Here is a 57,671-nt window from a genome sequence, read left to right as displayed (position 1 = left end):
CTGGCGGTGGTCAAAGCCGACGCCAACTGCCATATTCGCCTGCATCAGCAGGCGCTGCCTGTCGGCGCGCATATTCTGATTAACGATCTACGCATTGGCAGCCAGCTACAGGACGATCTCTATCGGGTCTGGTTGCAGAGCCAGCGTCGGCTGTTGCCGATGGTGATTCATCGCGATGAGGCGATGGCGGAATGCCTGGCGGCAAAGCAGCCGCTCGGCGAGTATCGTAGCGATTCACTGGCTGCCGAAGAGGTGCTGACGCTGGCTAACTGGTGCTTATTAAACTATGCCGACCAGACCACCGCCTCAGGGAAGACCGTCGTCGGGAGCGCATCATGAGTCTCCTGTCCCGGTGGCTGCTTATCCCGCCGGTCAGCGCGCGCCTGAGCGAGCGCTATCAGGGCTATCGTCGCCACGGCGCGTCATCTTTTAGCGCGGCGCTGGGCTGCTTCTGGACGATTATGGCGTGGATTTTCATTCCGCTGGAACATCCGCGATGGCAGCGGATCCGCGCTGAACATAAGGCCCTTTATCCGCATATTAACGCCGCCCGGCCGCGTCCTCTCGATCCCGCCCGCTACCTGATTCAGACGTTCTGGCTGATGGCGGCCGCCTCGCGTCGGCAGACGAGCAAACCGCGCTGGCGCACCTTTTCCCGCCTTGAGGGCGTGCGCGGGCGCTACCATCAATGGCTGGATGCGTTGCCTGAACGGGTGACGAAAAATACCCATCATCTTGATAAACAGAAAGAGCTGGGGCATCTCAGCGTTGGCGCGCGACGCATTATTATCGGGGTTATCGTCACCTTTTCGCTGATTCTGGCGCTGATTTGCGTGACCCAACCGTTTAACCCGCTGGCGCAGTTTATCTTCCTGATCCTGCTGTGGGGCATCGCGCTCATCGTGCGGCGGATGCCGGGACGTTTTTCCGCGCTGATGCTGATTGTGCTGTCGCTGACCGTCTCGTGCCGCTATATCTGGTGGCGCTATACTTCCACGCTGAACTGGGACGATCCGGTGAGCCTGGTATGCGGGCTGATTCTGCTGTTCGCCGAAACCTACGCGTGGATCGTGCTGGTGCTGGGCTATTTCCAGGTGGTCTGGCCGCTCAACCGTCAGCCTGTGCCGCTGCCGAAAGATATGTCGCAGTGGCCGACGGTGGATATTTTCGTTCCCACCTATAACGAAGATCTTCACGTGGTGAAGAACACCATCTACGCCTCGCTGGGCATCGACTGGCCGAAGGATAAGCTCAATATCTGGATTCTCGACGATGGCGGGCGCGAAGAGTTCCGCCAGTTCGCCCAGAACGTGGGCGTGCACTATATCGCCCGCACCACCCATGAGCACGCCAAAGCCGGGAACATCAACAACGCGCTGAAATACGCTAAAGGCGAATTCGTTTCGATCTTTGACTGCGACCACGTGCCGACGCGCTCGTTCCTGCAAATGACGATGGGCTGGTTCCTGAAAGACAAGAAGCTGGCGATGATGCAGACGCCGCACCACTTCTTCTCGCCGGACCCGTTTGAACGTAACCTTGGCCGTTTTCGCAAAACGCCGAACGAAGGCACGCTGTTTTACGGGTTGGTGCAGGACGGTAACGATATGTGGGACGCGACCTTCTTCTGCGGCTCCTGCGCGGTGATCCGCCGTAAGCCGCTGGATGAAATTGGCGGCATCGCCGTCGAAACCGTCACCGAAGATGCGCATACCTCGCTGCGCCTGCACCGTCGCGGCTACACCTCCGCCTATATGCGCATCCCGCAGGCGGCGGGGCTGGCGCCGGAAAGTTTGTCGGCGCACATCGGCCAGCGTATTCGCTGGGCGCGCGGGATGGTGCAGATTTTCCGCCTCGATAACCCGCTCACCGGCAAGGGGCTGAAGTTTGCCCAGCGGCTGTGCTACGTCAACGCGATGTTCCACTTCCTGTCGGGCATCCCGCGGCTGATCTTCCTGACCGCGCCGCTGGCGTTTCTGCTGCTGCACGCCTATATCATCTATGCGCCCGCGCTAATGATTGCGCTGTTCGTATTGCCGCATATGGTGCACGCCAGCCTGACCAACTCGAAGATTCAGGGGAAATACCGTCACTCCTTCTGGAGCGAAATCTACGAAACGGTGCTGGCCTGGTACATCGCGCCGCCGACGCTGGTGGCGCTGATTAACCCGCACAAAGGCAAGTTCAACGTCACCGCGAAGGGCGGTCTGGTGGAAGAGGAGTATGTCGACTGGGTGATCTCCCGTCCGTACATCTGGCTGGTGCTGATCAACCTGCTTGGCGTTGCGGTTGGCGTCTGGCGCTACTTCTACGGACCGGAAAACGAGATGCTGACCGTGGTCGTCAGCCTGGTGTGGGTGTTCTATAACCTGATTATTCTCGGCGGCGCGGTGGCGGTGTCGGTGGAAAGCAAACAGGTGCGCCGCTCGCACCGCGTGGAAATTTCGATGCCGGCGGCGATAGCCCGTGAGGACGGCCATCTGTTCTCCTGCACCGTACACGATTTCTCCGACGGCGGTCTGGGGATCAAAATTAACGGGCAGGCGCAGGTGCTGGAAGGACAGAAGGTGAATCTGCTGCTCAAACGCGGCCAGCAGGAGTACGTCTTCCCGACGCAGGTGGCGCGGGTCTGGGGCGACCAGGTGGGGCTGCAACTAATGCCGCTGACCACCAGGCAGCATATCGAATTTGTGCAGTGTACGTTTGCCCGTGCGGATACATGGGCGCTCTGGCAGGACAGCTACCCGGAAGACAAACCGCTGGAAAGCCTGCTCGATATACTGAAGCTGGGCTTCCGCGGTTATCGCCATCTTGCGGAATTCTCCCCGCCTTCCGTTAAAGTAATTTTCCGGTCACTGACCTCTCTGGTCGCCTGGATTGTGTCGTTCATTCCGCGTCGTCCGCAACGGGACGACGCGGCGGTGCAACAGCCGGATCAGGTTATGGCTCAACAATGATGATAACGCGATGAAAAGAAAACTTTCCTGGATTTGTGCAGTGGCAATGGGGATGAGCGCTTTCCCCTCTTTCATGACGAATGCGGCGCCTGCAACGCAACCACTGATCAATGCTGAGCCAGCCGCGGCCCCGGCAGAACCTGCTCCGGCGGATAATAATCAGCCCGTCGGACAGGTGATGCCTGGCGTACCGGGCGCGGATGCGCCGATCGTCGCGCAGGGTGGTCCTTCGCGCGACGTGAAGCTCACTTTTGCGCAAATCGCGCCGCCGCCGGGCAGCATGGTGCTGCGTGGCGTGAACCCGAACGGCAGCATTGAGTTTGGGATGCGCAGCGATGAGGTGGTGACGAAGGCGATGCTCAATCTGGAGTACACGCCGTCGCCGTCGCTGCTGCCTGTTCAGTCGCAGCTGAAGGTCTATCTTAACGATGAGCTGATGGGCGTCCTGCCGGTCACCCAGGAGCAGCTGGGCAAAAAGACGCTGGCGCAGATACCGATCAACCCGCTGTTTATCACCGACTTTAACCGTGTGCGGCTGGAGTTTATCGGCCATTATCAGCAGGTGTGCGAGAACCTGGCCAACAGCACGCTGTGGCTGGACGTGGGTCGCAGCAGCGTGCTGGATCTCACCTATCAGACGCTGGAGGTGAAAAACGATCTTTCGCACTTCCCGGTGCCGTTCTTCGATTCGCGCGACAATCGTCCGATGACGCTGCCGATGGTGTTTGCCGGCGCGCCGGATCGCCCATTGCAGCAGGCGGCGTCGATCGTCTCCTCCTGGTTTGGTTCCCGCTCCGGCTGGCGCGGCCAGCACTTCCCGGTGCTGTATAACCAGCTGCCGGACCGCAATGCCATCGTCTTTGCCACTAACGATAAACGCCCGGATTTCCTGCGCGACCATCCGCCGGTGAAGGCGCCGGTGATTGAGATGATCAGCCATCCGCAAAACCCCTACGTGAAGCTGCTTGTGGTGTTTGGCCGTAACGATAACGATCTGTTGCAGGCGGCAAAAGGCATTGCCCAGGGCAACATTCTGTTCCGCGGCAGCAGCGTGGAGGTTAACGAGGTGAAACCGCTGGTGGCGCGTAAACCGTACGATGCGCCAAACTGGGTGCGCACTGACCGTCCGGTGACCTTTGGCGAACTGAAGACCTATGAACAGCAGTTGCAGTCCTCGGGGATCGAGCCTGCGGCGATCAATATTTCCCTGAACCTGCCGCCGGATCTTTATCTGCTGCGCAGTACCGGTATTGATATGAATCTCAATTACCGCTACACCACGCCGCCGACCAAAGACAGCTCGCGCATGGATATCAGCCTGAACAATCAGTTCCTGCAGGCCTTTAGCCTGACCAGCAAAGAGAAGGACAACCGTCTGCTGCTGCGTCTGCCGGTATTGCAGGGGCTGCTGGATGGTAAAACCGACGTCTCGATTCCGGCGCTGAAGCTGGGGGCGATGAACCAGCTGCGTTTCGACTTCGAGTATATGAACCCGATGCCGGGCGGCACGGTGGATAACTGTATTACCTTCCAGTCGGTGCCGAATCACGTAGTGATCGGCGACGATTCGACCATCGACTTCTCGAAGTATTATCACTTTATTGCGATGCCGGATCTGCGGGCTTTCGCTAACGCGGGCTTCCCGTTCAGCCGGATGGCTGACCTGGCGGAAACCATCGCGGTGATGCCGAAAGCGCCAGACGAAGCGCAGATGGAAACGCTGCTGGACGTTACGGGCACTATCGGCGCGCAAACCGGCTTCCCGGCGATTAATTTGACCATTGTCGATAACAGCAGCCAGATTCAGAACAAAGATGCGGACATTCTGATTATCGGCATCCTTCCGGATGCGCTGAAGGACGATAAGCGCATCGACCTGCTGGTGCAGGCGACGCAAAGCTGGGTGAAGACGCCGCTGCGTCAGGCGGCGTTCCCGAGCATTATGCCGGATGAGGCCGACCGCAAAGCGGACGCGCAGGCCTCCGTCACCTCGAGCGGGCCGATGGCGGCGGTGATTGGCTTCCAGTCGCCGTTTAACGATCAGCGCAGCGTCGTGGCGCTGCTGGCCGATAGCTCACGCGGTTATGAATTGCTGAACGAAGCCATTAACGACAGCGGGAAGCGGGCGGTGATGTTCGGCTCCGTGGCGGTGATACGTGAGTCGGGGGTCAACAGCCTGCGCGTCGGCGATGTCTATTATGTCGGCCATTTGCCGTGGTTTGAGCGTCTGTGGTACGCCCTGGCGAATCACCCGATACTGCTGGCGGTACTGGCGGCGATCAGCGTGGTTCTGCTGGCCTGGGTGCTGTGGCGTCTGCTGCGCATCATCAGCCGCCGTCGTCTCGATCCCGATCATGAGTGATAAATGATGAACGCGTTGCGTAGTGGAATCGCCGCTGTCCTGATGCTGGCCGCGCTGAGCGCCCAGGCGGCCTGTAGCTGGCCTGCCTGGGATCAATTCAAAAAGGATTACATCAGCCAGGAAGGGCGGGTGATTGATCCCAGCGACGCGCGGAAAATCACCACGTCCGAGGGGCAAAGCTACGCCATGTTCTTTGCCCTCGCCGCTAACGACAGGCAGGCGTTTGATAGGCTGCTGGCCTGGAGTGAAAACAACCTGGCGCAAGGTTCCCTGAAGGAACATCTGCCCGCCTGGCTGTGGGGGCAAAAAGATCCGGATAACTGGAGCGTGCTGGACAGTAATTCCGCCTCCGACGGCGATATCTGGATCGCCTGGTCGCTGCTGGAAGCCGGGCGTTTATGGCAGGAGCCGCGCTATACCGACATCGGCAAAGCGCTGCTGAAACGGATTGCCAGCGAGGAAGTGGTGACGGTGCCGGGGCTGGGGTCGATGCTGCTACCCGGCAAAATCGGCTTTGCCGAAGAGAACAGCTGGCGCTTTAACCCGAGCTATCTGCCGCCGCAGCTGGCGCAGTATTTCACCCGTTTCGGCGCGCCGTGGACCACCCTGCGCGAAACGAATCAACGTCTGCTGTCAGAAACCGCGCCGAAAGGCTTCTCGCCGGACTGGGTGCGTTACGAGAAAAACAAGGGCTGGCAGCTGAAGCCGGAGAAAACGCTGGTCAGCAGCTATGACGCCATTCGCGTTTACCTGTGGGTCGGCATGATGCATGACCGCGATCCGCAAAAAGCGCGGCTGCTGGCGAAATTCAAACCGATGGCGACTCTCACCGCTAAAAACGGCCTTCCGCCGGAGAAAGTGGACGTCGCCAGCGGTAAAGCGCAGGGCAACGGTCCGGTAGGATTTTCCGCCTCTTTGCTGCCTTTCCTGCAAGACCGCGACGCGCAGGCGGTGCAGCGGCAGAGCGTGGCGGACCATTTTCCCGGTAGCGACGCCTATTACAGTTACGTGCTGACACTCTTCGGGCAGGGCTGGGATCAGCATCGTTACCGCTTCGCCGCCAACGGCGAGTTACTACCTGACTGGGGCCAGGAATGCGCAAGTTCACATTAAAAAAGTTGAAAATGCTGAGCGGTTTGTTGCCGGATGGCGGCTGCGCCTTATCCGGCCTACCGTCTCTCGTAGGCCCGGTAAGCAGCGCGCCACCGGGCAAATCGTCGGATGGCGGCTACGCCTTATCCGGCTTACCGTCTCTCGTAGGCCCGGTAAGCAGCGCGCCACCGGGCAAATCGCCGGAGGGTGGTTCCGGCATGTCAGGCAACGCGCCGCGTCGCCGTCGGGCGTTGTTGGGCCTGACGCTCGGTATGGCCCTACTGCCATTTATCGCCCAGGCCGCGCCTTCGGCGCAGCAGCAGTTGCTGGATCAGGTCCGGCTTGGCGAAGCCACGCACCGCGAAGACCTGGTGCGTCAGTCGCTCTACCGGCTTGAGCTGATTGATCCGAATAACCCGGACGTCATCGCCGCCCGCTTTCGCTATATGCTGCGTCAGGGCGACAACGACGGCGCGCAAAAGCAGCTCGACAGGCTTGCGCAGATAGCGCCTGACTCAAGGGCGTACCAATCCTCCCGCACCACGCAACGACTCGCCACGCCGGATGGCCGCCAGGCGTTGCAGGAGGCGCGCCTGCAGGCGACGACGGGCCATGCGCCAGAGGCGGTTGCCGCCTACGATAAGTTGTTCAACGGAACCCCGCCGGAAGGCGATCTGGAGGTCGAGTACTGGAGCACGGTGGCGAAAATTCCCGCCAGGCGCAATCAGGCGATCGGCCAGCTTAAGGCGATCAACGATCGCTCGCCGGGCAATAACACCCTGCAAAATACGCTGGCGCAGCTGCTGTTTGATAGCGACCGACCGGCGGAGGGCTTTGCCGTGCTCGAGCAGATGGCGAAATCCAGCAGCGGACGCAACGCCGCCGCCAATATCTGGTACGCGCAGATTAAAGATCTGCCGGTCAGCGATGCCAGCGTGAAAGCGCTGCAAAAATACCTTACCGTCTTTAGCGAAGGCGACAGCGTGGAGGCGGCGCGCGGTAATCTGAGTAAACAGCAACAACAGCTTGCCGATCCGGCGTTCCGCGCCCGCGCGCAGGGGCTGGCGGCGGTAGAAGCCGGGCAGGGCGGTAACGCGGTGGCGGAATTGCAGCAGGCGGTGAAAGCCAATCAAAATGACAGCGAGGCCGTGGGCGCGCTGGGCCAGGCTTATTCACAGCGCGGCGATCGCGCCAGCGCCGTGGCGCAGTTTAAGAAAGCGCTGGCAATAGACCCGCAAAGCCCGAGCCGCGATAAGTGGCAAAGCCTGCTGAAGGTCAACAGCTACTGGCTGGCTATCCAGCAGGGCGACGCCGCGCTGAAGGCCAACGATATCGACCAGGCCGAACGTCTTTATCAGCAGGCGAGAAATATCGATAACACCGACAGCTATGCGGTGCTGGGGCTGGGCGACGCGGCGATGGCGCGCAAAGATTATCCGGCGGCGGAGCGCTATTACCAGCAAACCCTGCGCATGGACAGCGGCAACACCAACGCCGTGCGCGGTCTGGCGAATCTCTATCGCCAGCAGTCGCCGGAAAAAGCCAGCGCGTTTATCGCCACCCTTTCCGCCAGCCAGCGCCGCAGTATTGATGATATTGAGCGCGGGCTGGAAAACGATCGTCTGGCGCAGCAGGCGGAAACGCTGGAGAGCCAGGGCAACTGGGCGCAGGCCGCGGAGTTGCATCGTCGTCGGCTGGCGCTGGACCCCGGCAGCGTCTGGATTACCTACCGTCTGGCACGCGATTTATGGCAGGCCGGACAGCGCAGCCAGGCCGACGCGCAGATGAGCGCGCTGGCGCGGCAGAAACCAAACGATCCGGAGCAGGTGTACGCCTACGGGCTGTATCTCTCGGGCGCCGAGCGCGATCGCGCGGCGCTGGCGCATCTCAATGCGCTGCCGCGCAGTCAGTGGAACGCGAATATTCAGGAACTGGCGGAGCGGCTGCAAAGCAATCAGGTACTGGAAACCGCAAACCGTCTTCGCGACAGCGGTAAAGAAGCTGAGGCGGAAGCGCTGCTGCGCCAGCAGCCCGCCTCCACGCGTCTCGACTTAACGCTGGCCGACTGGGCGCAGCAGCGGCGGGACTATGCGACCGCCCGCGGCGACTATAACCGCGTGCTGGCGCGCGAACCGGACAACGTTGACGCCCTGCTGGGACTGACCGAACTCGATATCGCTCAGGGCGACAAAGCGGCGGCGCGCGCGCGGCTGGCAAAACTGCCTGCGACCGCAGAGCCGTCCATCTCTGTGCAGCGTCGGGTGGCGCTGGCGCAAATGCAGCTTGGCGACACCGCAGCGGCAAAGCAAACCTTCAGCGCGCTGATCCCCCGGGCGAAATCGCAGTCGCCGTCGATGGAAAGCGCAATGGTGCTGCGGGACGCCGCGAGATTCCAGGCGCAGAGCGGCGAACCCCAGCGGGCGCTGGAGACGTATAAAGACGCGATGGTCGCTGCCGATATCACCCCGACGCGTCCGCAGGATAACGACACCTTTACCCGCCTGACCCGCAATGATGAAAAAGATGACTGGCTGAAGCGCGGCGTGCGCAGCGATGCGGCGGATTTATACCGGCAGCAGGATCTCAACGTCACCCTTGAGCATGATTACTGGGGCTCAAGCGGCACCGGCGGCTACTCCGATCTGAAAGCGCATACCACCATGCTCCACGTCGATGCGCCCTGGTCCGACGGGCGGATGTTCTTCCGCACCGATCTGGTCAATATGAACGTCGGCAGTTTCGCAACCGATGCCGACGGACGCTATGACGATAACTGGGGCACCTGTACGCTGGAGGAGTGTAGCGGCAACCGCAGTCAGTCGGATACCGGGGCGAGCGTGGCGGTCGGCTGGGCAAACGACACCTGGAGCTGGGATATCGGCACCACGCCGATGGGCTTCAATGTGGTAGATGTGGTCGGCGGCGTCAGCTACAGCAGCGATATCGGACCGCTAGGCTATACGCTGAACGCGCATCGTCGGCCTGTCTCCAGCTCGCTGCTGGCCTTTGGCGGCCAGAAGGATGCGCAAAGCCATAACGGCGACAGCAACGACGTTAACACTGGCAAAAAATGGGGCGGCGTGCGCGCCGACGGCGGCGGCATCAGCCTCAGCTACGACAAAGGGGAAGCCAACGGCGTCTGGGCCTCGCTCAGCGGCGACCAGCTCACCGGCAAAAACGTGGCCGACAACTGGCGGGTGCGCTGGATGACCGGTTACTACTACAAGGTGATTAACGAGAATAACCGCCGCGTCACCGTTGGCCTGAACAATATGATCTGGCACTACGATAAGGACCTTAGCGGCTACTCTCTCGGTCAGGGCGGTTATTACAGCCCGCAGGAGTATCTGTCGTTCGCGGTGCCGGTGATGTGGCGGCAGCGGACCGAAAACTGGTCCTGGGAGCTGGGCGGCTCCGTTTCGTGGTCGCATTCCCGCACCAAAACGATGCCGCGCTATCCGCTGATGAATCTTATCCCGGCGGATTACCAGAGCGCGGCGCGGGAGCAGACCAACGACGGCGGCAGCAGCCAGGGCTTTGGTTATACCGCGCGGGCGCTGGTTGAACGGCGCGTGACCTCCAACTGGTTTGTCGGCACCGCCATTGATATTCAGCAGGCGAAAGATTACACCCCAAGCCATTTTTTGCTCTACGTACGTTATTCCGCTGCGGGCTGGCAGGGGGATATGGATTTACCGCCGCAGCCGCTGGTGCCTTACGCAGACTGGTAATGGCCGGGAAGAGGACGACGCAACGATCAGCAGGCCGGATAAGGCGTAGCCGCCATCCGGCAAACGCTGGCCGGTATTAAGAAAAGTCCGTTTCAGATGAGACCTCTCTTAATACCGCGACGATCGGGTATACTCGGGCGGCATACAGGGATTTCCGGGGGAGACAATATTGCGCGTAAGTCGCTCGTTAACAATCAAGCAGATGGCGATGGTCGCGGCCGTTGTCATGGTGTTCGTTTTTATGTTTTGCACCGTTTTGCTGTTCCATCTGGTCCAGCAGAACCGCTATAACACGGCTACGCAACTGGAAAGCATCGCGCGATCCGTACGAGAACCTCTGTCAGCGGCGATCCTGAAAGGCGATATCCGCGAAGCGGAATCCATTCTTGCCAGCATCAAACCGGCTGGTGTGGTCCGCCGCGCCGATGTGGTGCTGCCAAACCAGTTTCAGGCGCTGCGCATGAGCTTTATCCCCGAACGGCCCGTGCCGGTGATGGTGACCCGCCTGTTCGAGCTGCCGGTGCAGATTTCGCTGCCGGTTTATTCGCTTGAACGCCCGGCGAATCCGCAGCCGCTGGCCTATCTGGTGCTGCAGGCGGATTCATACCGTATGTATAAGTTCGTCATGAGCGCCCTCTCTACGTTAGTGACTATTTACTTACTTTTATCGCTGATGCTGACCGTGGCGATTAGCTGGTGCGTGAACCGCCTGATTTTGCACCCGTTGCGCAAAATCGCCCGCGAGCTGAACGATATCCCCCAGCAGGAACTTATTGGCCATCAGCTGGCGCTGCCGCGTCTGCATCATGACGATGAGATTGGCATGCTGGTGCGCAGCTACAACCTCAATCAACAGCTGGTCAAACGGCAAAGCGAGGAGCTGACGGGCAACGCGATGCGCTTCCCGGTTTCCGAACTGCCGAATAAAGCCTTCCTGATGGGGCTGCTGGAGCAGGTGGCGGCGCGGCAGCAGACCACCGCGCTGATGATTGTCACCTGCGAAACCCTGCGCGATACGGCAGGCGTACTGCAGGAGGCGCAGCGGGAGATCCTGCTGTTAACGCTGGTGGAAAAACTGAAATCGGTAATTTCCCCGAGAATGGTGCTGGCTCAGGTCAGCGGATATGACTTTGCGATTATCGCTCACGGCGTGAAAGAGCCGTGGCACGCCATTACGCTGGGTCAGCAAGTGCTCACAATCATTAATGAGCGTCTGCCCGTTCAGGGGATCCAGCTGCGCCCGAGCTGCAGCATTGGCGTGGCGATGTTTTATGGCAACCTTAGCGCCGAGCAGCTGTATAGCCGCGCCATCTCCGCTGCGTTCACCGCCCGGCGAAAAGGTAAAAACCAGATTCAGTTCTTCGAACCTGAACAAATGGAAGCGGCGCAGAAACGGCTGACCGAAGAGAGCGATATTCTCACCGCGATGGAAAACCATCAGTTCGCGCTCTGGCTTCAGCCGCAGGTGGATATCGCCAGCGGCAGGGTGGTGAGCGTGGAGGCGCTGCTGCGAATGCAGCAGCCGGACGGTAGCTGGGCGCTGCCGGAAGGGCTTATTGAGCAGATTGAAAGCTGCGGCCTGATGGTCACCCTCGGCCACTGGGTGCTGGAGGAGGCCTGTCGCCAGCTTGCCGCCTGGCAAGAGCGCGGGATTGCGCTGCCGCTGTCGGTCAACCTGTCGGCGCTGCAGCTGATGCATCCGGATATGGTCAAAGACATGCTTGCGCTGCTGAACCGTTACCGTATCCAGCCGGGCATGCTGATTCTGGAGGTCACGGAAAGTCGCCGTATCGACGATCCGCATGCCGCGGTGGCGATTCTGCGCCCTCTGCGTAACGCCGGCGTGCGCATCGCGCTGGATGATTTTGGCATGGGCTATGCGGGGCTGCGCCAGCTTCAGCATATGAAATCCGTGCCGATAGATATGCTGAAAATTGACAAAATGTTCGTTGAGGGGCTGCCGGAGGATAACAGTATGATCTCTGCCATTATCCTGCTGGCGCGCAGCCTGAACCTGCAAACGATCGCTGAAGGGGTTGAGAATGACGTGCAGCGTGACTGGCTGACCGGCGCAGGGGTGGAAATCGCTCAGGGCTACCTTTTTGGCCGCGCGGTGACGGCGGAAATCTTCGAAGCACAGTATCTACAGCACAACTCTGTTAATTAAAATAGTTATAAAAGGGTGAACTTGTGCGAGCCAGCTCAAACTTTTTAACATTTTTGTTTCAATTATGATCCTGGTGCATTTCTGTCATGTTGTCGGGGTGTTATTTTAAGGCCGCAGGTTAACCATAACCTTACAAGACCTGTGGTTTTTACTTCAAGGACACCCTATGAAAACCTCTCTGTTCAAAAGCCTTTATTTTCAGGTCCTGACAGCAATCGCCATTGGTATCCTCCTTGGCCATTACTACCCTGAACTGGGCGCACAAATGAAACCGCTTGGCGACGCGTTCGTTAAGCTGATTAAGATGATCATCGCTCCTGTCATCTTCTGTACTGTCGTTACCGGCATTGCAGGTATGGAAAGCATGAAGGCGGTCGGTCGTACCGGCGCGGTGGCGCTGCTTTACTTTGAGATTGTCAGTACCATTGCGCTGATCATCGGTCTGATTATCGTCAACGTCGTGCAGCCAGGCGCCGGGATGAACGTCGATCCGGCTACCCTTGATGCGCAGGCGGTGGCGGTATACGCCGAGCAGGCGAAAGACCAGGGCATTGTCGCCTTCCTGATGGATGTGATCCCGGGCAGCGTCATCGGCGCGTTTGCCAGCGGCAACATCCTGCAGGTGCTGCTGTTTGCGGTGCTGTTTGGCTTCGCCCTGCATCGTCTGGGCAGCAAAGGCCAGCTGATTTTCAACGTGATCGAAAGCTTCTCGCAGGTCATTTTCGGCATTATCAACATGATTATGCGCCTGGCGCCGATCGGTGCGTTCGGGGCGATGGCTTTCACCATCGGCAAATATGGCGTGGGCTCGCTGGTGCAGTTGGGGCAGCTGATTATCTGCTTCTACATCACCTGTATCCTGTTCGTCGTGCTGGTGCTGGGCTCTATCGCCCGCGCGACGGGCTTTAGCATCTTCAAATTTATCCGCTATATCCGTGAAGAACTGCTGATTGTGCTGGGGACCTCTTCCTCTGAGTCTGCGCTGCCGCGGATGCTCGATAAGATGGAAAAGCTTGGCTGCCGCAAGTCGGTTGTCGGGCTGGTGATCCCCACTGGCTACTCGTTTAACCTTGACGGAACGTCGATCTACCTGACGATGGCGGCGGTGTTTATCGCCCAGGCGACCAACAGCCATATGGATATCTTCCATCAGATTACGCTGCTGGTGGTGCTGCTACTCTCTTCCAAAGGGGCGGCTGGCGTTACCGGAAGCGGCTTTATCGTGCTGGCGGCAACCATCTCTGCGGTAGGCCATCTGCCGGTGGCGGGTCTGGCGCTGATCCTCGGTATCGACCGCTTCATGTCTGAAGCCCGTGCGCTGACTAACCTGGTCGGTAACGGCGTGGCGACGGTCGTGGTGGCGAAATGGGTGAAAGAGCTGGATCACCAGAAGCTCGACGATGTGCTGAATAATCGTGCGCCGGACGGCAAAACGCACGAAATATCCTCATAATTTCAATCCTTATGACCGCAGTCCCTTGTGGGGCTGCGGGCTCCTGCGCATAATTGACCCCTGCTCCCTAATCCTTCAACATGAAGGCTTGGGTTTATTTCACTTCTTACGTGACATTTTTCGGTTCTTGCGGTCTAACACGAAGTGTTTTCTACGTCATATTCAGACGGGCTTACTGGTCTGTCTTTTTTATTACCAGGATTGTTGATCAGGGGTTCACATGCAGGGTACAAAAATTCGACTTCTGGCGGGCGGTTTGCTGATGATGGCCACTGCCGGCTATGTGCAGGCAGATGCGTTCCAGCCTGACCCGGCATGGCAACAGGGAACGCTGGCGAATGGCTTACACTGGCAGGTGTTAGCCACTCCGCAGCGCCCCAGCGACCGCATAGAGGTCCGCCTGCTGGTAAATACCGGTTCGCTCACCGAAAGTACCCAACAGAGCGGTTTCAGTCACGTTATTCCCCGTATTGCGTTAACCCAGAGCGGCGGCCTCGATGCCACCCAGGCCCGCTCCCTGTGGATGCAGGCGTCCGACCCCACCCGCAAGCGTCCGATGCCGCCCGTCACCGTCACCTATGATTCCACGCAGTACCAGCTTAGCCTGCCCAACAACCGTAACGATCTGCTGAAAGAGTCGCTGACCTATCTGGCGAACACGATGGGCAAGCTGACGATCTCCCCGGAGACGGTGGCCCATGCGCTCAGCAGCAAAGACATGGTCGCTACGCTGCCGGCTGATACCAAAGAAGGCTGGTGGCGTTACCGCCTGAAAGGCTCGGCGCTGCTGGGACACGATCCTGCCGAACCGCTGAAAAAACCGGTTGATGCGGAGAAAATTCACGATTTCTATCAGAAATGGTACACCCCGGACGCGATGACGCTGATTATCGTCGGCAACGTCGATGCGCGAACGGTTACCGAGCAGATCAACAAAACCTTCGGCGAGCTGACCGGCAAGCGCGAAACGCCAGCGCCGCTGCCGACGCTGTCGCCGCTGCGCGCGGAGGCGGTCAGCATCATGACCAACATGGTGCGCCAGGATCGCTTGTCCATTATGTGGGACACGCCGTGGCAGCCCATCCGCGAATCCTCGGCGCTGCTGCGCTACTGGCGCGCGGATGTAGCGCGCGAAGCGCTGTTCTGGCACGTTCAGCAGGCGCTAAGCAAAAGCAACGTTAAAAATATCGATTTCGGCTTTGACTGCCGCGTTCTGTACCTGCGCGCCCAGTGCGCCATCAACATTCAATCGCCGAACGATAAGCTCAACGCTGGCCTGAACATCGTGGCGAGCGAGCTGGCGAAGGTGCGCGATAACGGCCTGCCGGAAGAGGAGTTCAACGCACTGGTGGCGCAAAAGAATCTGGAACTGCAAAAACTGTTCGCCACCTATGGCCGCACCACTACCGACATTCTTATGAGCCAGCGTCTGCGTTCGCTGCAAAATCAGGTGGTGGATATCGCACCAGAGCAGTATCAACGTTTGCGTCAGGACTTTCTGAATACGCTGACCGTGGAGATGTTGAATCAGAGCCTGCGTCAGCAGCTGTCGCAGGAGATGGCGCTGATCCTGTTGCAACCGCAGGGCGAAGCGGAATTTAACATGAAGGAGTTGCAGGCGACCTGGGAGCAGATTATGGCGCCGACGACGACCGCCGCTGCGCCCGTAGAGACGGATGAGGCGCATCCGGAAGTGACGGATATTCCGGCGGTGCAGTAACCAGCTTTTTCGCAGGCCCGGTAAGCGCCAGCGCTACCGGGCAACCGCGAATCTTACTGCGGCATGGCGTCGAGGGGGATAATCGCCCCGCGGTACTGGATCACCGTGCTGGCAGTCAGGTGGCCGCGCTTCGCGGCCTCAACCGCATCGCCGCCGGTCAGACGGATCGCCAGATAGCCGGCGCTGAAGGAGTCGCCTGCGGCAGTCGTATCGACCACCTTCTCTTTCGGCAGCTTCACCGCCGGGACGTCAATCAGGTTTTCCCCTTTGATGGACACCATGCAGGAGTCCGCGCCGCGTTTCACCACCACTTCCTGTACGCCAGCGGCGTGCGTCCGCGCGATCACCTCTTCAACCGGCTTTTTGCCCCACAGCGCGTCTTCATCATCCAGCGTCAGGAAGGCGATGTCGGTGCATTCCAGCATCTGCTGATAAACCTGCTGCGTCTCTTCAGCGCTGGTCCACAGGCGCGGACGGTAATTGTTGTCGAAAATCACTTTTCCGCCGTTGGCGCGGCACTCGCGCAGCAGCGACAGCAGCTTTTCACGGCTGGAAGGGCTGAGGATCGCCAGGCTGATGCCGCTCAGGTAGAGATAGTCAAACGTCGCCAGCTCCTCGCAGATTGCCGCCGACTGCTCGCTCTCCAGCCAGAATTTCGCCGCCGCCTCATTGCGCCAGTAGTAAAAGGTGCGCTCGCCGCTGCTGTCGGTTTCAATGTAGTAAAGACCCGGCAGACGGTTTTCCATACGCTGGGTCAGCGAGGTATCAACGTTTTCGCCCTGCCATGACTCCAGCATCTGCTGGCTGAAACTGTCCGTGCCGAGTGCGGTGACGTAGTGGACGGAGAGCGCCGCAGCGTCGACCTGGCGGGCAATATAAACGGAAGTATTCAACGTATCGCCACCGAAGCCGCGCTGAACGTCAGCGCCTTTCTGTGACAGTTCGATCATGCATTCGCCAATCACGGCAATCTTTTTGGACATAGTCGTGAACCTACCTGGAAAAAAATTAGCGTTAGTGTGCGCTGTGGGTGTTTAGTGGTCAACCATATTAAAACAACGTTCCATTATTTTCTTGAGCCAGTCCGTATTCTGCGTTGATTTTTGCGCTGTCGTTTTTGATTTTGCGCATACACGACATAAAGTTCTGCACCAGAGCGCCGATAACTGATGAGTCCGGGCAGCACACTCTCAACCACGGGACATCGGAGATGATAAATCAGGGGCTCCAGCAGCTAAGCGCTTCTGCGACGGGCATTGAAAGCTTGCAGGCGCGGCGCTACTGGTTGCAATGTGAGCGTGCTTACACATACCAGCCCATCTATCAGACCAACGGACGCCTGCTGGCCGTTGAGCTGCTGACGGTAGTGACCCATCCGGACGATCCTGCCCGGCGTATCGCGCCCGACCGTTATTTTGCCGAAGTGACGGTGCGCCAGCGTATTGAAGTGGTGAATGAGCAGCTCCGTCTGCTGGAGCAAAAAGCGGAATTTTTCCGCCGCCACGCGCTTCTGGCTTCCGTTAACATCGATGGCCCAACCTTAATTGCCCTGCGCCAGCATCCTGATATTTTGCAGACTATCGAACGGATGCCCTGGCTGCGCTTTGAGCTGGTGGAGCATATCCGCCTGCCGAAAGACTCCTCCTTCGCCGCAATATGCGAGTTTGGTCCGCTGTGGCTGGATGATTTCGGCACCGGCATGGCGAATTTCTCAGCGTTAAACGAAGTGCGCTACGACTACATTAAAATCGCCCGCGAGCTGTTCGTGATGCTTCGCCAGACGGCGGAAGGGCGTAATCTGTTTATCCTGCTGCTACAGCTGATGAACCGCTACTGCCGCGGCGCGATCGTGGAAGGGGTGGAGACGGCGGAAGAGTGGCGTGACGTACAAAACTCGCCAGCGTTTGCCGCCCAGGGCTATTTTCTTTCCCGTCCGGCGCCCTTTTCCCGTCTCGATGAGATGATTTTATCGCTCTGAAAGCAGGCTGTTTCCGGTAAATCTGTTTGGCTGAACTATCTTTAGGACAGGCAAGGGAAGAAGTGAGGAAGCAGAATATGACCAAAGCAGGCAAAATCATCGCCGCCGTGACAGGGACTTTCTTGTTGTTGATCGTCGTGCTCATCGTGCTGATAGCGACCTTTGACTGGAACTGGCTCAAACCGACCATCAACCAGAAAGTCTCTGCCGAGCTGAACCGGCCATTTGCGATACGTGGCGATTTGGGGGTGGTCTGGGAGCGCCAGAAACAGGAAACCGGCTGGCGCAGTTGGGTGCCCTGGCCGCACGTTCACGCTGAAGATGTTATCCTCGGCAATCCGCCGGATATTCCGCAGGTCACAATGGTGCATCTGCCGCGCGTGGAAGCGACGCTGGCGCCGCTGGCGCTGTTGAGCAAAACCGTCTGGCTGCCGTGGATCAAACTGGTGAAACCCGACGCGCGGCTGATTCGCCTGTCGGAGAAAAACAATAACTGGACCTTCGACCTCGCAGAAGACGAAAACAAAGATCCCAATGCGCAACCTTCCAGCTGGTCATTTCGCCTGGATAATATTCTTTTTGATCAAGGGCGGATCGCCATTGATGACAAGGTGAGCAAGGCGGATCTCGAGATCCTGGTCGATCCGCTGGGCAAACCGCTGCCGTTCAGCGAAGTGACCGGCAGCAAAGGCGAGAAGGCTAACGTGGAAGACTACGTTTTCGGCCTGAAGGCGAAAGGGCGCTATAACGGCGAACCGCTCAGCGGGACGGGGAAAATCGGCGGTATGCTGGCGTTGCGTAGCGAAGAGTCGCCGTTTCCGGTGCAGGCGGATTTCCGTTCCGGTAACACCCGGGTGGCGTTTGCCGGCGTGGTGAACGACCCGATGAAAATGGGCGGCGTCGATTTACAGCTTAAGTTTTCCGGCGATTCGCTGGCGGAACTGTATGACCTGACCGGCGTGCTGTTGCCGGATACGCCGCCCTTTGAAACAGACGGTCGGCTGGTCGCGAAAATCGACGCTGAAAAGTCGTCGGTCTTTGATTACCGCGGTTTCAACGGGCGGATTGGCGACAGCGATATTCACGGCTCGCTCACCTACACCACCGGCAAACCGCGTCCGAAGCTGGAAGGCGATCTGGAGTCAAAACAGCTGCGGCTGGCGGATTTAGGCCCGCTGATTGGCGTCGATTCCGGTAAGGGTGCGGAGCAGTCGAAGCGTTCCGAGCAGAAAAAGGGCGAGAAAAACGTCCAGCCTGCTGACAAAGTGCTGCCTTATGATCGTTTCGAAACCGATAAATGGGACGTGATGGACGCCGACGTGCGCTTCAAGGGACGCCGTATTGAACACGGCAGCAGCCTGCCGATTAGCGATCTCTCCACCCATATCATCCTGAAAAATGCCGACCTGCGCCTGCGGCCGCTGAAGTTTGGTCTTGCGGGCGGCACCATCAGCGCCAATATCCATCTGGAAGGGGATAAAAAGCCGATGCAGGGGCGGGCGGATATCCAGGCGCGCCGTCTGAAGCTGAAAGAGCTGATGCCTGACGTCGAACTGATGCAGAAAACGCTGGGCGAGATGAACGGCGACGCCGAGCTGCGCGGCAGCGGGAACTCCGTGGCGGCGCTGCTTGGCAACAGCAACGGCAACCTGAAGCTGCTGATGAACGACGGGTTAATCAGCCGCAACCTGATGGAGATCGTCGGGCTGAACGTGGGCAACTACATCGTCGGGCAGATCTTTGGCGACGACGAGGTGCGGGTAAACTGCGCGGCGGCCAATCTCGACATTGCGAACGGCGTAGCGCGTCCGCAGATTTTCGCCTTTGATACCGAAAACGCGCTGATTAACGTTACCGGTACGGCGAGCTTCGCCTCTGAGCAGCTGGATTTAACCATCGATCCGGAGAGTAAAGGGGGGCGTATTATTACCCTGCGTTCGCCGCTGTACGTGCGCGGCACCTTCAAAAATCCACAGGCCGGGGTAAAAGCGGGACCGCTGATCGCCCGCGGGGCGGTTGCGGCAGCGCTGGCGACGTTAGTCACCCCAGCCGCTGCGCTGCTGGCGCTGATCTCACCTTCCGAGGGAGAGGAGAATCAGTGCCGGGTCATTTTATCGCAGATGAAAAAGTAAGGTGATTTCCAGGCCGGATAAGCGTCAGCGCCATCCGGCAAACAGCATTACAGCGACTGATGGCGCGTCTCATGGGTTAACAGCAGCGCAATCAGCGTCAGCGCCGCCATTGACGCCAGATAGAGGCCAACGGCGGCCAGCCCGTAATGCGACTGTAGCCACGCGGCGATATACGGCGCAACGGATGCGCCGAGAATCGACGACACGTTATAGGAGAACGATGCGCCGGTATAGCGAACTTCCGTCGGAAACAGCTCCGGCAGCAGTGCGCCCATCGGGCCAAAGGTCAGCCCCATCAGGCTGAGCCCCAGCAGCAGGAAGGCGAACACCAGCGCCGGATGGCCGGAACCCAGCAGCGGTTTAAACGCGAACAGGGCGAAGAGGATAATCAGGGTGGTGATGATCACCATACTCTTGCGACGGCCAAAGGCGTCCGCCAGCAGGCCGGCAATGGGCACCATGACGCCGAAGCCGATTACCGCCATCATCAGCATCCACAATACGTCATTGCGCGGCATCCCCAGTCCGACAGGGGCGGCGGCGGTGCTATAGGTCATTGAGTAGACGGTCATAATGTAAAACAGCGTGTAGGTCGCCAGCATGATAAAGGTGCCGAGGATGGTCACGCGCAGATGGCGGGTCAGCAGCGTGCCGAGCGGGATTTTCACCTGCTTTTTCGCCGCCGCGACTTTAGCGAACACCGGCGTCTCATGCAGCGATACGCGTACATACAGGCCGATAATCACCAGCACCGCCGAGAAGATAAACGGCACGCGCCAGCCCCAGCTCATGAACTGCTCGTCGGTGAGCAGCCAGGAGAGCAGCAGGAAAGTGCCGTTAGCAAAGAAGAAGCCGATTGGCGCGCCCAGCTGCGGGAACGAGCCGTACAGCGCGCGTTTACGCGGCGGCGCGTTTTCGGTCGCCAGCAGCGCCGCCCCGCCCCATTCTCCGCCAAGTCCCAGCCCCTGGCCGAAGCGCGCCAGCGCCAGCAGCAGCGGTGCGAAGATGCCGATGGTGGCATAGCCCGGCAGCAGGCCGATGAGCACCGTCGAGATACCCATCGTCAGCAGCGAGGCGACCAGCGTTACCTTGCGTCCGACCCGGTCGCCGAAGTGACCAAACAGCGCAGAGCCAATCGGACGCGCGACAAAGGCGATGGCGAAGGTGGCGAGCGACTGTAGCGTGGCCGCCGTCGGATCGCCCTGCGGGAAGAAGATATGGGGGAAAACAATCACCGCCGCGGTGGCGTAAATGTAGAAGTCGAAGAACTCAATGGCGGTGCCAATGAGCGAGGCGACGACGACCTTATTCCGCGAGTTAACCGGGGTGTGTTCCTGTTCATTGTCGAGTGTGGTGGCTGTTGCTTGCATAGTATTTTCTTATTTTTTGGCGAACGAAAGGCCATATTACGCATAGCAAAAGCGACATTTCAATCTGTAACAAAGCCGCGGAGAGGCTAAAAAACAGGCAAAAAGCGGATAATTTTTACGCCCGCCTTTTCTCGTCTATGAAATGCTTCACATATTTGAGAAGTTGGTTGATAAAACTGTTTTTTGGTTAAATAAAAGTTAAGGACTGGATTTAAATGCTGAAACGGCGGGTGAGGACGGAAGTACGTGCCTGATCTTATTGCTGGATGGCGGCACAAATATCTTAATCGGCCTGCGTGATTTGCCGGATGGCGACGCAAGCGTCTTATCCGGCCTACATTTTTTGCCGGGGGTAAACCGTAGGCCGGATAAGCGCAGCGCCATCCGGCGCTCAACCCGCTATCAATAATGGTGCGTCTTGCCCGGCATCCGCGGGTCGTCTTTGTATTCGGCGGTGGCGATCCACGCGGCGCAAAACAGCGTCAGACGAGCGAAAAAATAAAAGAACGCCATCAGTCCCAGCACCGAACCAAACGCTGCGCCGGAAGGGGATTTAACCAGCGCTGGCAGGGTGTAGGTCATAATGATTTTGATGACCTCAAAACCAATCGCCGCAATAAACGTCCCGCGAATCAGCGCCCGCTTCCGTGGCCGGTGGCGCGGCAGCCGCCAGAAGATCCAGAAAAACAACAGATAGTTAGCGAAAATAGAGATCGCCAGGCCAATCAGCCGCCAGGCGGGCTTCAGCCATTCGATACTGTCGAGATAGAGCGCGGAGATAATCATCTGCTGCGCCGAACCCGCGACCGAAGTGATCGACAGGGTAATAATCAGCGCGACCAGCAGGCCAATCAGCGAGATAAAATCGCGCAGGTATTTAATCCAGATTTTCTCCTGATCCTGCGACGAGCGTTCCCAGACATCGCGTGACTGGGCGCGTATCGCTTCACGCAGGTTGCCCATCCAGTTTACGCCGGAGTAGAGCGCAACCCCCAGCCCCACCAGGCCGACGGTGGTACGCTGCTGAACCGCGGTATTAATGGTGCTTTTCAGCGTGGCGGCCAGCGTCGGGTCGCTGACGTTCGTCAGGATTTTACTGAAGATATCCTGGAGCAGCGTAGGGTGCGACGCGAGAACAAAACCGGCGGCGGCAAACGACACCATCAGGATGGGGATCATCGACAGAAACGAAAAGTAAGTGATGGCTGCGCCAAACTGATTGCCTAAGCGGTCGTTAAAGCGTTCAGTTGCGCGGAGCAGGTGTGCGACCATCGGGATGCGCTGGATCTGTTCTATGGTATTGCTCACTTTTTTCAGCGTCGGGTTACTGCTTTCCGGCTCCGGCGTTTCGGCGGGGGTCGTCGTATCGACTTTACGGATCGGCTGGTGTTCGAGTTCCTCTACCGGGCGTTTTACGTCGTTTTCCTGCGTCATCAGGTCGGTCGTCCTTCTTTCTTTTGTTTATCTCTCGACAGTATAGCTTCTCAGTCCACGTAGTCCTTCATAACGCCGGATAACCACTCCATAAACAGATGCACGCGGCGGGAAAGATGACGCCGGGGCGGGTAGAGCAGCGATACCGGCAGCGGCGCGGCGCGGTACTGCGGCAGGATCTCCACAAGCGCGCCGCGGCGCAATGCCTCGCGCACCCCCACGCGCGGCGTCTGAATAATGCCCAGTCCAGCCAGACACGCGGCGTGATACGTTTCAGTGCTGTTTACCGTCAGCGTACCGCCGGTTTTGATCCACTGCGTCCCCGCTAAGGTGACGATTTCAAAGCCGGACGGACGCGTTGCGGAATTTATCGAATAATGCACCACGGCATGAGAGGCGAGATCGTCGAGGCTCTCCGGGTAGCCAAAACGTTCCAGATACTGCGGACTGGCGCAGTTGATCACGGTGAGTTTTCCCAGCGGACGCGCGATCAGCCCGGCGTCTTGCTGCGTGCCGACGCGCACCACGCAGTCAAACCCTTCGCGAATCACATCCACCAGGCGGTCGCTGCTGCTCAGTTCCAGTTCAATCCCCGGATGCTGCTGTAAAAAGGCGGGCAGGCGGGGGATCAACAGATTCCGGGCGACGCTGACCGGCATATCCACCCGCAGCTTGCCGCTAATGCTGGCGGTATCGTACTGAAACAGGCCGTCCAGTTCCTCCAGATTGCTTAACAGCTCTTTCGCCCGCTCATAATAGACCATGCCGTCCTGCGTCAGCTGTACCTGGCGAGTGGTGCGGTGCAGAAGCCGGGTGCCGAGAGCGTTTTCCAGCGCCTGAATCTGGCGCGATACGCTACCTTTAGGAAGTCCGAGGGCGTCGGCGGCGCGGGAAAAACTTTCCAGTTCCGCGACGCGAATGAATAACTGCATTGCATGAATTTTATCCATTCCGTTGACCTATTGTTGTTCTGGATGAAACAGTGTTGCGCAGGCAGCGGTATTTATTGATCTTCTATCACCTAATACGCTGTATCTCAATCTTCCCGACAGCAGAAATGCGCTTTTTTATGAGGCAACGTATCGCTTTCGTGACCGATAGCTGCCGGAGATGTGGCAAAAATGCCGTACTGACGCTGACAGTCAGAGGAACGGATATTTTTTACCTGGCGCAGCCAGCGCGGAATGCTGTGACTCAAATAGAGCAAAAAGGGGAGAAAACGGCGGTAATTTAGCGAAACGTCGGCGAATTCCAGCTTTTTCGGCGTTGCCCTGCGGTAAAGGCAAAGCTGAAAAGCCGGTATAAACATGAGACGGATGATTATTTAGTGAACAACGCCGGTATCGGGTTTATACACGCCATTTATAAACACTTAGCTGAGATGTTGATGAGTTAATCGCATCCTCAACGTTTTGACGGGACTGGCGCATATTTGCCCTGCCGGGATATGCCGCGATGAAAGGGACGACGGAAGATCAGACGTACTATCAGGCGAAAGAGGATGGCGAGCGGGGTATTTCGGTGAATGCTATCGCGTCGGGGGGCATTATATTAAATACTATTTACGCGCTGAATAAATCGGAAAGTGCGGTTTCTGAATTTGTTACAAAATTACGTGCATGGAACAATTTCTCTTCTCACGCGCGCTCGCTACAATTGCTGAAATTAATATTAAAATAATCAGATACGCGACTAAATGTAAGAAAATCCTTAATTTTCGCCGATGATTTAACCAAATTTGTAATGAGCCTGTCGTAGCTGTAAACATTCATTTTTCTGCCTTCTCTTTATCTTTAATATCGGTAGAATGGCCTCTGCCAAAAGGCGAATTCTTATTTTACCCTTCGGGTAATACCCTTTCACTCCTTAATACTATTTTTGGAAAACCGTGGAGAGAGAGTAATGCACATCATCATGTTTGACAGGCAGTCAATATTTATTCATGGAATGAAAATAAGTTTAGAAGAGCGGATTCCAGGAGTAATTATTCAGGGTGTGAGTCAGGCGGATGAACTCTGGAAGAAACTTGAGGAAAATCATGAGGTTTTGCTGATGCTGGATGGCGATCTGGACGGTGAATTCTGCCGCTGGCTGTTGCAGACATTGTCAGAACGCTTTCCCAAGGTTAAAGCGCTTATTTCAGCCACCGACTGTAGTAAAAAATGGCTGCATGAAATGGTGCAATATAATGTCCTGGCCGTGGTTCCACGCGATTCTGAACCGGAAAAATTTAAGCTGGCCTTAAATAGTGTTGCAATGGGAATGTTGTTTTTACCCGCCGAGTGGTTAACGACGCCGCAGCCTGAATTCCGCGATATAAACACCTTAAGCGCCCGTCAGCGGGAAATTCTGACGATGCTGGCGGCAGGGGAATCGAATAAGGAGATTGGCCGCGCGTTAAATATCAGCACCGGAACGGTAAAAGCGCACCTGGAATCACTTTATCGCCGTCTTGATGTTAAAAATCGCACCCAGGCGGCCATGCTGTTATTCCAGCCTTAAACACGGACGGTTATTTCGCGATCGAAGAGGCGGGTCGCGAAATACACCTGTTTTAACAAACCGAACGGCCCGCTTTGCGGTAACGTTTTTCCTGCCCGCAGAGCAGCTGCTTTCCGGTCAATGGCGTAAAGCCAGATTCCTTCCGCTGAGACAGGCGATCCTGATGCCGTTACGGCGCTTGCCAGAGAAATTTCTCAATCTTCACGTAGCGGTCACTGTAATCATTCCGCAACTTGATATATCTATAAAAAGTAATAATTAAAACAAATAACTAAAGTCAAATTTACTCTCCTGTGGGGTGTCCTTTCTGCGGTAAGGAACAAAATGACAAACAGCGTTTTACAGACGACACGCACGGCCTTTGAACACAGTCTGGGGATTATCCGCCACGCGTCAGTGGAAATCCTGCTGTTATTAGGCGTTCATGCCTCCGATGGCAAAGATCCGCGTTGGTTTCTGGAGCAACTCGATCAGGCCCGGCTCAACCTGGGGGGCTGGAGCGCGGTCGCCAGGCGGCTACATCTTAACGACGCGCAGCTGAGCCGGTTTACGCTGCAACTACGCCATCTTCAGCAGAACGTACCGCAGTATGAAAGCGGTCAGGAGGTCAGTGAGAACCAGCTAATCGCCGCCCTGCGGGTGGTGGTTTCCCTTGAGCAACTGCGCCAGCATCAGCCGTTGCTGAATTATAACACCGCGATTGAAACCCCGGACCACCGCCAGCAAATGGTCGCAGAGCGACAGCTACGCGCCATCGAGATGACGATGATCGCGCTGATTTCGCAAATGTGGCCGGATAAAACCCAGCTTAACCGCTATCTCAAACAGTGTTTCGGCGCCGATAAGCTCAGAGGCTGGATCCGGCAGGGTGAAGGACAGGAGCCGCTGAGCGGGATGCGCTTCAGCGAGCTGGCGCTGATGATTGTTGATAAAAAAACTTTCAGCCGACACTACGCCGCTATTTTTAATGACGCCTCAGTGCTGTCCCTGTTCGTTGAACCCCGTCTGACGCTGCGGGTGTTTCTTGATGATTGTCGACAGGCGCGTAACAGCGTACTGGCCGATGTGCCCCTGACATCGGCGCAGCTGGCGCTGCTTTCCTGCCAGTTTCAGCATATCGTGCGCCCCGTACAGCGGGCATATGAGCAGGGACGGAGCCGGGTGAACCCGGCGGCGCGTGGTTGTTGCGTTCGCCGACAGCAGCGCCGGTGCAGGGCGTGGAGAGGGTACAGGCGGACCCTGAACGGGAAACGCCCTCGGCGCGGGAGATAGTCACGCAGATGGGTATCAGCTGGGATGCGTTTACTATGCGCACGGCGATCGATCGTAACGATACGCGGCTGACCGCGTTATTTTTGCAGGGCGGAATGAACTGGCAGCTCGCATGGACAGAAACTGCCTTCGCACAGGGCAACGATGAAGTTTTACAGCTGTTGCTGCGTTACCCCTCACTGATGGATGAACACAGGCCCTGCCGCCGCTTTATCGCCACCCTCGGACACGCGATGGCCGGCGGCGCGGCGATGACCAGTGAACATAAAGCTTATCTGCGGCGCTTTTGCACCATACCGGCGGTGGTGAAGCGACAGCAGTATGATGCGGAGCAGGCCGAACGGCGTTTCCGCACAGATCCCAGCGCGGACAATAAGAAATGGCGCAGGATCCAGCGCGCCATTTATAACGTCATCCGCTAATTTCGCCAGCCGGAGAAGAGGCTTCGCGCCGCCATCCGGCCTGACGTTTTAAGGTTCGCCATACAGGCTGATTAACCGGCGCACCACGCCGTTGGTCCAGCCGAAACCATCCTGCAACGGATACTCCCCGCCGCCCCCTTCGCGCGGGGTGCCGCCAGCGATGTGATACTTCTCAATCAGCTTATGATGCTGCTGGTAAAAAAGGTTCACCGTTTGCAGCCAGCTGTGGGCGATTTCATCGCCGAGCGCGTCGTCGCCGTACATTTTAAATCCCTGAATCGCCATCCATTGCAGCGGCGCCCAGCCGTTGGGCTTATCCCACTGCTCGCCGGTTTCGTACTCGGTGGCGAGGATCCCGCCGGGGGTCAGCAGACGGTTACGCACGGCATCCCCGAGACGGTCGGCCTGTTCATGGCTCGCCATACCGACATACAGCGGAACGATGCTGGCGGCGGAGAACAGCGCCATTTGCTCGCGACGCCAGTCATAGTCGTGATAGCAGCCGTTTTCCTCATCCCAAAGATAGCGATTTACCGCGTCCCGACGCGCGCTGGCCTTCTGTCGAAACTCTGCTTCAACGTCGCGTTCGCCTTTCAGCGCTGAGATATTGGCAATCGCGCTCTCCAGTTTGAACAGGAAAGCGTTGAGATCGATCGGGATAAACTGCGTGGTGCGGATACTTGCCAGCCGCGTGGCGTCACGCAGCCAGCGGGACGAGTAGTCCCAGCCGGACGCCGCGCCGGCGCGCAGATCGCGATACACCTCATTCGGCGGACGACCGGAGTGTTTGGCGGTTTCCACATCCTCCAGCCACGACTCGTCGCGCGGCGTGTCGCGGTCATCCCAGTAGCGGTTAAGCAGCGAGCCGTCCGGCATACGGACCACGTGACGATAGGCCTGATTCAGCACCAGCGACTCCGCGCCATCCATCCAGAAGGCATACTCCATCTTCAGATGGTCAAGATAGCGCCGCGCGCCGCGCACGCCGTCCTCTTCGAACAGTTCGACCATCAGGGCAAATACCGGCGGCTGTGAGCGGCTCAGGTAATAGGTGCGGTTGCCGTTGGGAATGTGGCCATAGTTTTCAATCATCCACGCGAAGTTATCGGCCATGCATTTCAGCAGATCTTCACGACCGCTTTCCGCCAGCCCCAGCATGGTGAAATAGGAGTCCCAGTAGTAGGTTTCGCTAAACCGACCGCCCGGCACGATATAAGACTGCGGCAGCGCCAGCAGCGAGGACCACGGAATATGATCCTGCGGCTCGCGGGTGAGCACCGGCCAGAGGCGGTCAATATGCTCTTTCAGCGTATTTTCAGGATCGGAGACATATTGGCTGTCGTACACTTCCGGCAGCCAGAAGTGATTCTCGACAAACTGTCGCAGGTCGAAATCCCGGTGGCGTCTGACCTTACGGTAGCGGATCAGGATATCGAGCGGATCCATTTTGGGCGCGCAGTCAGGAAACGTTTTGCTGTCGGGAAACAGCTTAACCGACTGCACGTGCTCAAACAGTTCGAGATAGCGATCGGCTGGCGTCAGGGCGTCAGAGGCGGGAAGCCCCTCAATCATCTCCGGTTCCGGTTCTGCCTCGATCATTTCATCCAGCTTTAACTCGCACGGATCCGTTTCGTAGTTCAGATCGATGTCGATCATGAATTCCTCTGACGGGACGTATTGTAGTTTCTGGTTGATCATAATGAGAAAGACCTCCGGATTGCGGCGTAAATCATACGGGTGTGGCCCGGCTGTTTTCTAAGCTTAGACATTCGCCTCGGTGTATGCGGTACAAAGTGTGCGGTAGATCACATTCTGGATTTATGCATATATCACACAAATAATTTAGTCCGCTGAAATTAAGGGATATTTCCCGTTATCCCCTTTTTTACCCAACGATTATTTTCGGAACATTCGAGTGCAACGAGTTGTAAATAACAAAAAGAGAGCCCCTGTTAATAATAGGGATAAGCTATTTCAACGATAGTTATCGCCCATGTAATTGCTTGATAATTATCAATAACCGCTATATCCCCTTTTTTATCATGACCGGGGCGGTTGCTAACGCCTTAATTTTATTATTCTGGGACACGACAACTCACTACCGTAAGGGTAAAATATTGAAAATCATTACTCGTCTTACCGCGATCGCTATCGCAGGCATTGTTATTTGTTATTCAGGATTATCTGCTTACGTCTGGTATCACGATAAACAACGTAGTCAGAGCGCATCCGTTCAGCCCTCCGGGCTGGAAGAAAATAATCAGGTGCTGGGTTTTCTGCGCGAGAAAGGATGCGATTATTGTCATACTCCTTCCGCCGAATTACCTTTTTATTCCTCTTTTCCCGTCGCTAAGCAACTGATGGATTACGATATCCAGCTTGGCTATAAATCTTTCAATCTGGAAGCCGTTCGTGCCGCGTTAGTGGCGAACGAACCGGTATCACAGAGCGATCTGAACAAGATTGAATGGGTGATGCAGTACGAAACCATGCCGCCAATGCGCTATACCGCGCTGCACTGGGCCGGTAAGGTGAGTGATGCAGAGCGGGAAACCATCCTGGGGTGGATTGCGAAGCAGCGCGAACAGTATTACGCCAGTAGCGACACCGCCGCGCAGCACCGTAATGAACCGGTGCAGCCGATTCCAGAAGTTTTGCCGACCGATGCGCAAAAAGTGGCGCTGGGATTCACGCTGTATCACGATCCGCGCTTGTCCGGCGACAGCACCATCTCCTGCGCTCACTGCCATGCGCTGAATGCGGGCGGCGTGGATGGTCGTAAAACGTCGATCGGCGTGGGCGGCGCGGTGGGTCCAATCAATGCGCCGACGGTATTCAACTCTGTCTTTAATATTGAGCAGTTCTGGGACGGACGTGCGCCAACCCTGCAGGCGCAGGCGGGCGGGCCGCCGCTGAACCCGATCGAAATGGCGTCCAAATCCTGGGACGAAATCATCACGAAACTCGATAAAGATCCATTGCTGAAACAGCAGTTCCTTGCCGTTTATCCGCAGGGATTCAGCGGGGAGACGATCACCGACGCGATTGCTGAGTTTGAGAAAACGCTGATTACGCCGGATTCGCCGTTTGATAAATGGCTGCGCGGTGATGAGAACGCGCTGACGGCCCGGCAGAAGCACGGCTATCAACTGTTCAAGGATAATAAGTGCGCCACCTGTCACGGCGGCGTGATTCTCGGCGGACGGTCGTTTGAGCCGTTGGGTTTAAAGCGGGACTTTAACTTTGGTGAAATGACCGCGGCGGATATTGGCCGCATGAACGTCACTAACGAGATGCGGGATAAATTACGCCAGAAGGTGCCGGGGCTGCGCAATGTCGCGTTGACCGCGCCCTATTTCCACCGCGGCGATGTGCCAACGCTGGACGGCGCGGTAAAACTGATGCTGCGTTACCAGGTGGGTAAAGAGATTCCCCAGGAAGAGATTGACGATATTGTCGCTTTTCTCGAAAGCCTGACCGGGGTGTATACGCCTTATATGCAGGGCAAGTAAATTACCGCGTGCAGAAGCTAAAAACCGGCGTAACGCCGGTTTTTTTGTCTCCATCGCGTGCAGGCGGGGACGTATTACAGGTGTCCGTGTCGTTAGTGGGTAAATGTGTGATAACTTGTTATAATACATCGCATGGCATTTATATAATACAAACGGATACAAATGATGGGGCAACCTGACAGTAAAAGCGCGAAGCCACTTTACCGACAGCTCGAAGCTTCCCTTAAGGACGCGATTTTGCGTGGCGAATATCAACCGGGACAGCAGATCCCCACCGAGAATGAGTTAAGCGCCCGCTGGGAGGTGAGTCGGGTCACCGTACGTAAAGCGCTGGATGCATTAACGCGCGAGAATCTCCTGACCCGCGTCTCCGGGAAAGGAACCTTTGTTTCCAGTGAGAAATTTCAGCGTAGCATGACGGGGATCATGAGCTTTAGTGAGCTATGTCACTCTCAGGGGCGACAACCCGGTTCGCGGACCATTAAGTCGATTTTCGAAGCGGTGGATGACGAAACCAGAATGCTGCTGGGGATGGCAGAGGAAGAAAAAGCGGTGGTGATTGAACGTATCCGCTATGCCGATCACATTCCCGTCTCGCTGGAGACAGTGCAGATGCCGCCGCGTTTCGCCTTCTTATTACAGGAGGATCTCAACAACCAGTCGCTTTATGAATGCCTGCGGGACAAGCACGGTTTGTGGTTTACACACTCGCGTAAAATGATCGAACTGGTGTATGCGAGTTTTGAGATCGCGCACTATCTCGGGGTGAGCGAGCACTATCCGCTGATTCTGATTAAGAGTGAAATGATTGATAATAAAGGAGAATTATCGTGTGTATCCCGACAACTGATCGTCGGAGACAAAATTCGCTTTACGGTATAACTTCTTCATCTCTTTCCTTATACAGGCAAAATCGGGATCCACGTCGCGGATCCCGATTTTTTTTGCTTAGCGCCTTGAATAAATGTATCTAAATGTCATATAAAAATGACAATACATTATCAGTCATTTGTGGCGACAGTGTTCGCCGGGTCAAAGCACGCACCAGAGGGAAGTACGATGAGCATGAAAGAGATTGTTAGCACTATTCTGGCCAGTCAGGCAGATAAAGGGGGAGTGAAACACGTTTACTACGTGGCCTGCGGAGGATCTTACGCTGCGTTTTATCCAGCGAAAGCCTTTCTTGAAAAAGAGGCGAAAGGCCTGACCGTTGGCTTGTACAACAGCGGTGAATTTATTCATAACCTGCCGTCGGCGCTGGGGGAAAATGCGGTTGTTATCGTGGCTTCACATAAAGGGAATACCCCGGAAACGATCAAAGCGGCGGAACTTGCGCGTCAATATGGCGCACCGGTGATTGGCCTGACCTGGGTGATGGATTCTCCTCTGGTTGCGCATTGCGACTACGTGGAAAGCTATACCTTTGGCGATGACAAGGATATTGCTGAAGAGAAAACCATGAAAGGTTTACTGAGCGCCGTCGAATTTTTACAGCAGACTGAAGGCTATGCACATTATGCCGATTTTCAGGATGGCCTCAGCAAAATAAACCGGATTGTTTATCGTGCGTGTGAACATGTCGCAGAACGGGCGGCGGCGTTTGCACAAAACTATAAAGATGACCGCGTGATTTATACCATGGCCAGCGGCGCGGGTTACGGTGCGGCATATCTACAGAGTATCTGTATTTTTATGGAAATGCAGTGGATTCACTCAGCTTGCATTCATAGCGGCGAATTTTTCCATGGGCCTTTTGAAATTACCGATGCGAATACGCCATTTTTCTTCCAGTTTTCAGAGGGCAGCACACGACCCGTGGATGAACGCGCGTTAAACTTCCTGAAAAAATATGGTCGTCGGATAGAAGTGGTTGATGCCAAAGAATTAGGCTTATCCACCATTAAAGCGACAGTGATCGATTATTTCAATCATTCACTCTTTAACAATGTTTATCCTGTCTACAATCGCGCGCTTGCCGATGCGCGTCAACACCCGTTAACCACACGTCGCTATATGTGGAAAGTGGAGTACTAATTTCCGGGGAATGAAAAAAGGCAGGGACGCTTTTTAATTATTAATAATGACCAAGGAATATTTATGAGCATCAGTGTGATTGGCATTGGGGACAATGTTGTCGATAAGTATCTTCATTCCGGCATCATGTATCCGGGCGGGAATGCATTAAACTTTTCGGTTTATGCTAAGCGTGCAGGGGTGCCAGCGGCCTTTATGGGGGCGTTTGGCAATGATGATGCGGCGAAACATGTCCAGGCGGTACTAAAAGAGTTAGAGATAGATACCCGCCACTGTCGGCAGTATGAAGGCGAAAACGGATATGCCTGTATCCGGTTAAAAAATGGCGACCGCGAATTTGTCACCAGTAATAAGAATGGGGTCCTGCGCGAGAATCCGTTTTGTTTATCAGCGGCCGAACTTGATTATATCTCTCACTTCAGCTTAGTGCACACAAGTATTAACGGCTATCTGGAAACCGAGCTGGAGAAAATCTCGCGAAGCAATACCGTTATTTCATTTGATTTTTCTTCCCGAGGCACTGGCGATTATTTTGAGCAAGTTTGCCCGTGGGTAAATTATGGTTTTATTTCCTGTAGTGGTTTAACGCTGGATCAAATAAAAGAAAAAATAAGTACGCTGCATCGCTGTGGTTGTCAGCATGTGATCGCAACGAATGGACATGAATGCGTTTATTATTTTTCGGCTAACGGCTTTTTACAATGGCGTCCTGACTATATAGAACCTGTGGATACGCTGGGGGCAGGCGATGCTTTTCTAACCGGATTTATGCTTTCTGTTCTGCAATCCGGAATGCGTGACCCTGATCATGATGCGGTTATGACGGCCATGCAGACTGGTGGGAAATTTTCCGCGCGGGTGCTGTCGCATTACGGTGCGTTTGGCTTTGGCAAGCCGTACCGTGCCGGTTAACGCTGTTCCATTACTTTAACCAACATTCACTCCGGATAAGCGGGAGGAAGTATGTTTTGGACGGAATTGTGTTTTATTCTTATTGCTTTAATGATTGGCGCACGGATCGGCGGCGTATTTTTAGGCATGGTCGGTGGATTGGGCGTTGGCGTGATGGTCTTTATTTTTGGCCTGACGCCATCCACGCCGCCCATTGATGTCATTTTAATTATTCTTTCTGTGGTATTAGCCGCGTCCTCACTCCAGGCGGCAGGCGGGCTGGATTTACTGGTTCAGCTCGCGGAAAAAATCCTGCGACGGCATCCGCGTTATATTACGTTGCTGGCGCCATTTATCTGTTATCTCTTCACGTTTATGTCCGGTACCGGGCATGTGGTTTACAGTTTATTGCCGGTTATTTCAGAGGTGGCGCGCGATTCGGGAATACGGCCAGAGCGACCGCTTTCTGTTTCCGTAATCGCCTCCCAACAGGCTATTACCGCCAGCCCCATTTCCGCTGCTATGGCGGCAATGATTGGCCTGATGGCGCCGCTGGGCATCTCTATTTCGACCATTATGATGATTTGCGTTCCGGCCACGTTAATCGGCGTGGCGATGGGAGCAATAGCGACTTTCAATAAAGGCAAAGAGCTAAAAGACGATTCTGTCTACCAGCGTCGACTGGCCGAAGGTTTACTTAACGCGCCAGAAAAGGAGAAGAAAACGTCTGTCGTCACAGGGCGAGCGCGGCTCTCCGTGGTGCTGTTTTTAATGAGCGCGGTGGTGATTGTACTGCTGGGACTGATTCCGGCGTTGCGTCCCCTTGTTGATACGGCAAAAGGGCTACAGCCTCTTTCTATGTCGGCGGCAATCCAGATTACGATGCTCTCTTTTGCCTGCCTGATCGTGCTGTTATGTCGTCCGCCGGTCGATCAGATTATTAGCGGTACGGTATTTCGCGCCGGTGCGCTAGCCATTGTCTGCGCCTTTGGCCTCGCCTGGATGAGCGAAACCTTTGTGAACGGCCATATTGAACTGATCAAAGCCGAAGTCCAGACGCTGTTACAACAGCATACCTGGCTTATTGCAATTATGATGTTTTTCGTCTCTGCAATGGTCAGCAGTCAGGCTGCGACGACCCTTATTTTATTACCTCTGGGGCTGGCGCTGGGGTTACCCGCTTATGCGTTGATTGGTTCATGGCCAGCAGTCAACGGCTATTTCTTTATTCCTGTCGCGGGACAGTGTCTGGCGGCATTAGCGTTTGATGACACCGGAACAACGCGGATTGGTAAGTATGTGCTCAACCATAGCTTTATGCGGCCCGGTCTGGTCAATGTGATTGTCTCGGTTATTGTCGGCTTAATCATTGGCAAAATGGTATTGGCCTGATTATTCCGCCCCCCGGCAGGGTATCTGCACAATAAAATTCAGAGGAAGAAAAAATGAATATCAGAATATTCATGGTCACGGCTTTGCTTTTTATCAGTCAGGCGGTATTTAGCGCCACCGTCAAACCGCATATTATGATTCTGGCAACCGGTGGCACGATAGCCGGTACAGCAGAAAAAAACACGCAAACTTCCGGTTATAAATCCGGCGAACTGGGTGTCCAGACATTAATTAATGCGGTGCCTGAGATTAATACGATTGCGCGTGTAGACGGTCAGCAAATTGCCAATATTGGCAGTGAAAATATGACCAGCAAGATTATTTTGCAACTCTCTCAGCAGGTGAATGCGCTGCTGGCGCGAGACGATGTTGACGGCGTGGTCATTACGCATGGTACAGATACGCTGGATGAAACGGCGTACTTTCTCAATCTGACGGTGAAAAGCGACAAGCCGGTGGTGCTGACTGGCGCAATGAGACCCGCGACGGCGATGAGTGCGGATGGCGCGATGAACCTGCTGGAAGCGGTAACCGTGGCCGCCGACCCGAATGCCAGGGGGCGCGGGGTAATGGTGGTATTAAACGATCGGATTGGGTCGGCAAGATTCGTCACGAAAACCAACGCCACCACGCTGGACACGTTTAAAGCGCCCGAGCAGGGGTATCTTGGCGTGATGGTAAATGGTAAACCGCACTTTGAGATGCGAGTAGAAAAGGTGCATACCCTGCGTTCCGTTTTCGATGTGCGAAACCTGCGGAAATTACCTGAAGTTGCCATTATTTATGGCTATCAGGACGATCCGGAATATCTTTATGACGCCGCCATTTCCCATCATGTTGACGGCATTATCTATGCTGGCACCGGAGCCGGTTCCGTTTCTGTGCGCAGTGAGGCCGGAATAAGAAAAGCAGAGAAAGCCGGTATTGTGGTGGTACGCGCGTCGCGCACGGGCAATGGCGTGGTGCCTGTTGATCAAGGTCAACCGGGGCTGGTAGCCGGTTCATTAAATCCGGCTAAAGCGCGCATACTGCTGATGACCGCTCTGACCCGCACTAAAGATCCTGCGCTTATCCAACACTATTTTGATACCTACTGAGTGCGGGAATTTCTTGCGCCCATCTCATGACGAAATGGGCGCAACAGGATTAACGCATTGTCACAAACTCTTCTGCTGCCGTCGGGTGGATCGCCACAGTGTTATCGAAGTCTTTCTTGGTGGCGCCCATCTTCAGCGCGACCGCGAAGCCCTGCAACATTTCATCCATGCCGAAGCCGATGCCGTGGATACCGACAATCTTCTCTTCCGGACCGATACACACCAGCTTCATACGGCACGGCTGGCGGTGAGAGGTAACGGCGGTGTACATGGCGGTAAACGACGATTTGTAGATTTTCACCTGCTCATCGCCATACTGCTCGCGCGCCTGCGGCTCGGTTAAACCGACGGTGCCGATAGGCGGATGGCTAAACACCACCGTTGGGATATTGCTGTAGTCCAGATGCTCGTCCGGCTTGTTGTTAAACAGGCGTTCGGAAAGACGACGGCCCGCGGCTACCGCCACCGGCGTTAGCTCCACCGCGCCGGTGTTATCGCCGACGGCGTAAATTCCTTCCACATTCGTGTTCTGGTATTTATCAACGATGATGTAGCCTTTTTCGTTGGTTTTCACCCCAGTAGCCGCCAGGTTGAAATTGTCGGTCGCGGGTTCGCGACCAATCGCCCAGATCAGGCAATCGACCGTTTCGCTGCGACCGTCTTCCAGTTCCAGGGTCAGGCTGCCGTCGGCATTTTTCACCACCGCTTTCGGAATCGCGTGGGTGTGAAGTTGCGGGCCTTCAGCGTTCATCACTTCCACCAGCGTTTCGCTGATCATCGGGTCAAAACTGCGCAGCGGCGCGTGTTTACGCACGAACAGGTGCGTCTTCGCGCCCAGGCCGTTAATCACTCCCGCCAGTTCAACGGCGATATAGCCCGCGCCGACAACCGCCACGCGCTCCGGCAGAGCGGGTAGCTCAAAGAAACCGTCGGAGTCGATGCCATACTCCACGCCCGGAATATCCGGATGGCTCGGACGTCCGCCGGTGGCGATCAGGATATGGTCGGCAGTCAGGGTTTCGCCGTTAACCTCAATGGTTTTCGCATCGACAAAACGGGCAAAGCCTCTGATCACATCGACGTTATTTTTGCCCAGCACGTTGTCGTAAGAGGTGTGAATACGGTCGATATAGGCGGTACGGCTGGCGATCAAGGTCTGCCAGTTGAACGTATTGATGGTGGTGTCAAAACCATAGTCCGGGCCGTACAGATGGATGGCTTCACGGATCTGCGCGGCATGCCACATCACTTTTTTCGGTACGCAGCCAACGTTGACGCAGGTGCCGCCCAGCTCTTTGGCTTCAATCAGCGCACACTTCTGGCCGTACATCGCTGCACGGTTGATCGAGGCGATACCGCCGCTGCCACCGCCGATAGCGATGTAGTCATAATGCTTGCTCATAGCTCTTATCCTTCAGTTCAGATTGCTGCGATTGTATACCTGATATCAATTGGTTCCACCGATGGCTGTGATTACTCGGGGACGATCCAACTGACCGACGTCTGTCCGGTCCCCGCTGGCGACAGCTTGCTGTGCAGCCACGGCAGCACGTTGTTCATCTGCGCTTCCAGCTTCCACGGCGGGTTAATGACAATCATGCCGGAAGCGGTCATGCCGCGCTGATCGCTGTCCGGGCGTACCGCCAGCTCAATTTGCAGAATCTTACGGATGCCGGTGGCTTCCAGGGCATGGATCATGCGTTTAACCTGCTGGCGCAGCACTACCGGATACCACAGAGCGTAGGTGCCGGTAGCAAACCGTTTATAGCCATCGCTGATGCCGTTCACCACCGCCAGGTAGTCGCTCTTAATTTCATAAGGCGGGTCGATGAGGATCAGACCGCGACGGGAGACCGGCGGCAGCTTAGACTTCAGCTGCTGATAGCCGTCGGCGCGCTCCACGCGGGCGCGGCTGTCCTTCTGAAATTCGCCGCGCAGCAGCGGAAAGTCGCTCGGGTGCAGCTCGGTCAGTTGCAGGCTGTCCTGCTCGCGCAGCAGCTGGCGGGCGATAAGCGGCGAACCCGGATAGTAGCGCAGCTGGCCGCTGCGGTTGAAGTGCTCCACCACGCTGATGTATGGCTCCAGCTCGGCGGGCAGGTCATCCTGCTGCCAGATACGGGCGATGCCTTCCAGGTATTCCCCGGTACGCTCGGCCTGTTCGCCGCTCAGCTGATAACGACCCGCGCCGGCATGGGTGTCCAGATAGAGAAACGGTTTTTCTTTCTCTTTCAGCGATTCAATGATCAGACTCTGAACGGTGTGTTTCAGGACGTCGGCGTGGTTGCCAGCGTGAAAGCTGTGGCGATAACTGAGCATGGGTAAACGTGTTCCAGGTTATAAACGTAGGCCCGAAAGCGTCGCGTTATCGGGCGTAAACAGAGCATATCGCCACAGTATACAGAAAACTCGCCATCGCCGCGAAAGCACAACGCCTGGCATTGAAATCCTCTACACTTATCCCCATTCTACAGGGATATTGCACAGCGCCGGATGCGCGCTTCATACACCTCTTTCAAACAGGACAGCGCTTATGACCAATCCTTTACTGACGCCCTTCGAGCTACCGCCATTTTCCCAAATCAAGCCTGAGCATGTCGTTCCGGCTGTAACCAAAGCGCTGAACGACTGTCGGGAAAATGTGGAACGCGTGGTAGTGCAGGGCGCGCCGTACACTTGGGAAAACCTCTGCCAGCCGCTTGCCGAAGTTGATGATGTGCTGGGGCGGATTTTCTCCCCGGTCAGCCACCTGAATTCGGTGAAAAACAGCCCGGAACTGCGCGAAGCCTACGAGCAAACGCTGCCGCTGCTGTCGGAGTACAGCACCTGGGTCGGGCAACATGAAGGGCTGTACAAAGCGTACCGCGACCTGCGCGACGGCGATCATTACGCCGCCCTGAACACCGCACAGAAAAAAGCGGTCGATAACGCGCTGCGTGATTTTGAACTGTCCGGCATCGGCCTGCCGAAAGATAAACAGCAGCGCTACGGCGAAATCGCCGCCCGATTGTCCGAACTGGGCAACCAGTACAGCAACAATGTGCTCGACGCGACGCAGGGCTGGACAAAACTGATTACCGATGAGGCGGAGCTGGCGGGAATGCCGGAAAGCGCGCTGGCGGCGGCAAAAGCGCAGGCCGAAGCGAAAGAGCAGGAAGGTTACCTGCTGACGCTGGACATTCCAAGCTACCTGCCGGTGATGACCTACTGCGACAACGGGCAGCTTCGTGAAGAGATGTACCGCGCCTATAGCACCCGCGCCTCCGATCAGGGGCCGAACGCCGGTAAATGGGACAACAGTCCGGTGATGGCGGAGATCCTCGCGCTGCGTCACGAACTGGCGCAACTGCTCGGCTTTGACAGCTATGCCGATAAATCCCTCGCCACCAAAATGGCGGAAAACCCGCAGCAGGTGCTCGATTTCTTAACCGATCTGGCGAAACGCGCCCGTCCGCAGGGCGAGAAAGAGCTGGCGCAGCTGCGCGCCTTCGCCAGCGCGGAGTTCGGCGTTGATGAACTACAACCGTGGGATATCGCGTACTACAGCGAGAAGCAAAAGCAGCATCTGTACAGCATTAGCGACGAACAGCTGCGCCCGTACTTCCCGGAAAACAAAGCCGTTAACGGCCTGTTTGAGGTGGTGAAGCGCATTTATGGCATTATTGCCAAAGAGCGCAACGACGTTGATACCTGGCATCCGGACGTGCGCTTCTTCGAGCTGTATGACGACAACAACGAACTGCGCGGCAGCTTCTATCTCGACCTGTACGCCCGCGAAAACAAACGCGGCGGGGCGTGGATGGACGACTGCGTAGGTCAGATGCGCAAAGCCGACGGTTCGCTGCAAAAGCCGGTCGCTTACCTGACCTGTAACTTCAACCGACCGGTTAACGGTAAACCGGCGCTGTTCACCCATGATGAGGTGATCACCCTGTTCCATGAGTTCGGTCACGGTTTGCACCACATGCTGACCCGTATCGAAACCGCCGGGGTTTCCGGCATCAGCGGCGTACCGTGGGATGCCGTCGAACTGCCGAGCCAGTTCATGGAGAACTGGTGCTGGGAGCCGGACGCGCTGGCGTTTATCTCCGGTCACTATGAAACCGGCGAGCCGCTGCCGCAGGCGCTGCTGGATAAAATGCTGGCGGCGAAGAATTACCAGGCGGCGCTGTTTATTCTGCGCCAGCTGGAGTTCGGCCTGTTCGACTTCCGCCTGCATGCGGAATTCGACCCGCAGCAGGGGGCGAAAATCCTTGAGACGCTGGCTGAGATCAAAAAGCAGGTTGCCGTGGTGCCGTCGCCGCACTGGGGTCGTTTCCCGCACGCCTTCAGCCATATCTTTGCCGGTGGCTATGCGGCGGGCTATTACAGCTACCTGTGGGCGGACGTGCTGGCGGCAGACGCTTATTCCCGCTTTGAAGAAGAGGGGATTTTCAACCGCGAAACCGGACAGTCGTTCCTTGATAACATCCTGACCCGCGGCGGTTCCGAAGAGCCGATGGTGCTGTTCAAACGCTTCCGTGGCCGCGAGCCGCAGCTGGATGCGATGCTGGAGCATTACGGAATCCATCAGTGAAAATCTGTTTAGTCGATGAAACGGGCGCCGGAGACGGCGCCTTATCTGTTCTTGCCGCCCGCTGGGGGCTTGAGCACGATGAAGACAACCTGATGGCGCTGGTGATGACCAGCGGGCATCTGGAACTGCGCAAGCGTGACGAACCGAAGCTGGGCGGTATTTACGTCGATTTTGTCGGCGGGGCGATGGCGCACCGGCGCAAATTTGGCGGCGGTCGTGGCGAAGCGGTGGCGAAAGCGGTGGGTATCAAAGGCGACTATCTGCCAGATGTCGTTGACGCCACGGCGGGGCTGGGACGCGACGCGTTTGTGCTGGCCTCCGTAGGCTGTCGCGTGCGGATGCTGGAGCGTAACCCGGCGGTGGCCGCTTTGCTTGATGACGGGCTTAAGCGCGGCTATGCGGACCCGGAGATTGGCGGCTGGTTGCAGGAGCGTTTACAGCTCATCCACGCCTCCAGCCTGACGGCGCTGACCGACATCACGCCGCGTCCGCAGGTGGTCTATCTCGATCCGATGTTTCCGCACAAGCAGAAAAGCGCGCTGGTGAAAAAAGAGATGCGGGTATTTCAGTCGCTGGTGGGAGCGGATCTGGACGCTGACGGGCTGCTGGAACCGGCGCGTCTGCTTGCCACGAAACGCGTGGTGGTCAAGCGCCCGGACTATGCGCCGCCGCTCGCCGACGTCACCACGCCAAACGCCGTGGTCACCAAAGGACACCGGTTCGATATCTACCCCGGTACGCCGTAGTCGTTATGGCCCGATGGCGCGACGCTTATCGGGCCTACGGCAAACATGTTAAGCCGTCTTGAAAAGGCTAACCATTTCCGGGTTACGTTCAATCACGCGAAGTACTTTCAGGCAGGTGCCCGTGGGAATACGTCTGTTCTGTTCCCATGCCTGTACCAGCGATGAGGAGACGCCAATCGCCTAGGCAAATTCATCCTGCTTCATATTCGCTTGCTTACGTATGGCTTTGACGTCAGGGAGTTCGTAGCGTGTTACCCGGGCTGCGGATTTTTTACCCTGACTGATTTCCACGGCTTCGGTAGCGGACTCCATCAGCTCTTTAAAGAAATCACTCATAATGAGCCCTCTTTATCATTCATGGTCAGGTTCGTCCATGATGACCTGTTTTGTCCGAATTATACTCTTACACTGTAAGAGTACAAAGGCAAAAACGCACCATCCGCTATCGGCAGCAAAATGATGAAGCGCCCGCAGGCCGGATAAGGCGTAGCCGCCCTCCGGCACAAGCGGTACGGTTACTGTTTGCTGTCTGGCGTATTAATCATCCGGTTCAGCCACGGCACCATCAGCGCCATGACCACCGTGACGCCGAGCGTCACCAGGCCGATTTTACTGAACACGCCAGTGTAGATGGGTAACGTCTGTAGCGGGTCTGTGATATTTTCCGGGACGGCGGTAAAGGTCGCCACGTAGCCGCCGAGCAGAAACGCGGCGGCCTAGGTGAGGAACCACATTCCGAGAATAAAGCCCATCAGCTGCTGCGGAACCAGCGCGGCAACCATCGCCAGCCCCAGCGCGCTAATCAGCAGTTCGCCCAGACTCTGGAACAGATACACCAGCACGATAAACCACGGCGAGGTCAGCCCCTGCGCATCGGCAAACCACATACCGGCGGCGGCCGCGGTCAGAAAGCCGAGCGAGCACAGGAACATCCCGAGGGTAAACTTCATCGGCATCGTCAGATCTTTGCCTTTGCTGCCCAGACGGGTATAAATCGCCGCCAGTACCGGACTGGCGACCACCACCCAGAACGGGTTCAGCGCCTGGAAGCTCACCGGGTTGATGGTGAAGCCGAGGATCTGATGATGGACGTTATTAATGGCGAAGAAGTTGAGCGAAGTCGGCATCTGCGCGTACAGGATGTAGAACAGCACCGCTTCAATCATCAGAATGAATGCGACAAACATCTTGTTGCGCCCGGTTTTATCCAGCTTAAACGCCTGGCGGAAGAAGATAATCGTTACCGCGATGGAGAGCACAATCAGCACCAGATTGGCGATCTGTACGTTGTGCATCAGCCAGGCGCAGAGGAAAACCATTACCACCGTGCCCACCAGCACGTACAGCAGATTGCGGAAGCGGAGCGGCTGATGGTCCGGCGCGGAACCGATATTCTTCACCATTCCGCGGCAGGCGAAATAGACCAGCAGCGCGACAATCAGCCCCGCGCCGCACAGGTTGTAGGTGACGGCATAGCCGAATTTATCCGCAATCACCGGCGCCAGAGACAGCGAGAGCAGCGAACCGATGTTGATCGACATATAAAACAGGGTGAAGGCGCCATCCAGCCGCGGATCTTTTGGCGGATAGCATTTGGAGAGCAGGCTCGCCGGGTTGGCCTTAAACAGCCCGTTACCCACGGCGATGGTCCCCAGCGCGATAAAAATCAGGTTAGGCCTGAGCAATGACATTCCGGTCATAAAGTAGCCGATCGCCAGGACAATCGCCCCCAGCACCAGCGTGCGTTTGGTGCCAAGCAGATGGTCGCCAACGTAGCCGCCGATGGAGATCAGGCCGTAGACCAGCGCGGCGAAGGCGCCAAAGGTGACAAACGCCTGTTCCTGCGAAAAGCCGAGCTGTTTAACAAAGAAAACCGCCAGGATGCCCTGAACGCCGTAATAGCCAAAACGTTCCCATAATTCGACAAAAAAGATCATAAAGAACGGGCGGGGTTGCTGGAGCAAACCCCCGGGTGCTGTTGTATTCATATTCTTTCGCCTTTTGATGCCATCCCAAAAAGTATGACGCGTAAAACAAAACGCGCCGAAAATGTCTGACTCTGTTATAGACTGCGGTTATTAACCGCGTGAATAGATTATTATACAGATTGTTTTCGATCTAATTAGTTGATCACACTAATTATCATTTTGCCGCTGGCGTGAAGTTCTGAAGAAGACATAAAAAACGCCCGCAGAAGCGGGCGTTGGCGTGAGAACAGGTTTGTGTCGGATGGGGCCTGTAAAAGGCGGCGAACCGTAGGCCGGATAAGGTACGCCCTCATCCGGCAGGGAAGACTTACTCTTCTTCGTCGCGCAGCGGCACAATCAGCATATCAACGTGAACGGTGTTGATCAGCTGGCGCGCGGAGGACATCAGCTTGCTCCAGAAGTCCTGGTGATGGCCGCAAACGACCAGGTCCATATCGTATTTCTTAATAGCGTCTACCAGCACCTGTCCGAGATCGCCGCTGCCGCTCAGGGTTTCCGTGATGGGGTAGCCTGCGTTGGTGGACAGCTCGGTCAATGCGTGGTGGGTTTCTTCAGAGATGCGTTTTTGCATGTCGCCCAGATTAACGTCAATCAGGCCGGTATACAGGTCAGAGTAGTTTACATCAACGTGGATCAGGGAAACTTTTGCGTTATAGGGACGCGCCATCGAGACCGCTTTTTCTACCAGAACTTTACTCTCCGGAGAAAGATCAACCGCGATGAGAATGTGTTTGTAAGCCATAGTATTACTCCTTCCATAAAGTTGTCGATGACCAGCCAGCTGACGTTTCTGGTGCCGTCGCGTCACCCGCGTCCTGCGAACTCTGCGATTTATTTACGCGGGGCCAGCTCAGCCGCGATGTGATTGGTACAGATTATCTTTACCTTATAGTGGGCGGGATAATCCGTCAATCCGCCTTGCTTACCAGTTAGTTAAACAAATTTTTGCGCTAATTGCATTGATAGTGATTAACCTTATGGCAAAAAAATTAACTGATCTCCTACACTATAAATAAAGCCGCTCGGATGCTATGCATCACCATGAGCGGTTTTGGTCGTACTCTTTCATTGAACTGTCTGGCAAGTCTGGGGAGCGGTAGTCCCGGAGAGGAACTCCGAGGGCGGGTCGCCGGGGAGGTCGTATGATAAGCACCGTCGCATTGTTCTGGGCGTTATGTGTCGTATGCATTGTTAATATGGTGCGCTATTTCTCATCGTTACGCGCGCTATTAGTGGTACTTCGGGGTTGCGATCCGTTGCTCTACCAGTATGTGGATGGCGGCGGTTTTTTCACCGCGCATGGTCAACCCAACAAACAGGTGCGGCTGGTGTGGTATATCTATGCCCAGCGCTACCGCGATCACCACGATGAAGAGTTTATCCGCCGCTGCGAGCGGGTTCGCGGCCAGTTTATTCTGACCAGCGCGCTGTGCGGTCTGGTGGTCATCAGCCTTATCGCATTGATGATCTGGCACTGAGCATAAAAAAACGGGCCAGTTTCCTGACCCGCTCATACGCTTTATTTCGTCTATCCGCCGGCCCGGCCTGCGTTTATCTGTAGGCCGGAGAAGGTATCGCCGCCATCCGACGCGGCTTCCGCTTAGATAAGCTTCAGCGCAATCCAGTACAGCGTACCGGACAGCAGGATCGCCGCTGGCAGCGTAAATACCCACGCCATCAGAATGCTGGTAACCGTCTTACGCTGCAAACCGCCGCCGTCGACCACCATCGTACCCGCCACCGAGGAGGAGAGGACGTGCGTGGTGGAGACCGGCATCCCGGTGTAGCTGGCCAGACCGATAGAGACCGCCGCCGTCATCTGCGCGGACATCCCCTGGGCATAGGTCATGCCTTTCTTACCGATTTTCTCGCCGATGGTGGTCGCCACGCGACGCCAGCCGATCATGGTGCCAATACCCAGCGCCAGCGCGACCGCCATAATGATCCAGACAGGCGCATATTCGATGGTGTTCAGCATATCGGTTTTCAGTTTTTTCAGCAGACGCTGGTCGTCAGCGCTCACGCCCGGCAGCTTCGTCACTTTATCGGTGGTGTCGGAGATGCACAGCATAATGCGACGCAGCTGGCTGCGCTGCTCAACGCTCAGCTTGTCATAGCTTTCCACGTTGTTCGCCAGCATCGCCTTCGCGCGCTCCAGCGCGTTGATGGTGTTTGCCGGATGGCAGTGGAATTCCGCTGGCTGCGTGGCGGCCGGTTCCGGGGACGGAATAAGTTGGTCGACGCCGGTGACTTTTTTCAGCAGGTCAGGATGCTGCTGGAAATAGATCTCGACGTTGTTGATCGCATCACGGGTGCGGGTAATTTCGTAACCCGAGGCGTTCATGTTTACCACGAAGCCCGCAGGCGCCACGCCAATCAGTACCAGCATGACCAGACCAATGCCTTTCTGCCCGTCGTTCGCGCCGTGTGAAAACGCCACGCCGATAGCCGAGAGGATCAGGGCGATACGGGTCCAGAAAGGCGGTTTTTTCTTGCCGTCTTTCTTTTCACGTTCCGCCGGCGTCAGGTGGATACGGGCGCGCTTTTTGGTGCCGCTCCAGTAACGACGCAGAAGGAAAATCAGGCCGCCCGCGACCACCAGGCCGACGATCGGCGAGATGATAAGCGAGGCAAAAATGCCGATCACTTTCGGGATGTTCAGCGCGTCGACAACGGATGTGCCGGTCATCAGGGCATTGGTTAAACCGATGCCGATGATGGCGCCAATCAATGTGTGGGAGCTGGATGCCGGTAACCCAAAATACCAGGTCCCGAGGTTCCAGATGATCGCCGCCAGCAGCATAGAGAACACCATCGCAAGTCCATGCGTGGAGCCCATGTTAAGCAGCAGGTCCGTCGGCAGCATATGCACAATGGCATAGGCCACGCTGAGACCTCCCAGTAGCACACCAAAGAAGTTAAACAGCGCAGCCATAACCACCGCCAGCTGCGAACGCATCGCGCGGGTGTAGATTACGGTTGCTACTGCGTTGGCTGTGTCATGGAAGCCGTTTATCGCTTCGTAGAACAGCACAAAGGCCAGAGCAAGCAATAATAAAAGCCCGGTATGTAAATCCAGGCCAGCAAACAAATGTAGCATAGGACGTTACGCCATTTTGAGGACATGAACGCGGCGCATTATCAGTGACTTTAGCGGCGCGGGCAAAGTGAAATATAGACTTTTTTTGATTTAGCGCCTGCATCCCGAGCTGCCTCTAAAGAATTATCTTATAGATTTCAGGCAAATACTCATTGCCGCCGTTTTTGTCGCTGGTGCGACCACTGAGATAACTTTACAATTCACGCCCGGATTTCAGAGAGGAACGCAAAGTGGAAAGGTTCGATGCCATTATTATAGGCGCTGGCGCGGCGGGTATGTTCTGCGCCGCTCAGGCAGGGCAGGCGGGCTGCCGGGTGCTGCTTATCGATAACGGTAAGAAACCGGGCCGCAAGATCCTGATGTCCGGCGGGGGACGCTGCAACTTTACCAATCTTTATGTCGAACCCGCGGCCTATCTCAGTCAGAACCCGCATTTTTGCAAATCGGCGCTGGCGCGCTATAGCCAGTGGGATTTTATCGATCTGGTCGGCAGGTACGGTATCGCCTGGCATGAGAAAACGCTCGGCCAGCTGTTCTGCGATGATTCCGCTCAGCAAATCGTCGATATGCTGGTGGCGGAATGCGAAAAAGGCAATGTTACCCTCCGCTTACGCAGCGAAGTATTGAGCGTTGCGCGTGATGATGAGGGCTTTACGCTGGAGCTTAACGGCATGACCGTTGGCGCGAAAAAGCTGGTGATCGCCTCCGGCGGGCTTTCCATGCCCGGTCTTGGCGCGACGCCGTTTGGGTATAAAATTGCCGAACAGTTTGGCCTGAAGGTGCTGCCTACCCGCGCCGGGCTGGTGCCTTTTACGCTGCATAAACCTTTGCTGGAGCAGCTTCAGACGCTTTCCGGCGTTTCCGTTCCGTCGGTCATTACCGCCGAGGACGGCACCGTTTTCCGGGAAAATCTGCTTTTCACCCATCGCGGGCTTTCAGGCCCGGCGGTTTTACAGATTTCCAGCTTCTGGCTGCCGGGCGAATATGTCAGCATAAATCTGCTGCCGGATGTCGATCCGGACGCTTTCCTTAACCAGCAGCGTAGCGCTCATCCTAATCAAAGCCTGAAAAATACGCTGGCGATGCATCTGCCGAAGCGGCTGGTGGAATGTCTGCAACAGCTCGGGCAAATTCCGGACGGCTCGCTTAAGCAGCTCAACGTCCGCGACCAGCAGACGCTGGTCGACACGCTGACCGCCTGGCGCGTGCAGCCTAACGGCACCGAAGGCTACCGCACCGCGGAAGTGACGCTCGGCGGAGTCGATACCAACGAACTGTCATCGCGCACAATGGAAGCCCGTCATGTGCCGGGTCTCTATTTCATTGGCGAAGTGATGGACGTTACCGGCTGGCTGGGCGGCTACAACTTCCAGTGGGCATGGTCGAGCGCCTGGGCGTGCGCGCAGGATTTAGCCCGGCGTGATTAACCTCATCCGCTAAGCGCCTGCGCCTTTGAGCGGAATTGATAATTAATGATGTGCAACATCGCGCGCTGCTTTGTTATTGCTGACGCTACCCGTAATCAACAGGTCAGCAAACATGAAACTCAATCTTGTCTCTTCCGTTCTGGTCGCTCTTGCTTCGGCTGGCGCCTTTTCGGCCCACGCCGGGCCGCAGGCGCAGGTAGTTTGCGGCTACAGCCATACGCTGGGCGACGACGCCATTATGATGTTTGGCAAAGCCAATCAGGCCATGTGGCATGACTTTTTTGGCAATACGCATACCGACTCAGTATCAACTTATCAAACCTTACGCGCGCAGCCAGACACCACCTGCGATAACAAAGCGGACAGCTCAGCTTACTGGGCGCCGTCGATGAAATTACCCAATGGCGAAGTCGTCAAACCGGCGTATCAGAAAACCTACTACCAGACCACCAACGTCACGCAATATCCTCTCCATCCCTTCCCGCCAGGGCTGGAGCTGCTGGCGGGCGATCATCATGGCACTGGCCCCAGTTCCGCCATCTCCTTTTTATGCGCCAATGGCAAAGGCTATTCCAACAAGGCCGGAGAGGTTTGCGGCCTGCGTAAAGCGGGCGATGCCATCGGTATTGCCTTCCCCAACTGTTGGGACGGCGTCAATCTCAAACCTGCTCACGGCCACAGCAATGCGGTTTATGCCGATAACGGGAAATGTCCGGCGCAATATCCGGTGAAAATCCCGACGGTGAATATGAATATCGCGTATGTGCTGCCGCAGATAACATCGCTGGATACCGCTAAAATCGAACTGTCGATGGATCCGCTCATGGACGGTGATAAACGTCAGGAGCGCTGGGGAAGCATTTATACCGCCCATGCCGATTTTATGAACGGCTGGAAGGAAGACAGCGCGCGGTTTATGACCGATCTTTGTATGAACCAGGGAATGGATTGCGGCACCATGGTTCCTTACGCTTACAGTAAAGCGGAAGAGAACAGCTGGGTCAGCAGCGAAGAGGATACGCCTCACGCCGGTGCGGAAAAACTGTATGTGCAGGACGACTGGTCAAACGGCGGCCGGACCCGACACCCGGAAACGCTGACGCTGGTGAAGTTTAAAATTCCCGCTCTGCCAGCCGGTATGGACGCCTCCCTGTTTAAATACCGGATTCGTCTCTACGGCGGCAAAACCGAACACAACGGCGCGGATCAGATCTTCTTTTACCCTACCAACAATGACTGGCGCGCCGCTGACGTTAGATGGAGCAACAAGCCCGCCATCAATTACCGCTCTGATGCCATCCTGTATATTAACGACTCGCATGAGTACCGTTATATCGATATCGATCGGGTAGTGCGTAAAGCGCTGGCGGAAGGGAAAAGCGAAATCTCCTAGTATATCGGCGGCGATCGTCAGGGTAACCATTATGAATTCGCCCCGGCGGACTCCAGCCAGAGCCTGCTGCTGATGCTGACCGGATACAAAAACACCCCGGAAATTTAATCCGTTCATCCGTTCTGTGGCCGGGTCGTCTGTCCCGGTCACGCGCGGCGGACTACCCGCCGATGCGATGCTCTTTAAGCTTACGCCACAGGGTGGTGGGGCTGATCCCCAGCATCACCGCCGCTTTGGTCCGGTCGCCCGCCGTGGTTTCAAGCACGCGGGCGATCAGCTGCTTTTCCTGCTTTTTAAGCAGATCGGTTTCCGCCGTCGCTGCCTCGCAGTCGGAGTTGTGAACATTCTCTTCCTGCGAAGCGGGCGTCAGCTGACACAGCTGTTGAAGGATCTCTTTATTCACCACATCGGTCTGTAGCAATACAATCAGCCGGTAGACCATCGCCTGTAGTTCACGGATATTGCCCGGCCAGGGGTAACGATTCAAAAACGCCTGGGCCTCCGGGGTAAAAATCAGCGTCTTGCCCTGCTGCGCCAGCAGGTGCTGGACGATCGGCATTACGTCACCCGGACGCTGATGCAGCGCGGGGAGTTCAAGCTCCAGTATGTTGATGCGGTAATACAGGTCCTGGCGGAACTCGCCCGCGTCGACCAGCGCCTTTAACGCTTTATTGCTGGCGGTAATCAGGCGAAAATCCGCCGTAATCAATGAGTCGCCGCCGATCCGCGAAAACTGCTTCTCCTGCAACACGCGCAGCAGCTTTACCTGTACCGATAGCGGCGCTTCGCTGATTTCATCAATAAATACCGTGCCTTCTCTCGCCATTTCGAAAATACCGGGCTTGCCGCCTTTGCGGGCGTTGGTAAACGCGCCGTCGGCATAGCCGAACAGCTCGCTTTCCAGAAGGCTTTCCGGAATAGCCGCACAGTTTATGGCGATAAAGGGAGAGTGGCTGCGTGAGCTGTGGTGATGAATACTCTGGGCGAACAGCTCTTTGCCCGTTCCGGTCGCGCCGGTAATCGTGACCGGCAGATCGTATTGCGCGCACAGCTTCGCTTTTTCAATGACGTTCCTGATTTCCGGCGACTGACCAATAATATCGTCGAAAGAGTAAGTGGTGGAAAAGCCGCGCAGTTTACTTTTCCTGTTCGCGGCGGCATGCCAGAGGGCGCTGTCCTGGCTCAGGCCGGTGATAATGGAGTAGGCGTTCTGATGATGGGAAAAATGTTTAATTGAGATGTAAATCAGGCTGCCATTAATTTCAACGGGCTGCTCTTTCAGGCTGATTTCGTTAATAATACTGCCGTACAAATCTTTAAACGCCTCTTTTTTAAACAGCTTATCCCCGACGTGGCACTGAAATAAGCTCATTCCGGCGGCGTTAACGTTGATCACTTCGCCCATCTGATCGATACACATAATGCCTTCGCGCGACTGATTTAACGCTGAATGGCTCATTAACAGCTTCGCGTTTTCCCGGTTGATATATTTCAGCAGGCTCCGGGCTTCGTTAATGGCTTGCTCAATGGAGATATTATCGGTGTCGCCCATCACCGCGTTTAAACCGTACTTTTTTGCCATTTCGGCGACGGTCAGTCCGCCAATCACCAGCTGATAGTCATCGCTGGCCAGACTCTTTACCACGTTTTCAATATCATAGTGGTTATAGACCTGGCAGATCTTGAACTCTTCATTGGTCAAGTTTTGATAATGGCGCAGGACATTACAAAACTGGGGAAAGCCGACGGCGGCGATTTTTTGCGATTTGCGTCTGGCTTCCTGCAGGATGCGATAAACGCCGTGAAAGTCATGGGCGATTTCGAGCACCGGAATCGTCACATTGCTGCGTAACAGCGCCGCCGTGCCGCCGCGGCTGATAATGATTTTAGTGCCCGCCTGAATCATCTCCTCCGCTTTTTCCAGCACGTCAGAATAATGAGATTCATAGACGGGTATCTCCAGTTTCCTTTCAATTAACACATTGGCGATGCGCTGAGTAATGGTGCGGGAAACGGAAAAGATAACAATCTCATTATTCTTCATTCATTCTTCTCTTAAGCCAGGACGTCCTGTTTTATGCAGTCTGAACCTTACACAAACCGCCGCGTAAGGTTCAACCGACGATGCTTAAAAATGAAGACGGCGATAGACAATCTGACCATTGCACAGCGTCGCGCAGTTATCGATATAGCGATCGCCTTCCATTTTCACGCCGCGCGTATCTTCAAATACAATCCGCTCTTTGCGTATTTTGACGATGGAGATATCGGCAAAGGCGCCGGGCTGCAACGTACCGATTTGCCCTGCCATTTTCATCAGGCGAGCCGGAGTCGCGGTCACCGCGCGCAGCACATCAAAGAATGACATGCCCATATTGAGATATTTCGACATCACGTGCAGCAGGCTGTACACCTTATCCGTGCGCAGACTGTTTCTGTGCGTCAGGTCGGTGCTGATGATGTCCGGATAAAAGCCCTGTTCCAGCGCATTGCTGGCAACCTTAAAATCAAAGTGCGCCACGCCGTTCGAACAATCAAAAATGACGCCCCGCTCTTTAGCCTCTTTCACCGCTGCGAAAACGTCGCCCTGCTCATCAAGGATGGAGTGCCCCGTCCCGTGAAAACAGTGGGCGTAAATATCATCGGCCTGAAAATGGCCAATCAGCTCATCTGCGGGCAGCAGGGAGTCGGTCACGTGAACGCAAAGGGAAGTATCCAGCTCCCGCGCGAGCGCCACGGTCGTTAAAAAGGGATCGCTGGCGTACGCTTTGCCTTTGGCAATATCCTGACTGTAGCGCAACTTCAGACCGAGGATGTTGTCACCGTTTTCCGCCAGCGTTTGGGCGATTTTCTCCACGTTATAGTTTGCCGGATTGGTGTTTTCCAGATAGCCGGTTGGCCCGCCGCCGAGCGTGGAAAGCCCGACGTTCACCACGTTCAGATAGCTTTTTATCTTCACCATTGAAGGGGTTATCACGCTGTGACGAAACAGCGGGTAATTGACCCAGCCGCTGCTTCCCGCATCCACCACGCTGGTGACGCCATTCGGCAGGCAGACTATATCCGGATTAACGCTAATCGCCGTGCCGCCATGAAAGACATGGGCGTGAAAATCGATCAGCCCCGGCAGTACGATACAGCCAGCGGCGTCGATTACCGTTTCCGCCTGCGCGGCATCGACGTTATTCAGGTCGACAATCCGGTTTCCGGCAATGCCAATGCTGCGATTGACATAATCATTGCTTTCGACATCGGCAATCAGGCCATTTTTAATCACAATATCCAGTTTCATTGATGACTCCTGTTAAATACCGATGAGCTTCCAGTAAGGAATACCGATCAGCAGGTAAATCAGCACGTTAATCACCACCATGATGGTTCCCAACAGCCAGAAGGTTTTTTGCGGGACATAGCCGCTGGAGAAGGTAAAGACCCCCGCGCCGTTGCCATAGTGGGTCAGCAGCGCGCCGTAGCCTGCCGAGAACGCCAGAGACAGCGCCACATACATCGGGTGCGCTTGGGTGGTCATGCCGAGAGTAAACAGCACCGGATAGAAAGAAACTACAAAGGCGCTGTTGGAGACGAAGAAATAGCGTACCGCCAGGCTGATAAATACCAGCACCGCGATGGCGCTGAATTCACTGAGATGCGACAGATCGAGATAGTTTTTAATCACGTCGACGAGGAAGACATAAAATCCGCCCTTCGACAGCGCGACCGCGCAGCCGTAGAACGCCCCGTACCAGACAAAGGTTTGCCAGGCGGCTTTCTCGCTGACCACATCGTTCCAGTTTAAAACGCCGAACAGCAGCAGACAGGCGAGGAAGGCAAGTCCGACGGGAATGAAAGCGATGCCGGTGAGCGAACCGGTCATCCAGCCCAGCACGCCGAGGATAAAAAAGACGATCAGCAGCTTTTCTTCCCGCTTTACCGGCCCCAGTTCCCGCAGACCTTGTTCGGCGATTTCGTTAACGTTGGCGATGGTTTTCAGCTCAGGCGCATAGAGTTTATACAGCACCCACGGCGCCAGCAGCAGCACCAGTCCAGCGGGAAGCACAGCGGCTTTAAACCAGGTCATCCACTCAAGGTTCACCTGCATGATCTCATTCGCCAGCGACACGGTAATCGAGTTGGTCGCCATCCCGGTCAGAAACAGGCTGGAGGTGCCCATGGAAACGACGTACATCAGGATGGTCAGATAAGCGCCGATTTTGCGGCTGCCTTCTTCCGGCTTTGAGCCCAGCGCTTCGGCAATGTTGCGGAAAATAGGGTAGGTGATGCCGCCGGAGCGGGACATGTTTGAGCCGGTGGCCGGAGCGAGAACGGTATCGGTAACCATCATCAGATAGCCGAGCGTCAGGGTATTTTTACCGTAGCGCCTGAGCAGCATATAGGCGATGCGTTTCCCCAGGCCGGTAATCACAAACGCTTTGCAGATAATAAAGGCGCTGATAATAAACCAGACCATCGGACTGCCGAATCCGGCGAACAGCGGGCCGGGGTTGAGTACCAGAGAGGCGAATCCCAGAATGATCAGCATGATCACCGCGTCGGTGAAAGGGCGCAGCACCAGGCCGCACAGCATCGCCAGATAAATCCCCACCATGTGCCAGGTGTCGGCGGAAACGCCTTCAGGATTGGGTATTATCCAGAACAAAACCGGGAAAAAAATAATGGGTAAGAGTTTTAAATAAAGCATGTTAAGTACCTTTGCTTTAAAGCCGCGGCCTGCCAGACGTCGCGGCGTTTTATTATTTATTTGAATTAACGGTAAGTGTCGTCGATGAACTCAACGCCTTTGTCTTCAAGCGTCTTCCTGACCCACTGACGATTCGCTGCGCCGTTTTTAGCCGCTTCGACCTTACTTGCGTCAAATTTTGAGTACTCTTTTGCTTTCGCCAGCTGCGCTTCGGCGTCGCCAAGCGGTACCACGATGACGCCGTCGGCATCGCCGACGATCAGATCGCCCGGATTGACCGCCACGCCGCCGACGGCGATCGGCGTATTCACCTCGCCAGGACCTTCCTTAAAGGGGCCAGCGGGGTTTGAGCCGGTGGCGAAAAGCGGGAAGTCCAGTACTGAAAGCGCGTCGATATCACGGATGGGGCCATCGAGCACAATCCCGGCGATTTTTTTGCAGCAGTGCGCATAGGCCACCATGATTTCGCCCATCAGCGCGCGGGAGCGATCGCCTTCATTGGAAACCACGATCACGTCGTTTTCGGTCGCCATATCCAGCGCCGCATGGAGCATCAGGTTATCGCCGGCGCGGGCTTTCACGGTGATAGCAAATCCTGCCATAATCGGTTTTTTCGGCGCAGAGATGCGTTTAATACCGTTGCCAAGCACCGCGATACGGTTCATGGTGTCGGCGATATTCGCCGCCGGCAGCTGTTCATACGCTTTGAGCAGTTCGGGATTGCCTTCCGGGCGTTTTAAATAAATACGGTTACCAATAGACATGTTTTTCTCCTTAAAAACCCGGAACTGGCCAGGATGGTTTTTTACCGGACAGGACCTCATCAATCCCGATGGCGGAGTGCAGCGAAGCGCGATCGGTCGCTTCAATGGTCGCGGCGCCGATGTGAGGGCCAATCACGACGTTACTCAGTGAAAAAATCGGATCGTTGGCGTCAAACGGCTCTTTTTTCAGCACGTCGAGGCCAGCGCCTGCGATGACGTTGTGGCTGAGGGCGTGATAAAGCGCTTTTTCATCCACCAGTTTGCCGCGCGCGGTGTTGATGAAATAAGCCGTCGGCTTCATCAGGGAGAACTGTTTCTCACCGACAAAATCGGTGGTTTCGGCGGTGGTCGGGCAGTGCAGAGAGACGAAGTCGCTCTCTTTGAAAATGCGCTCAAAGTCGTCCGTCATCTGTACGCCCTGCGGCACCTGCTGCTGGGTTTTATACGGATCGTAAGCGATGACCTGCATATTGAAGCCGTTCATGGCTTTCAGGGCGACGCGGGAGCCGATATTGCCCACGCCGATTAGGCCGAGCGTTTTGCCGTCCAGCTCCACTTTTGGCGTGCGCAGCTTGGCCCAGTAGTAATCTTCCAGCATCTTCTCTTCGACCAGTTTGAAGTTACGCGAGCAGTGGAGCATGTAGAAAATGGTCAGTTCGGCAACCGACATGCTGTTAGCGATGGGGGCGTTAAGGATCACCACGCCGTGGCGTTTGGCCGATTCGAGATCGACGGTGTCGTAACCCGCGCCGTGGCGTGCGACGACCTTCAGCTTTTTGGCCGCCTGAAAGACGCGATCGGACATTTTTGACAGGCGCACGATAATACCGTCACAGTCCGCAATGTCGCGAATAATATCATCTTCTTCCATCCCGGAACCGGTAATGAGTTCGTAGCCGCGACTTTCCAGATATTCTCTCCCTTCGGCCATGATTTCCTGCGGGAGTAAAATTTTGTACGTCATTTAACTATCTCCAGTGTTGATTACACCGGTGATATTGCACGGCCTGTGCCACAAAATACGCGACAGGGATTTTTGTTGTTATCTTATTGAATAATAAGTTTTATTTTGTGTGTTTTAAAATCGTTAAATGATTGTTTGGTGATATTCTTCACAAAATATATCGGCGATAAAATCTATTTTTATTGCAAAATGAAAACCCTGAATTGCATTATTAAATAGCGAGTGACGGGGCGATCACAAATAATATTGCGGCGAATAATATTATTTGATGACGCTAATTGTTTCATTTGCAGCCATTACGTCTGTAAGGTTCAGGCATACTTGATAGCGTAACCTTTATGCCGGATGGCGGCTACGCCTTATCCGGCCTACGGGGGGAGGTGGTGCGGGCCGGGCAGGCGAAGCTTGACTTCATATGATGACGTCATAAAATTGACTTCAAAGGATGAAGTCATAAAGGGAATGTCATGAGACAGCAGGTGTTATCCTTACGAAAAAAGCAAAGAAATACGCTGGAACAGCTCTTTAAAACACCTGTACCACAAGGAATAAAGTGGACAGAGATAGAATCCCTGGTGAAGGCGTTGGGCGGCGTAATTAAGGAAGGGCGCGGCTCGCGCTGCAAATTCTTATTGAACAACAGTATTGCCTGTTTTCACCGTCCTCATCCTTCACCCGATACGGATAAAGGCGCAGTGGAGAGTGTGCGTGACTGGCTACTCAGCATAGGGGTTAAACCATGATTAAACCTAAAACGCCAAATGCAATGGAAATCGCGGGGCACCCTGCGGTAATCAATTATGTGCCTGAGCTAAACGCGTTTCGCGGTAAGTTTCTTGGGCTATCAGGACATTGCGATTTTGTCTCGGATAGCATCCAGGGCTTGCAGGAGGAGGGCGAGATCTCTTTAAACGAATACCTTGAAGATTGCCGGGAGGCGGGTATTGAACCTTATGCGCATGCGGAAAAAATGAAAACATTTACGCTTCGCTATCCGGAGTCATTTGGCGAACGTTTAAGTTCCGCGGCGGCAGAAGAACAGGTTTCAGTGAATACCTGGATCATTGATACGCTTAGCAAACGTCTGAAGCAGGCTTAGCGCCATTAAGTCGGGTAAGCGCAGCGCCCCGGCATTTGTGCCGGATGGCGGCGATGCCTTATCCGGCCTACGGTTGGGTACGATCCAGGCAAGCGCGGCGCCCCGGCATGTACGCCGGATGGGAGCGGTGTTGTAGGCCGGGCAAGCGCAGCGCCCCCGGCATTTACGCCGGATGGCAGAGGTGTTGTAGGCCGGGCAAGCGAAGCGCCCCCGGCATTTACGCCGGATGGCAGAGGTGTTGTAGGCCGGGCAAGCGAAGCGCCCCCGGCATTTGCGTCTGACGGGGCTGGCCTTACTCTTCCTTTGGCAAACACTGCAAATGGCCGTGGCGTACGCCGCGCTGGGCTATTACATCGTCGGCAAAATGCTGTACATCGCCCATATCGCCTTTGAGCACCGCAATCTCCAGGCAGTCGTCGTGGTTGATATGCACATGCAGGGTGGCTACGGAAAGGTCGTGATGATGGTGCTGGGTCGAGACAATGCGGCTGGCTAAATCGCGCTTCTCGTGTTCGTAGACATATGAAAGCACGGCAAAGCCCTGGGTGCCGTGTTGCTGGGTGGTTTCCTGCGCCAGCGCGCCGCGCAGAATGTCGCGGATCGCTTCGGAACGGTTGTTATAGCCGCGGCGCTGGCTCAGGCTGTCCAGCGTCGCAAGAAGATCGTCGTCGAGGGTAATAGTGACACGTTGCATCAAATGTAAACCTTAAGCTATGGCGCGACGGCGCACGGGAAAGGCGGGAAGCACCGCGCTTTGTAACACGCGTCCCGCAGCGGAAGAAAACGTCAGCGCCTCGCCAACGGCCTGCGTTTCAACGATTTGCCCTTCGTCCATCACCATCACCCGCTGGCAAAAATGCTCGACCAGCCGCAGGTCATGGGTAATGAACAGGCAGGCGGTGCCAAACTGCTGTTGCAGTTTTTTGAGCAGGCGAATCACCCCGGCCTGCAACACCAGATCGAGGTTTGATACCGCTTCGTCCAGAATCAGCAGCTGTGGCTCTACCACCAGCGCCCGCGCCAGACAGACACGCTGGAGCTGACCGCCGCTGAGCTGCGGCGGGCGCTTAGCGAGCAGCGAAACGTCAAGATCGACGGCGTTGAGCATCTCGCGCACCCGCGCCAGCTGATCGGACTTCGACAGCGACAGCAAATGGCGCATCGGCTCGCGCAGGATCTCGCAGACGGTTTTACGCGGGTTTACCGCGCTGATAGCGTCCTGAAATACCATCTGAATATCCCGGCGAAACGCCTTGTGCTGCGCCCGGTTGAGCTTCGCCAGCGGTGCGCCGCGCCAGCTGACGGTTCCCTGCGTCGGGGCTTCCAGCCCGACGAGCAGGCGCGCAAGGGTGCTTTTTCCGCAGCCGCTGCGGCCTAACAGCGCCACGGTTTCACCGCTT

The 57,671-nt window shown here is 55.9% G+C and carries 41 protein-coding genes and 4 pseudogenes (2 of these 45 cut by a window edge); 26 read left to right on the top strand and 19 right to left on the bottom strand.

The annotated features are described in order from the left end of the window. The 8 genes from bcsQ to K7R23_RS05090 form a co-directional block, all read left to right on the top strand. Positions 1 to 339 carry the 3' end of a cellulose biosynthesis protein BcsQ gene (gene bcsQ, locus K7R23_RS05125; RefSeq protein WP_012908212.1) on the top strand. 429 nt of this gene lie to the left of the window's left edge, so the window shows 339 of its 768 coding nt (coding positions 430-768); its start codon lies off the left edge, out of view; its stop codon occupies positions 337 to 339. Continuing rightward, on the top strand, positions 336 to 2,957 hold the full coding sequence (bcsA, locus tag K7R23_RS05120; protein ID WP_012908213.1) for a UDP-forming cellulose synthase catalytic subunit: 2,622 nt from the start codon (positions 336 to 338) through the stop codon (positions 2,955 to 2,957). The genes bcsQ and bcsA overlap by 4 nt, the downstream gene beginning before the upstream one ends. Before the next feature lie 10 nt (positions 2,958 to 2,967). Next, positions 2,968 to 5,319 carry a cellulose biosynthesis cyclic di-GMP-binding regulatory protein BcsB gene (gene bcsB, locus K7R23_RS05115; RefSeq protein ID WP_012908214.1) on the top strand — a complete coding sequence of 784 codons (2,352 nt, stop codon included), beginning with the start codon at positions 2,968 to 2,970 and terminating at the stop codon, positions 5,317 to 5,319. Positions 5,320 to 5,325: 6 nt separating this feature from the next. Then, entirely contained in the window at positions 5,326 to 6,432 is a 1,107-nt protein-coding gene (gene bcsZ / locus K7R23_RS05110; protein WP_012908215.1) for a cellulose synthase complex periplasmic endoglucanase BcsZ, read from the top strand. Between the two features lie 197 nt (positions 6,433 to 6,629). Further along, positions 6,630 to 10,142 carry a cellulose synthase complex outer membrane protein BcsC gene (bcsC, locus tag K7R23_RS05105; protein WP_042623034.1) on the top strand — a complete coding sequence of 1,171 codons (3,513 nt, stop codon included), beginning with the start codon at positions 6,630 to 6,632 and terminating at the stop codon, positions 10,140 to 10,142. Positions 10,143 to 10,311: 169 nt separating this feature from the next. After that, on the top strand, positions 10,312 to 12,309 hold the full coding sequence (gene hmsP, locus K7R23_RS05100; protein WP_024133020.1) for a biofilm formation regulator HmsP: 1,998 nt from the start codon (positions 10,312 to 10,314) through the stop codon (positions 12,307 to 12,309). A gap of 166 nt (positions 12,310 to 12,475) precedes the next feature. After that, on the top strand, positions 12,476 to 13,762 hold the full coding sequence (gene dctA, locus K7R23_RS05095; protein ID WP_012908218.1) for a C4-dicarboxylate transporter DctC: 1,287 nt from the start codon (positions 12,476 to 12,478) through the stop codon (positions 13,760 to 13,762). A gap of 220 nt (positions 13,763 to 13,982) precedes the next feature. Next, on the top strand, positions 13,983 to 15,482 hold the full coding sequence (locus K7R23_RS05090) for a M16 family metallopeptidase (RefSeq protein WP_012908219.1): 1,500 nt from the start codon (positions 13,983 to 13,985) through the stop codon (positions 15,480 to 15,482). A gap of 53 nt (positions 15,483 to 15,535) precedes the next feature. Here the strand turns inward: K7R23_RS05090 and kdgK are convergent, their stop codons facing one another. Further along, positions 15,536 to 16,465, bottom strand: a complete 930-nt coding sequence (kdgK, locus tag K7R23_RS05085; protein ID WP_012908220.1) for a 2-dehydro-3-deoxygluconokinase — start codon at positions 16,463 to 16,465, stop codon at positions 15,536 to 15,538. Between the two features lie 227 nt (positions 16,466 to 16,692). Between kdgK and pdeH the strand changes: the two genes are divergently transcribed. Both pdeH and K7R23_RS05075 read left to right on the top strand, forming a co-directional pair. Beyond that, positions 16,693 to 17,460 carry a cyclic-guanylate-specific phosphodiesterase gene (gene pdeH / locus K7R23_RS05080; RefSeq protein ID WP_012908221.1) on the top strand — a complete coding sequence of 256 codons (768 nt, stop codon included), beginning with the start codon at positions 16,693 to 16,695 and terminating at the stop codon, positions 17,458 to 17,460. A 77-nt stretch (positions 17,461 to 17,537) separates the two neighbouring features. Beyond that, positions 17,538 to 19,592 carry an AsmA family protein gene (locus K7R23_RS05075; RefSeq protein WP_024133021.1) on the top strand — a complete coding sequence of 685 codons (2,055 nt, stop codon included), beginning with the start codon at positions 17,538 to 17,540 and terminating at the stop codon, positions 19,590 to 19,592. 47 nt (positions 19,593 to 19,639) lie between these two features. On the opposite strand, the gene K7R23_RS05070 is transcribed toward K7R23_RS05075, so the two are convergent. The 4 genes from K7R23_RS05070 to K7R23_RS05055 all read right to left on the bottom strand — a co-directional run bounded on the left by K7R23_RS05070 (position 19,640) and on the right by K7R23_RS05055 (position 23,705). After that, positions 19,640 to 20,962 carry an MFS transporter gene (locus tag K7R23_RS05070; RefSeq protein WP_012908223.1) on the bottom strand — a complete coding sequence of 441 codons (1,323 nt, stop codon included), beginning with the start codon at positions 20,960 to 20,962 and terminating at the stop codon, positions 19,640 to 19,642. A gap of 402 nt (positions 20,963 to 21,364) precedes the next feature. Next, the gene (gene yhjD, locus K7R23_RS05065) at positions 21,365 to 22,396 is read right to left on the bottom strand and encodes an inner membrane protein YhjD (RefSeq protein WP_012908224.1); all 1,032 of its coding nucleotides are present in this window, start codon (positions 22,394 to 22,396) and stop codon (positions 21,365 to 21,367) included. Positions 22,397 to 22,446: 50 nt separating this feature from the next. Then, the gene (locus K7R23_RS05060; RefSeq protein WP_012908225.1) at positions 22,447 to 23,346 is read right to left on the bottom strand and encodes a LysR family transcriptional regulator; all 900 of its coding nucleotides are present in this window, start codon (positions 23,344 to 23,346) and stop codon (positions 22,447 to 22,449) included. Positions 23,347 to 23,432: 86 nt separating this feature from the next. Next, positions 23,433 to 23,705, bottom strand: coding sequence for a hypothetical protein (locus tag K7R23_RS05055; RefSeq protein ID WP_024133022.1), 273 nt, complete (start codon positions 23,703 to 23,705; stop codon positions 23,433 to 23,435). Positions 23,706 to 23,851: 146 nt separating this feature from the next. On the opposite strand from K7R23_RS05055, the gene K7R23_RS05050 reads away from it, so the two are divergent. The 3 genes and pseudogenes from K7R23_RS05050 to K7R23_RS05040 all read left to right on the top strand — a co-directional run bounded on the left by K7R23_RS05050 (position 23,852) and on the right by K7R23_RS05040 (position 26,592). Next, complete coding sequence (locus tag K7R23_RS05050; RefSeq protein ID WP_024133023.1) at positions 23,852 to 24,076, top strand: hypothetical protein; 225 nt, start codon at positions 23,852 to 23,854, stop codon at positions 24,074 to 24,076. Positions 24,077 to 24,298: 222 nt separating this feature from the next. Then, positions 24,299 to 24,898 carry a response regulator transcription factor gene (locus K7R23_RS05045; RefSeq protein ID WP_012908226.1) on the top strand — a complete coding sequence of 200 codons (600 nt, stop codon included), beginning with the start codon at positions 24,299 to 24,301 and terminating at the stop codon, positions 24,896 to 24,898. 324 nt (positions 24,899 to 25,222) lie between these two features. Next, a pseudogene (locus K7R23_RS05040) lies at positions 25,223 to 26,592 on the top strand (STY4199 family HEPN domain-containing protein). A gap of 48 nt (positions 26,593 to 26,640) precedes the next feature. Here the strand turns inward: K7R23_RS05040 and K7R23_RS05035 are convergent. Continuing rightward, positions 26,641 to 28,290 carry an alpha,alpha-trehalase gene (locus K7R23_RS05035; RefSeq protein ID WP_012908227.1) on the bottom strand — a complete coding sequence of 550 codons (1,650 nt, stop codon included), beginning with the start codon at positions 28,288 to 28,290 and terminating at the stop codon, positions 26,641 to 26,643. A 419-nt stretch (positions 28,291 to 28,709) separates the two neighbouring features. Here K7R23_RS05035 and K7R23_RS05030 point away from each other — a divergent pair, with 419 nt between their 5' ends. The 6 genes from K7R23_RS05030 (at position 28,710) to fraE (ending at position 35,518) form a co-directional block, all read left to right on the top strand. Then, entirely contained in the window at positions 28,710 to 30,104 is a 1,395-nt protein-coding gene (locus tag K7R23_RS05030; RefSeq protein ID WP_043013298.1) for a cytochrome-c peroxidase, read from the top strand. A gap of 162 nt (positions 30,105 to 30,266) precedes the next feature. After that, a complete protein-coding gene (locus K7R23_RS05025; RefSeq protein WP_012908229.1) occupies positions 30,267 to 30,986 on the top strand; it encodes a GntR family transcriptional regulator in 720 nt (239 codons plus the stop codon). Between the two features lie 177 nt (positions 30,987 to 31,163). Further along, positions 31,164 to 32,138, top strand: coding sequence for a 6-phosphofructose-aspartate deglycase (fraB, locus tag K7R23_RS05020; RefSeq protein ID WP_024133024.1), 975 nt, complete (start codon positions 31,164 to 31,166; stop codon positions 32,136 to 32,138). 63 nt (positions 32,139 to 32,201) lie between these two features. Continuing rightward, positions 32,202 to 33,050: a fructoselysine 6-kinase gene (locus tag K7R23_RS05015; RefSeq protein ID WP_012908231.1), complete on the top strand. Its 849-nt coding sequence runs from the start codon at positions 32,202 to 32,204 to the stop codon at positions 33,048 to 33,050. Between the two features lie 51 nt (positions 33,051 to 33,101). Further along, entirely contained in the window at positions 33,102 to 34,421 is a 1,320-nt protein-coding gene (locus K7R23_RS05010) for an anaerobic C4-dicarboxylate transporter family protein (protein WP_012908232.1), read from the top strand. Between the two features lie 53 nt (positions 34,422 to 34,474). Further along, positions 34,475 to 35,518, top strand: coding sequence for a fructose-asparagine asparaginase (fraE, locus tag K7R23_RS05005; protein WP_012908233.1), 1,044 nt, complete (start codon positions 34,475 to 34,477; stop codon positions 35,516 to 35,518). 49 nt (positions 35,519 to 35,567) lie between these two features. Here the strand turns inward: fraE and gorA are convergent, their stop codons facing one another. Together gorA and K7R23_RS04995 are read right to left on the bottom strand one after the other, a co-directional pair. Then, positions 35,568 to 36,920: a glutathione-disulfide reductase gene (gene gorA / locus K7R23_RS05000; protein WP_012908234.1), complete on the bottom strand. Its 1,353-nt coding sequence runs from the start codon at positions 36,918 to 36,920 to the stop codon at positions 35,568 to 35,570. Between the two features lie 71 nt (positions 36,921 to 36,991). Beyond that, positions 36,992 to 37,834, bottom strand: a complete 843-nt coding sequence (locus K7R23_RS04995) for a 23S rRNA (adenine(2030)-N(6))-methyltransferase RlmJ (RefSeq protein WP_012908235.1) — start codon at positions 37,832 to 37,834, stop codon at positions 36,992 to 36,994. A gap of 214 nt (positions 37,835 to 38,048) precedes the next feature. Here K7R23_RS04995 and prlC point away from each other — a divergent pair, with 214 nt between their 5' ends. Both prlC and rsmJ read left to right on the top strand, forming a co-directional pair. Continuing rightward, positions 38,049 to 40,091 (top strand): oligopeptidase A, encoded by a 2,043-nt coding sequence (prlC, locus tag K7R23_RS04990; protein ID WP_012908236.1) that lies wholly within the window; start codon positions 38,049 to 38,051, stop codon positions 40,089 to 40,091. Then, on the top strand, positions 40,088 to 40,837 hold the full coding sequence (rsmJ, locus tag K7R23_RS04985; protein WP_012908237.1) for a 16S rRNA (guanine(1516)-N(2))-methyltransferase RsmJ: 750 nt from the start codon (positions 40,088 to 40,090) through the stop codon (positions 40,835 to 40,837). The genes prlC and rsmJ overlap by 4 nt, the downstream gene beginning before the upstream one ends. A gap of 48 nt (positions 40,838 to 40,885) precedes the next feature. Here rsmJ and nadS read toward each other — a convergent pair. The 3 genes and pseudogenes from nadS to uspA form a co-directional block, all read right to left on the bottom strand. Next, positions 40,886 to 41,173: pseudogene (nadS, locus tag K7R23_RS04980) on the bottom strand (NadS family protein). 179 nt (positions 41,174 to 41,352) lie between these two features. Then, positions 41,353 to 42,825: pseudogene (gene dtpB / locus K7R23_RS04975) on the bottom strand (dipeptide/tripeptide permease DtpB). 307 nt (positions 42,826 to 43,132) lie between these two features. Next, complete coding sequence (uspA, locus tag K7R23_RS04970) at positions 43,133 to 43,567, bottom strand: universal stress protein UspA (RefSeq protein WP_000323571.1); 435 nt, start codon at positions 43,565 to 43,567, stop codon at positions 43,133 to 43,135. Positions 43,568 to 43,967: 400 nt separating this feature from the next. Between uspA and uspB the strand changes: the two genes are divergently transcribed. Next, the gene (gene uspB / locus K7R23_RS04965; protein ID WP_024133025.1) at positions 43,968 to 44,303 is read left to right on the top strand and encodes a universal stress protein UspB; all 336 of its coding nucleotides are present in this window, start codon (positions 43,968 to 43,970) and stop codon (positions 44,301 to 44,303) included. Positions 44,304 to 44,425: 122 nt separating this feature from the next. Here uspB and pitA read toward each other — a convergent pair whose 3' ends face one another. Continuing rightward, the gene (gene pitA, locus K7R23_RS04960) at positions 44,426 to 45,925 is read right to left on the bottom strand and encodes an inorganic phosphate transporter PitA (RefSeq protein WP_012908240.1); all 1,500 of its coding nucleotides are present in this window, start codon (positions 45,923 to 45,925) and stop codon (positions 44,426 to 44,428) included. 230 nt (positions 45,926 to 46,155) lie between these two features. Between pitA and K7R23_RS04955 the strand changes: the two genes are divergently transcribed. Together K7R23_RS04955 and K7R23_RS04950 are read left to right on the top strand one after the other, a co-directional pair. Continuing rightward, positions 46,156 to 47,352: a BaiN/RdsA family NAD(P)/FAD-dependent oxidoreductase gene (locus K7R23_RS04955; RefSeq protein ID WP_012908241.1), complete on the top strand. Its 1,197-nt coding sequence runs from the start codon at positions 46,156 to 46,158 to the stop codon at positions 47,350 to 47,352. A gap of 112 nt (positions 47,353 to 47,464) precedes the next feature. After that, a pseudogene (locus K7R23_RS04950) lies at positions 47,465 to 48,853 on the top strand (DUF1996 domain-containing protein). A 52-nt stretch (positions 48,854 to 48,905) separates the two neighbouring features. Here the strand turns inward: K7R23_RS04950 and K7R23_RS04945 are convergent. The 5 genes from K7R23_RS04945 to K7R23_RS04925 form a co-directional block, all read right to left on the bottom strand. Then, complete coding sequence (locus K7R23_RS04945; protein WP_012908242.1) at positions 48,906 to 50,789, bottom strand: sigma-54-dependent Fis family transcriptional regulator; 1,884 nt, start codon at positions 50,787 to 50,789, stop codon at positions 48,906 to 48,908. A gap of 84 nt (positions 50,790 to 50,873) precedes the next feature. After that, positions 50,874 to 52,037, bottom strand: coding sequence for a metallo-dependent hydrolase (locus K7R23_RS04940; protein WP_012908243.1), 1,164 nt, complete (start codon positions 52,035 to 52,037; stop codon positions 50,874 to 50,876). 12 nt (positions 52,038 to 52,049) lie between these two features. Further along, positions 52,050 to 53,444, bottom strand: coding sequence for a DASS family sodium-coupled anion symporter (locus K7R23_RS04935; RefSeq protein WP_012908244.1), 1,395 nt, complete (start codon positions 53,442 to 53,444; stop codon positions 52,050 to 52,052). Between the two features lie 65 nt (positions 53,445 to 53,509). Beyond that, positions 53,510 to 54,208 carry an RraA family protein gene (locus tag K7R23_RS04930; protein ID WP_012908245.1) on the bottom strand — a complete coding sequence of 233 codons (699 nt, stop codon included), beginning with the start codon at positions 54,206 to 54,208 and terminating at the stop codon, positions 53,510 to 53,512. 10 nt (positions 54,209 to 54,218) lie between these two features. After that, positions 54,219 to 55,172, bottom strand: a complete 954-nt coding sequence (locus K7R23_RS04925; protein WP_012908246.1) for a hydroxyacid dehydrogenase — start codon at positions 55,170 to 55,172, stop codon at positions 54,219 to 54,221. Between the two features lie 467 nt (positions 55,173 to 55,639). On the opposite strand from K7R23_RS04925, the gene K7R23_RS04920 reads away from it, so the two are divergent. Next, a complete protein-coding gene (locus tag K7R23_RS04920; RefSeq protein ID WP_012908247.1) occupies positions 55,640 to 55,915 on the top strand; it encodes a type II toxin-antitoxin system HicA family toxin in 276 nt (91 codons plus the stop codon). Continuing rightward, entirely contained in the window at positions 55,912 to 56,271 is a 360-nt protein-coding gene (locus tag K7R23_RS04915) for a type II toxin-antitoxin system HicB family antitoxin (RefSeq protein WP_012908248.1), read from the top strand. The genes K7R23_RS04920 and K7R23_RS04915 overlap by 4 nt, the downstream gene beginning before the upstream one ends. A 292-nt stretch (positions 56,272 to 56,563) precedes the next feature. On the opposite strand, the gene nikR is transcribed toward K7R23_RS04915, so the two are convergent. Then, positions 56,564 to 56,965: a nickel-responsive transcriptional regulator NikR gene (nikR, locus tag K7R23_RS04910; protein WP_024133026.1), complete on the bottom strand. Its 402-nt coding sequence runs from the start codon at positions 56,963 to 56,965 to the stop codon at positions 56,564 to 56,566. Positions 56,966 to 56,977: 12 nt separating this feature from the next. After that, positions 56,978 to 57,671, bottom strand: the 3' portion of a protein-coding gene (nikE, locus tag K7R23_RS04905; RefSeq protein ID WP_012908250.1) for a nickel import ATP-binding protein NikE. The gene runs 107 nt beyond the window's last position; only the last 694 of its 801 coding nucleotides appear in the window; the start codon falls outside the window, past its right edge; its stop codon occupies positions 56,978 to 56,980.

Source organism: Citrobacter rodentium NBRC 105723 = DSM 16636, assembly GCF_021278985.1.
GTDB lineage: Bacteria > Pseudomonadota > Gammaproteobacteria > Enterobacterales > Enterobacteriaceae > Citrobacter_A > Citrobacter_A rodentium.
The sequence above is the reverse complement of the archived record's forward strand: the minus strand, read 5'-3'. Positions and strand labels throughout refer to the sequence as shown.

Bases quoted from the DNA above. Each gene is read 5' to 3' on its own strand.
- bcsA (WP_012908213.1), top strand. From the start codon at position 336: ATGAGTCTCCTGTCCCGGTGGCTGCTTATCCCGCCGGTCAGCGCGCGC.
- bcsB (WP_012908214.1), top strand. From the start codon at position 2,968: ATGAAAAGAAAACTTTCCTGGATTTGTGCAGTGGCAATGGGGATGAGC.
- bcsZ (WP_012908215.1), top strand. From the start codon at position 5,326: ATGAACGCGTTGCGTAGTGGAATCGCCGCTGTCCTGATGCTGGCCGCG.
- bcsC (WP_042623034.1), top strand. From the start codon at position 6,630: ATGTCAGGCAACGCGCCGCGTCGCCGTCGGGCGTTGTTGGGCCTGACG.
- dctA (WP_012908218.1), top strand. From the start codon at position 12,476: ATGAAAACCTCTCTGTTCAAAAGCCTTTATTTTCAGGTCCTGACAGCA.
- K7R23_RS05090 (WP_012908219.1), top strand. From the start codon at position 13,983: ATGCAGGGTACAAAAATTCGACTTCTGGCGGGCGGTTTGCTGATGATG.
- kdgK (WP_012908220.1), bottom strand. From the start codon at position 16,465: ATGTCCAAAAAGATTGCCGTGATTGGCGAATGCATGATCGAACTGTCA.
- pdeH (WP_012908221.1), top strand. From the start codon at position 16,693: ATGATAAATCAGGGGCTCCAGCAGCTAAGCGCTTCTGCGACGGGCATT.
- K7R23_RS05075 (WP_024133021.1), top strand. From the start codon at position 17,538: ATGACCAAAGCAGGCAAAATCATCGCCGCCGTGACAGGGACTTTCTTG.
- K7R23_RS05070 (WP_012908223.1), bottom strand. From the start codon at position 20,962: ATGCAAGCAACAGCCACCACACTCGACAATGAACAGGAACACACCCCG.
- yhjD (WP_012908224.1), bottom strand. From the start codon at position 22,396: ATGACGCAGGAAAACGACGTAAAACGCCCGGTAGAGGAACTCGAACAC.
- K7R23_RS05060 (WP_012908225.1), bottom strand. From the start codon at position 23,346: ATGGATAAAATTCATGCAATGCAGTTATTCATTCGCGTCGCGGAACTG.
- K7R23_RS05055 (WP_024133022.1), bottom strand. From the start codon at position 23,705: ATGTTTATACCGGCTTTTCAGCTTTGCCTTTACCGCAGGGCAACGCCG.
- K7R23_RS05050 (WP_024133023.1), top strand. From the start codon at position 23,852: ATGAAAGGGACGACGGAAGATCAGACGTACTATCAGGCGAAAGAGGAT.
- K7R23_RS05045 (WP_012908226.1), top strand. From the start codon at position 24,299: ATGCACATCATCATGTTTGACAGGCAGTCAATATTTATTCATGGAATG.
- K7R23_RS05035 (WP_012908227.1), bottom strand. From the start codon at position 28,290: ATGATCAACCAGAAACTACAATACGTCCCGTCAGAGGAATTCATGATC.
- K7R23_RS05025 (WP_012908229.1), top strand. From the start codon at position 30,267: ATGATGGGGCAACCTGACAGTAAAAGCGCGAAGCCACTTTACCGACAG.
- fraB (WP_024133024.1), top strand. From the start codon at position 31,164: ATGAGCATGAAAGAGATTGTTAGCACTATTCTGGCCAGTCAGGCAGAT.
- K7R23_RS05015 (WP_012908231.1), top strand. From the start codon at position 32,202: ATGAGCATCAGTGTGATTGGCATTGGGGACAATGTTGTCGATAAGTAT.
- K7R23_RS05010 (WP_012908232.1), top strand. From the start codon at position 33,102: ATGTTTTGGACGGAATTGTGTTTTATTCTTATTGCTTTAATGATTGGC.
- fraE (WP_012908233.1), top strand. From the start codon at position 34,475: ATGAATATCAGAATATTCATGGTCACGGCTTTGCTTTTTATCAGTCAG.
- gorA (WP_012908234.1), bottom strand. From the start codon at position 36,920: ATGAGCAAGCATTATGACTACATCGCTATCGGCGGTGGCAGCGGCGGT.
- K7R23_RS04995 (WP_012908235.1), bottom strand. From the start codon at position 37,834: ATGCTCAGTTATCGCCACAGCTTTCACGCTGGCAACCACGCCGACGTC.
- prlC (WP_012908236.1), top strand. From the start codon at position 38,049: ATGACCAATCCTTTACTGACGCCCTTCGAGCTACCGCCATTTTCCCAA.
- uspA (WP_000323571.1), bottom strand. From the start codon at position 43,567: ATGGCTTACAAACACATTCTCATCGCGGTTGATCTTTCTCCGGAGAGT.
- uspB (WP_024133025.1), top strand. From the start codon at position 43,968: ATGATAAGCACCGTCGCATTGTTCTGGGCGTTATGTGTCGTATGCATT.
- pitA (WP_012908240.1), bottom strand. From the start codon at position 45,925: ATGCTACATTTGTTTGCTGGCCTGGATTTACATACCGGGCTTTTATTA.
- K7R23_RS04945 (WP_012908242.1), bottom strand. From the start codon at position 50,789: ATGAAGAATAATGAGATTGTTATCTTTTCCGTTTCCCGCACCATTACT.
- K7R23_RS04940 (WP_012908243.1), bottom strand. From the start codon at position 52,037: ATGAAACTGGATATTGTGATTAAAAATGGCCTGATTGCCGATGTCGAA.
- K7R23_RS04935 (WP_012908244.1), bottom strand. From the start codon at position 53,444: ATGCTTTATTTAAAACTCTTACCCATTATTTTTTTCCCGGTTTTGTTC.
- K7R23_RS04930 (WP_012908245.1), bottom strand. From the start codon at position 54,208: ATGTCTATTGGTAACCGTATTTATTTAAAACGCCCGGAAGGCAATCCC.
- K7R23_RS04925 (WP_012908246.1), bottom strand. From the start codon at position 55,172: ATGACGTACAAAATTTTACTCCCGCAGGAAATCATGGCCGAAGGGAGA.
- K7R23_RS04920 (WP_012908247.1), top strand. From the start codon at position 55,640: ATGAGACAGCAGGTGTTATCCTTACGAAAAAAGCAAAGAAATACGCTG.
- K7R23_RS04915 (WP_012908248.1), top strand. From the start codon at position 55,912: ATGATTAAACCTAAAACGCCAAATGCAATGGAAATCGCGGGGCACCCT.
- nikR (WP_024133026.1), bottom strand. From the start codon at position 56,965: ATGCAACGTGTCACTATTACCCTCGACGACGATCTTCTTGCGACGCTG.